Origin of the sequence: Lactobacillus sp. ESL0791 (genome assembly GCF_029433255.1) — a bacterium.
Taxonomy (GTDB): domain Bacteria; phylum Bacillota; class Bacilli; order Lactobacillales; family Lactobacillaceae; genus Lactobacillus.
This window is the reverse complement of sequence record NZ_JAQTHU010000001.1, coordinates 1,498,852-1,556,522: the sequence shown is the minus strand read 5'-3', so window position 1 is coordinate 1,556,522 and position 57,671 is coordinate 1,498,852. Positions and strand designations below refer to the sequence as shown.

Genomic DNA, 57,671 nt, shown 5'->3' with positions numbered 1-57,671 from the left:
GTGTTCCCCACGAGTGTGGGGGTGATCCTTTTTGACCAATCAACATTATTTAAAGGCCCCGGTGTTCCCCACGAGTGTGGGGGTGATCCTAGGCTGCGGGACTTGAGGGACCTTGATGAGCAGTGTTCCCCACGAGTGTGGGGGTGATCCTTTCATCCGGGATTACTATACCTAACGCATTAAGTGTTCCCCACGAGTGTGGGGGTGATCCTAGCTAACCTTACAAGAACTGATCGCGACGCGCGTGTTCCCCACGAGTGTGGGGGTGATCCTGATGTTTTAAAAATGGAATATATTTGTCTTTTGTGTTCCCCACGAGTGTGGGGGTGATCCTATGCTAATCAGCGCTCACCTTTTCAAATTGAAGTGTTCCCCACGAGTGTGGGGGTGATCCTCTATTAACTGAAATGGTATTTTAAAACAATCCAGTGTTCCCCACGAGTGTGGGGGTGATCCTCAACCGTGGTCACCTTTTAACCGTTGGCATATGTGTTCCCCACGAGTGTGGGGGTGATCCTTAGTCACAGCCTCACTTATATCACTTACATTCGTGTTCCCCACGAGTGTGGGGGTGATCCCTCATGATCTGTGTCCAGGCAATAATTGACAATGTGTTCCCCACGAGTGTGGGGGTGATCCTTATTTATGAAGCTTATAAATTATATAAAGGAGGTGTTCCCCACGAGTGTGGGGGTGATCCCGTATTCATCAGCCTTTAATACTTTCTTGCAGTGTGTTCCCCACGAGTGTGGGGGTGATCCTTAAATGCTGATTCTTCACTTAGCATGATTTTGGTGTTCCCCACGAGTGTGGGGGTGATCCCGCTTGGCAAAATGTCGGTGACAACGTCGCCCAGTGTTCCCCACGAGTGTGGGGGTGATCCTGCCCCGACGTTTTTGCCAATTGTTTTTGAAAAGTGTTCCCCACGAGTGTGGGGGTGATCCTTACCCTATTAGGCTTAGCTTTAACTGCCTGTGGTGTTCCCCACGAGTGTGGGGGTGATCCTTAGCTTTCTTTTCCGTCCAGCATTTTTTAGATGTGTTCCCCACGAGTGTGGGGGTGATCCTAATGAAGGGCAGTTCGTATGGGTTAATACAATGTGTTCCCCACGAGTGTGGGGGTGATCCTATATGTTTCAAATTGAGTATTATGGTTATCCCGTGTTCCCCACGAGTGTGGGGGTGATCCTGATTTTGTTCCCATAGCAGTAATTGCGGCACCGTGTTCCCCACGAGTGTGGGGGTGATCCTTTTATTTTTCGTCCATAGAACTGAATTAGTTAAGTGTTCCCCACGAGTGTGGGGGTGATCCTGCCAACGTGGCCGGAAGCTCCTGTCCCGTGCCGTGTTCCCCACGAGTGTGGGGGTGATCCCTTACATCGACGACAATGGTGTGGAACAAATAAGTGTTCCCCACGAGTGTGGGGGTGATCCTGACTAATAGCTTGTTCTGATACACCAATTTCCGTGTTCCCCACGAGTGTGGGGGTGATCCTTAATTATACTTCTGAGGTTAATAGAAATAGTTGTGTTCCCCACGAGTGTGGGGGTGATCCTAATCCTTATGATGTTATAATTGGCGCAATTTTGTGTTCCCCACGAGTGTGGGGGTGATCCTAATTCTTATGATGTTATAATTGGCGCAATTTTGTGTTCCCCACGAGTGTGGGGGTGATCCTCCATTTAAGGAAGATATTTCAGATATTAATACGTGTTCCCCACGAGTGTGGGGGTGATCCCGCTTTTGTTCACGGAACAGAATTTACTGATGAGTGTTCCCCACGAGTGTGGGGGTGATCCTCCCTTTGACATGTTCTCAAACGGATTATTTTTGTGTTCCCCACGAGTGTGGGGGTGATCCTCCGGAACAGATTTATACCTGGTTGCTTGATTTGTGTTCCCCACGAGTGTGGGGGTGATCCTCCGGAACAGATTTATACCTGGTTGCTTGATTTGTGTTCCCCACGAGTGTGGGGGTGATCCTATGCTTCAAGCGATTAAATTGTTGTTCGGTTCGTGTTCCCCACGAGTGTGGGGTGTGATCCCTTTGAGGAGTTCGTCTTCGCCATTTCAATCATGTGTTCCGCGCAAATGTGGGAGTAATCCGGAATACTGAGTCAGGTATGGTTCAAGCTTTGGCTGTTTACGATAGATTGATTAGTGGATTAAAGATCTAGAAAATCTAAGTTCTTATTACCTTTGGTAATAGGAATTTTTTGTTTATGGAAAAGTTTTAGATAATAAAAAAGCAGATAAAGGAATAATCATCTTTTTATCTGCTTTAAAACATTTGACATTTAGACAAATTAATACCCCACAAAAGTAGGGAACACGATCCTTTAGCTATTACATTTGGATCACCCTCATTGATATGAGGAATACGTAATCAAGTTTATCATAAATCATAATCTAACAAGTTAAATTACCATGTTATTTTGTAAAATGTTGGAAGACATTTTTTGTAGTAAATAGATTAGTACAAAAAGTTTACTGATAACTTTTCTTATAGAAAGTTTTGTCATAAGATTCCCACCGTAATTATCACAGTGAACATTTTAATGGTTTAGATATTTGCTGATTTAGATTATAAGTTTAAAGTTATTTAAATATTCAAAAAATTTGTATAAAATGCTTATAATTCTTAATCGTTTTACTTCAAATTACTATTTTATTTTAATATAATAAAGTTATTTAAAAGAAAAGCGCTTGCAAAATAGTCTGTTGTGTTACATAATACTTTTTGTAAACAATGTAATAGCAAAAAACAAAAAAGGAGGCAAATTAGATGATATGAGTAATTTATCTAACAAAAGTTTAACTTTGTGGGGTAAGAAAAATGTTGAAGACGGCCAACAATTATGGTTACCATTAGTTGCTCATTTAACTGATACGCGAAACGTTATCAATTTTCTGTACAATCAATGGTTAAGTCAAGAACAACAAGAATTTTTAGCTCAGGGGTTATCCGATGAATCTGGTACAGAGATTCATAAATTGATTAAATTTTTAGGATTTGCACATGATATAGGAAAGGCTACCCCAGCTTTTCAAACTAAGGAATCATATATTGGAGATAGGTCTTTAGATGATCAATTAATTGAAAATCTAATTAGAAATGGCTTTTCTAAATTAGACGAACTGCAATTGGCTTCACGTTCTTCATCGCCTCATAATAAAGCTGGTGAAGCAATTTTATTGAATTTCAAAGTGCCAGAAACGGTTGCGGCTTTGATTGGTGGGCACCATGGGAAACCTGAATCAGGGTCTCCAATTGATGATTTAGATATTCATACAGTCAATTATTATCAAAGTGATCATGATGAAGCTTTAAAAGAGCCTTGGGTACAGGTGCAACATGAATTATTTAATTATGCTTTAGCAACATCAGGTTACCACAATGTTACTGAAATTCCCACTATAACTCAACCGGAAGCAGTCCTTTTAGAAGGCTTGATTATTATGGCAGACTGGTTAGCTTCAAGTGAGCGTACTAAAAATGGAAAAGAACTTTTTCCATTAATTAGTATCGATGAGTCATGGAACGACTTGGATATGCAAAAACGTTTCGAAAAAGCGATGAATAATTGGACGTTAAACGGTGAGTGGGAACCGCAGAAAATATCTGAAGTGACTGATCCGTACAAAGAACGTTGGGGCTTTAATGCTCGTCCAGTACAAAAGGTAATGACCAGAGAAATTGGTAAAACAATTGAACCAGAGATGATCATTGTTGAAGCACCGATGGGGTTAGGAAAAACGGAGATCGCATTAGTTGCAGCAGAGCAGTTGGCTTATACTTGCGGAGAAGATGGGGTATTTATCGGATTACCGACGCAGGCTACGAGCAATGCGATGTTTAAACGTGTTGATGAATGGATAGGAGAACTAGCTGACAAGCAAAAGGATAAGTTTTCAGTTAGGTTGATGCATAGCAAAGCAGAATTTAATGAGGCATATAAAGAATTGCCCGATGCTGAAAATATTGACAGCACTGGAGCTGTAACAATTAATTCGTGGTTTTCTGGGAAAAAATCAATTTTAACTAAGTTTACTATTGGAACAATTGATAATTTGCTTTCAATGGCGCTTAAGCAGAAACATCTCTTCTTAAAACATATAGGGCTTAGCGGAAAAGTAGTCATAATTGATGAGGTCCATGCTTATGATGCTTACATGAGTCAATATCTGTATAAGGCCATTAAATGGCTAGGGGCTTATCATGTTCCCATTGTAATTTTGTCAGCGACACTGCCAAAAGAAAAAAGAGAATCATTAATTAAAGCGTATTTAAAAGGAAAATATGGAATCAAATATAAAAACATTTTCAAGGCACCGACAAATTGGGAAAATAATCAAGCATATCCATTATTGAGTATTTTAGATGGCTGTAAATTAAAGCAGGTCTCTGACTTTCCAGGCAATAGCGACCAAAAACGGAAAAAATTGCAGGTGAAACGGATAAATTTGTCTGATGAAGAATTGATTGCTGATGTTTTAAACAAAATAAGTGATGGTGGAGTTGCTGGGGTAATTGTAAATACGGTTAAACGTGCCCAAAAACTTGCTGAACTGGTGGCACGAGAGGGGGTTGACTTTATGATATTGCATTCCGCATTTCTTGCGCCAGAACGGGCCAAGCAGGAAGAAAGATTGCAACAAGCAATTGGTAAAAGTGGTATGCGCCCTAAAAAATTGGTTGTAATTGGTACCCAGGTCTTAGAGCAATCTCTTGATATCGACTTTGATGTTCTTTATACAGATATTGCGCCGATGGACTTGATTCTGCAGCGTGCAGGTCGACTGCACCGTCATGAAATTAAACGGCCCCAAGAGTTGCAAAAACCGCAGTTATTTATCATGGGAGTTAACAAATTTGGTGATTATGGCGCTGCTAACCAAAGTATTTATCATAAATATTTGTTAATGAAGACGGATTATTTCTTAAAGGATAGCATTAATTTGCCTAATGACATCTCTGATCTTGTTCAAAAAGTTTATTGTTCTGAAACTGACTCTGAGGTCCCAGAAATTATGGCTCCTAAAGCCGATTTTATCAATTATATTGAAACTGAAGAGAGTAAAGCTAAACAGTTCCAAATTAATAAACCAGGAAAGAAAGTAATTCATGGCTGGCTTGATCGTAGCCAGACGAATGTTGATAAAGATGAACAAAAAGCAAGTGCTGCGGTTCGTGATATTCAAGAAACGATTGAGGTAGTGTTAATTAAGCATACAGCTGAAGGTGATTTTTTATTAGATGGACGCAAATTAGAAGATGTTGCAGATTATGAAATTGCCGAGCAAGTAATCAGGTTGCCTTCTGCGTTAACTGCATTTCCTAAAGCAGTTGAACAAATAATTGATGAACTTGAAAAGAGAACCAATCCTTATCACAATAAATGGGAAAATAGTATCTGGCTAAAAGGAGTATTAGTACTTCCCTTAAATGATAAGCTTACGGCAAAGATTGGAAAGTGGCGTATTCAATATTCTATGGAATTTGGTTTAAGTTATGCAAAGGAGGATGATCATGATTGAAAGAAAATTTAATTTGACTACTGATCCCTGGATCAAAGTAATTGATGCTGACACTAATCAGGAGCTAAAAGTTTCGTTAATAGACTTGTTTAAGAATGCACATCGATATCGGCAATTAGCTGGTGAAATGCGTGTACAAGATTTAGCAATTATGCGTTTATTATTGGCGATTTTAACAACGGTTTATTCACGTTTTAATGCAGATGGTAACTTATATGATTGGCTGGCAGGTGGTACAGATAAGTTTCAATCTGATGCTGAACTTGATGAAGACTGTGATGAAGAGGATATGGCCGAAGATACATTATTAACGTGGAAAGAGTTATACCAAAAAGGACAATTTTCGGATTTGGTGATTAAGTATCTGGAATATTATTCGGATCGGTTTGATTTTTTTGGTAAACATCCTTTTTATCAAGTAACTAAAGATGAATATGACAGCTTGGTGCCGGCAAACAAGGCAGTAGCCAAAGGAACGGGTGTTGTAACGGTTAAGCAGATTAACAGGCAAATTTCGGAAAGTAATAATTCGCCTGCTTTATTTGCACCAAAATCTGGTGAATATAAAAATGAAGTAGAGCTTGATGAGTTAGTCCGCTGGCTAATTGCCTATCAAAATTATACAGGGGTAACCGATAAGACCAAGATTAATGCCAGTGAAAAATTTTCTGTTTCACCAGGTTGGCTTTATAAGTTAAATCCAGTTTTGGTCAGTGGAAAGAGTATTTTCGATACATTAATGCTTAATCTGGTTTTATATAATCAAGCAGATCAAAAGCTAGCTTTGCAAAAACCTGTTTGGGAATTTGCAAGTGCAAAAGCATATGTTTCTGAACGACGAAAGGGAAACCTTCCAGATAATATTGCTGAACTTTATACAAGCTGGTCACGAGTTTTGCATATTGAATGGGATGAAAAGGGGCAGCCAACGATTTTTAGTGCAGGTCTACCAAAGATTGAAAATACTAATGCATTAATTGAGCCTATGACTGTGTGGCGTCAAGATAAGAAAACAAATGAGTATCGACCTGCAGTTAGAGGACTACAAACTTTAGGTAAAGCAATGTGGCGTAATTTTGGTAATTATGTCGATGTTAATAAAGAGAATGATACCAATGAACCGGGAATTATTAAATGGCTGCGCCTGCTTAAGGAAGATGGAGCAATTCCACGTACTAAATTGTTAACTTTAACTTCAATAGATTTGATTGACGATGGTAATGCAACTTCCCAATCGCCAGTTGCTGAAGTTTATGATGATATGAGCGTCAAGATCAATGTTTTATTTGATACAAGTAAGATTAATAATTGGCCGATTAGAATAGAGGGTGTAATTGATACTACCCAAGAGATTGGGACGGATTTTTGGCAATTTGCCCGTGATATTGGCGCAATTCGTGGCTTTCAAAAAGACGGTCTTAAAGAATATGCTAATCGGTTAAGTACGGAGTTTTATTATGGTTTGAATGAACCGTTTAAGCATTGGCTTGCTAATTTGACCGATCAAGATGAGCGTGATCAACAAGTTATTATTTGGGAAAATAGGCTCAGAAGTTATGCTTTTAAAGAAGGACAGAAGGTAGTAGATACTAGTTCGCCTCGTGATATTAAAGGAATTACTGATGAAAATGGGCTGCAAAATATTTTTACGATTATGGAACGGTTTAAATATCGTGTGAATCTTAATTTAAAGAAGGGAAAGTAGAGATTATGGCATATGATTATGTGATAAAAAACACAACTATGCGAATTATTGAGCGTCTTTATAATAATGGTGATCTTGATAAAGCTACTTTAGCGGGATTAAGAGGGGCTGTTACAATTACTAGCCCCAAGGCTCAAAAAGTGTGGCCTGTAATAATGAATTATTTGCCAAAAGAATACCTGAGCAAAAATGGTAAACCAACGACAGGAGAAATTGCTGTTTATGCTGCTGTGCGCTTTTATGCAATTTTTCAACAAGGGCAGGATAGATTTGTTTATGAAGTTTCAGGGGAGCAAGCAGAGGGTGAGAATTTGTTTACAGCCCTTGCTGCTTTAAGAAAGGTTGAAGAAATAAAGAAACCGCTAGATCACCGTGTTCAAGCATTGCTTGCAACCACAAATATTGACAGTGTGATAAACTCTTTAACCCATTTGGTAGAAATTTTAAAAGGCAAAGATAAAACAAAAAAGATTGATTACCCGCAGCTAGCGCAAAATTTATATAAATTTCAAATGAATTATCACTGTGCAAATGAGGTTAGGCTTGCATGGGGTGAACAATATTTTGGATTAAATAATGAAGGGAAACAATTATAATGAATAATAAGAATTTATATTTAGATTTAAGTGTTATACAAACAGTACCATCTTCAAATATTAACCGCGATGATACAGGTGCACCAAAGACGGCATTTTATGGCGGGGTCACACGTGCGAGAGTATCTTCACAAAGCTGGAAAAAGGCGATGCGCGATTACTTTAAAAAAGAAAATGAGCTAGTTGGTACTAGGACAAAAGAAGTAGCTGAATACTTGGCACAAAAAATGCAAACGTTAGACGATACTCTAGATAAAAAAACAGCAATGGAAAAATCTGTTACCGCTTTGGGTGCAGTTGGGATTAAAGCTAAAAAAGATAAGACTGCAGGCAAAATGCTGACTGGAGCTTTGCTATTGGTTAGTCCCGGACAAATCGATAAATTAGCTAAATATGTGCTTAAACACGATGACTTGACCGATAAAGATGCTAAAAAAGAAATTAAACAGATTTTAAAAGAAGATAATTCGTTAGATTTGGCATTGTTTGGCCGAATGGTTGCAGATAATCCCGAATTAAATGTTGATGCTTCAGCACAAGTAGCGCACGTAATTTCAACTCATGAAATTGTGCCAGAATACGATTACTTTACAGCGCTTGATGACTTACAGTCAAATGATACAAATGGTGCTGCCATGCTAGGGACAGTTGAATATGACTCGGCTACTTTGTATCGTTATGCAAATGTAAATATCAAAGATTTAGCTAAAAATCTTGGTAAGACGAATGCTGTTCAAAGTATAGCGGCATTTATCAAGGCATTTATTCTTTCCATGCCGACAGGTAAGCAAAATACTTTTGCTAATAAGACGTTACCTAATTATGTTATGCTCACTTTACGTACAGATACACCTGTCAATTTAGTATCAGCTTTTGAAGAACCTGTAACTAGCAAAAATGGTTATGTTGAAAAATCAGTTAGAAAATTGGAAAGGGCCTATAAATCTGCAAATAATTTAGTTGAAGAACCATTGCTGAACATTGTGCTATCACAAGTGGAGCTGCCTAATGATGAGCAATTTAAGCAAGTTGAGAAATTAGTTGAACTAATTGACCAAGTCACGGCCACTTTAACAAAGGTAATGCAAGATGAAGACACTAACGATTAGGTTAACTGCGCCACTGCAATCTTATGGAAATGAAGCAACTTTTGAAAGACGTACAACAGGTGACTATCCTTCAAAAAGTGCGGTAATGGGGATGCTCGCTGCAGCCTTAGGATATAGCCGTGATGATCAGCGAATCCAGAAACTGAATTCGTTACAGTTTGCTGTAAGAATCGACCAACATGGTAAGATGATGACAGACTTTCAAACGGTTGAATGGAAATCAGGCACACGGAAAATTACATACCGTGATTATTTGCAAGACGCTGTTTTTGTCACAGCAATTGGAGGTAAGGCTACTGAGATTGAACAGATTGAATATGCGTTAAAGCACCCCCACTATGCATTATTTTTAGGGCGTCGTTCGAATGTACCAGCTGGAATATTGAAGATAAATGAGTTTATTGATATGGACCCAGTTTCTGCATTAAAAGCTTTACCCTGGCAGGCTTCTAAATGGTATCAAAAAAGACGTAGAGCAGATAAAATGGTAAAGGTTCAATTAATTGCTGATGCAAATTTACTTTCTGCTAATACAACCAGTTTAATTAAGGACCAGGTGATTTCATTTGATTCAAGAGATCGGCGGTATACATCGCGTTTAGTTGCTGCTACGCAAGTTGAGCTGGCTAACCCAGCCTTTAAGCAGGATACCCAACACGATGCTATGGCATTTTTATAGAAAGGAGCAGAAATGTATTTATCAAGAGTTGAAATTGACGTTAATAATCGGCAAAAAACAAAAGATTTAACGCAGCTTTCTGCCTTTCATGGCTGGGTAGAACAAAGTTTTCCTGACGAAATTAAAGCTGGAAAAAGATTGCGACATTTATGGCGGATTGATCAGTTAGCTGGTAAAACGTATTTGCTATTATTAAGTGAAAATATTCCAGATAAGCAACAACTTTTACGTTATGGCGTAGCCGATACATTTATTACTAAAAGTTACGATAGAATGCTTAATGGTATAAAGCAGGAGCAATTAATGCAATTTAGATTGACAGCTAATCCTACGCATACTGTGAGTGAGCCTGGTAAAAAACAAGGGCGTGTCTTTCCTCATGTTACTGTAGAACAACAGCTGAAGTGGTTAATTGGACGTTCTGAAAAGCTGGGTTTCCAGTTAGTAACTAAAGATAATAAGTTATCTTTTGACATTGTTGGTCGTGATTGGCCTTTGCTTTCTCATAAGGGTAAGCGGAGAGTGCGTCTTAGCCGGGTAACTTTTGAAGGTATTTTACGTATAACGGATGCAGACAAATTTAAACAAGCCTTAATCAACGGAATTGGACGTGAAAAAGCTTTTGGCATGGGTCTGATGACGGTAATACCGAGGACGAACAATGACTAATAAGTTTGGTGCCAAAAAGCCTGAATTACCTGAGCTGACTAGAATTAAGGACAGAATAACTTTTCTTTATTTTGAACATGCAAAATTAAATAGGCAGGATAGTGCGCTTCTTGTAACCGATAGCCGTGGAACCGTTTTTGTTCCGGCAGCAATTGTAAGTGTGTTAATGCTAGGACCAGGTGTTGATGTGACACATCGTGCCATAGAATTAATTGGTGATGCCGGTATGGGAGTTGTCTGGGTGGGAGAACGAGGCGTGCGGCAATATGCACATGGGCGATCATTGAATCATTCGTCGCGACTGCTTGAAGCACAGGCAAAACTAGTCTCTAATAAACGTACACGAGTTGCGGTAGCCCGAAAAATGTACCAAATGCGTTTTCCTAATGAAGATGTTTCTGGATTATCAATGCAGGAATTAAGAGGGAAAGAAGGCAGCAGAGTACGAGGAATTTATCGTGAGCAAGCAAAAGCAACTGGTGTTTTGTGGACTAGACGGGAATATAATCCGGATGATTTTGAAGCTGGGACACCGATTAATAAAGCCCTAACGGAAGCTCATCAAGCTTTATATGGCCTAAGCTATAGTGTTATTGTAGCAATGGGAGCTTCTCCTGGATTAGGTTTTGTTCATACCGGACATGATTTAGCTTTTGTATACGATTTTGCAGATTTATATAAGGCAGAATTTTCAATACCCGTTGCATTTGAAATGGCGGCAAAGTACGGTAATGATAAAGATATTGCTACTAAAACGCGTTTAGCGATGCGGGATGTGTTTACAGATGGTAAGTTGCTGGTAAGAATGGTAAAAGATTTGAAAGATCTTTTAAATGTGGACGATGAAATTAATAATATTGATGTTATTAATCTCTGGGATGATAAATTAGGCTTACAGAAATTTGGGGTTCAATATCATGAGTTAGATCAGGATGAAGAAATATGATAGTAGTTACTTTAACTAAAGTTCCACCATCTTTAAGAGGCGATTTAACTAAGTGGTATCAAGAAATTCAATCCGGTGTTTACGTTGGCAACGTGAGTGCAAGAATTCGTGATTTGTTATGGGACAGAGTAGTTAAGAATATTGGTAACGGTGAAGCTACAATGGTTTATAATACGAATAATGAACTGGGATATCAGATTAAAACTACACGTAAGAGGTATGAAGTTGTTGATTTTGATGGTATTCCATTGATGATGCGTCTTAATTCTATTGATGAATCGGGTCCTGAAAAACATGGTTTTAGTAATGCAGCTAAATTTCATCGTGCTAAATTAATGGTACAAAGCTCAAAAGAGGATAGTTCAAATAAAACCAAAGAACAAATTGTTTCACTTGATATTGAAACAACGGGTTTGAAGGCAGGTAAAGATAAAATTATCTCTATTGGTGCTGTTAAAAAAATTAATGATCAGAATTATGATAACTTTTATAGATTAATTAAAATTGATATTGCGGTACCTAAGTCAATAACTGAATTAACCGGTATAACGGCAGAATTATTAAAAAGTGATGGAGTCGCTTTAGATATAGCACTCAGAGAATTAACTGATTTTGTCGGCTCTGCAATAGTTATTGGTTATAACTTACAGTTTGATGTATCATTTCTCATGTATGGCTATAAAACATCAAACTTAAAAGGATTTGATAATAAAACTTTAGATTTATTGCCTCTAGTCAAAAAATTAGAGAAATTTCTTGATAATTATCGGTTAAAAACCGTTTTGGATTTTTATAATATTAAAAATTTGAAACCACATAACGCGTTATCAGATGCCAAGGCAACGTTGCTGTTGGCGAATAAACTAATGGAAAATGGTAAGATTAAAATTTAGAAATGCTGGCATAATAAGGATCTTTTACTGTGTTCCCCACGAGTGTGGGGGTGATCCTGATTAAGGATGGTATTCACCCTTATATAAGGGGTGTTCCCCACGAGTGTGGGGGTGATCCTAAATGTTACTGTAGGTCAGCATGTATCAGCAAGTGTTCCCCACGAGTGTGGGGGTGATCCTTTCAACTACTTTCTTAAGTAAACCTTGAGAAGGTGTTCCCCACGAGTGTGGGGGTGATCCTCAGCGCAGCCAACAGAACCCTCACGAGTAGCCAGTGTTCCCCACGAGTGTGGGGGTGATCCTGACAATAACAAGGGAGTAGGGAGCGGCAAAAAGTGTTCCCCACGAGTGTGGGGGTGATCCTTAAGTCGCACGCATGGGTTTCCGCGAATATATGTGTTCCCCACGAGTGTGGGGGTGATCCTTACAGTCAGTCCGCTACCAGCTGGGGCAATTAGTGTTCCCCACGAGTGTGGGGGTGATCCTCTGCCTCTGTAATATTGAACACGCATATGATCGTGTTCCCCACGAGTGTGGGGGTGATCCTCCCAAATAGCACTTTTGATGTTTTTCAAAAAAGTGTTCCCCACGAGTGTGGGGGTGATCCTCCAGTGGACGCGCTCAAGATTAGCCGTGCTGTGTGTTCCCCACGAGTGTGGGGGTGATCCCACATAGCCGTAGAAGACTTTATGATGGTCCCAGTGTTCCCCACGAGTGTGGGGGTGATCCTATAAGTAAATTCATAGTAATCATCATAATTCTGTGTTCCCCACGAGTGTGGGGGTGATCCTATAAGTAAATTCATAGTAATCATCATAATTCTGTGTTCCCCACGAGTGTGGGGGTGATCCTTCATCTGCTCCGGTGACTAATGCCAAATCATGGTGTTCCCCACGAAGGTGGGGGTGATCCTGGAATGTCATTATCTATGCAATATTTTCCTAAGTGTTCCCCACGAATATGGGGGTGATCCAAAGATACATACTGATACTGACAAGTGGGCTTTGTGTTCTCCACGGATGTGGGGGTAGTAGTCCTTAATTATTACAAATTTAACTTGCACTAAAACGATTAATTTTTTTTACTTTAGCTCTTGAAATTTCTCTTAGTAGCTTCATAATTAAAGACAGAAAATTTAAATCCTTGTTACATTAGTAATGGGGATTTTTAGTTTGTTGAGGAAAACTACTGATGACGAAAAAGCAGATCAAATATGTCACAATTGCCCTGATACTGGGCAATGTCATGTCTGGAATGGACGGGACAATTATCAATACAGCCATTCCGGCAATCGTTGCCAGCCTGCATGGTATCCAGTTCATGGGCTGGATCGTCGCAATTTTTTTGCTGGGAATGTCAATTTCAATTCCCTTGTGGACCAAAATCGGTGAAAAAATCACTAATAAATTATCATTTGAACTTTCTTTAGCCTTCTTCATGCTAGGCGCAATTTTTGAGGCAGTAGCCCCTAATATTTATTTCTTCTTGATTGCACGCCTGGTCATGGGCATCGGTGCCGGAGGAATGGGTTCGCTGCCGTACATTATCGTTGGCTATATTTATCCGAATATTAAAAAGCGCACTAAAATTTTGGGTTATTTGACCGCTAGTTTCAATGCTGCCGCCATCATGGGGCCGCTGATTGGCGGTTCAATTATTGATGCTTTGTCCTGGCACTGGGTCTTTTATCTGAATATTCCCATTGGCCTCATTGCAATAATTATCAGTTGGCTTTTCTTCCGGCCGGTCACGCCCAAATCCAAGCTTAAATTCGATTTTTCCGGCGCATTTTTATTGGCAACAGGTCTCTTGCTTTTTTTAATGGGAATCCAGCTGTTGGGTCTGGCAAGTACGTGGATTGTTGTGACCCTGATTGTTGTCAGTCTAGTTTTTATAGCAGGTTTCTTAATCAATGAGCATAATTGCAGCAACCCGATTATTCCGCTAACGATTTTTAAAAGCCGGGCATTAAACGGTGACTTTCTGCTTTTTGCCTTTACTTGGGGCGCCTACATTGCGGTTAATACCTATTTACCGATGTGGTCGCAAGCGCTCTTGGGAACAACGGCCTTAGTCGGCGGCATGACGTTAGTGCCTAATTCGATTATTGATATTATTTCGTCACAATCAGTGGCCACGATTAAGGATCACATCAGCAATTTTGCTTTGGTCCTGATTGGGACTAGCGCTATCACTGTATCTGTCGGCGGGCTCTTCTTAGCTAACCTGCAGACGCCAATTCAGTTTTTAACATTTATCTGTGCTTTTTCGGGAATCGGCGTCGGTTTCATCTTTGTTGCTCTGCAGGTCAAGGTGCAAGTTGATGCGGGATTTGAAAATATGGCCACGGCCACCTCAACTTCGTATTTAATCAGAATCATGGCGCAAACAATCATGTCGGCTGTTTACGGCGTGATCATGAATCTTGCTTTAGCACGCGGGGTCAAGCAGCATCAAGGCATCACGATGCACATGATGAATGAATTGAGTGATGCCAAAAGCGCGCGCCGCCTGCCGCAAGCGCTGCTTCCGCAGATGCGCGATATTTTTCATTCCGGGATTCACGAGATTATGCTGGTTTCCTTATTTTTGCTGGCAATCGCTTTCATTCTGAATTTTTATTTTAATTTGCAGCACAATAATAAAAATAAATTAAAATAAAAATTAAAAAACTGTTTAAAAACTTATCGATTATCGATAAAATAAAGATAAGATTTTTTATCAAAGGAGAATGATTATGAAAGCATTACTATATAATATGACACCCGAGCAGATGGTGTACGTTGATAAGTGGAACAAGGAACATCCCGATGATGACCTAGAAACAACCGACGATTACTTGAATGCAAAAACGGTTGAGCAGGCTAAGGGGTTTGACGTTGCCAGCGTGATGCAGGTTGAGGACATTGATGAAGAAGCAGTCTACCAAAAGCTGGCTGAATATGGCATCACACACCTAGCTTTGCGTTCTGTTGGTTACAATATTATTAACTGGGATTATGTACATAAGTACAATTTGTTGATTACCAATACCCCTGCATATTCGCCGCGAGCAGTTGCCGAAAACGCATTGACCTCAGCCATGTTCTTGCTGCGCAAGTGGGGCAAGATTTTCAAGAACGAACAAAACCTGAATTTTGTTCGTGAAGCCGACCTGATGAGTGACGAAATTTATAACAAGACGGTCGGAATCATCGGTGTCGGCCGAATTGGTTCTGCAACAGCAGAAATTTTTCACGCTTTGGGTGCCAAGGTAATTGGCAATGATTTGATCGAAAATCCGGCAAACGAAGCCTTCTTGACCTATACCGATTTTGACACGGTCATTAAGAATGCCGATATCTTGACCCTGCACACGCCGCTTGACCCAAGCATTGTGGATATGATCGGTGCGAAGCAGTTCAAGGAAATGAAGGATTCCGCGATTTTGATTAACCAGGCTCGGGGCCCACTCGTTAACACGCAAGACCTGATCGAGGCACTGAAGAAGCACGAAATTGCCGGTGCCGGACTTGATGTTTTAACCGAAGAAAATGACTTCTTTATGCATAAGTTCACCAGCATGGATCAACTGCCAAAAACATACCAAGAACTGGCTAAGATGGATAATGTTGTGGTAACACCACACTCAGCTTATTACACCAAAACCTCGGTCAAGAATATGATTGAGCACAGCATGACTGATGCCAAGCGGGTGATCAATGGGCAGAAACCGGTTTATCCAGTTGAACTATAATTATTAAATTTTTTATAAGTTATCATAATCATTAAGTTATATGTTAGTCACGGATAGTTATTCTTGATAAACTATCTTTGATTAGGTATGCTTAAAACTTAATATTAATCATAGAAGCAATCGTTAAGATTGCTTTTTTGTTTTCTGAAAAAAGGTGTTCAGCTTTTTTCTGTTTTTGAGATTATTTTTTTGGACTTCTTTGAAAAGGACGAATTTTATATGATATGCAATAGAGGTGATAGCTTGAATGAAAGATATGTGCCTGATAGTAAAGAAAGAAAATATTTTATCTTAGCTAGACTATTAGACGACGAACATTTGAGCTATAAGCAGCTGTCTGAAGAATATCTAGTGTCGCGCAGCAGTATTGCCAACGATATTATCTTTGTGAAGCAAACACTAAAAGAAGATGGCCTCAGCTTAGCCTTTGATAATACAGGCACATATATTTGTGGAGGTGGCGCACAAAGACAAAAAGCTATAAAGCGCATAGTAACGGATTTATTAGTTAAATTGCCGGAGAAAAAGCAGGTACTAACGGTATTGCAGCTTTTTCTTGATTATCAAGTGTACAAGCAGGTGCAGGCAATCATCTGGGAAAAGCTCTGTAGTTGGTCGCTGGAAGTTCCGGAAGACCACTTACTGGAAATCGTTGCTTCAACTTCAATCTTAATTTCACGCGGGAAAAAAGGCTTTCATATTGAGGACAATAATCAGGAGCAGTATAACCAAGCCTTAGCGCAATTTGAAAAGTATCCTTTGGTCCATAAGTTGCTGGAAACGGTGGAGCAGGCCGGCCTGTATCATTTTACGGACTGCGAATTGCGATATTTATCATTAATTGTTATCGGTAACGGTTTCAACTATTTTATGGAAAATACCACGATCCCGGCAGCCTTTAAGAAAAAGGTGAAGAGCTTTATTAGGAATGTGAGCGAGGAAACCGGAACAGATTTTTGCAATGATGAAAAGTTAGAAACGGCTTTGCTAACGCATTTATACCAAATGATCTTTCGTCTGCAGTCTGGTACCAATGTTATTAACCCACTGCTAAAGGAAATAAAGGCAGATTATACAAAAATTTATGGCGTTGTCTGGTATGCCTTGCGGGAGTTTGGCAACGAAACCGGCTTGAAGATTTCCGATGATGAAGTGGCCTTCGTCACAATTCATTTTCAGGCCGCAATTGAACGCCATAAACGAGAACGGCACGTTCTGTTTGTTTGTCCCCACGGCATTGGAACCAGTTCATTGATTTCGGAGCAGATTCGGCAGATTTTACCGGCGCGCTCTGTGCTGGATGTTATTTCGCGGGCGACAGTCGATAAGCAGGATTTAACGCAGGTTGATCTGATTGTTTCAACGGTTGCTTTGCCCTCACTGCCAGTTCCGGTGGTGCAAGTCTCGCCGCGGTTTACAGCTGCAGATATGAAAAAGGTTGCCCAAAAATTGATTGATGTAACCCTTATCCAGAGCCTTTCAACCGGCAATCAGGCACTTGACTGGTCAAAAATCTGCACGATTTTAAAAAATAAAATTTTTTTTGGCAGTGCCGCAAATCAAGAGGAAGTCATTGCGTTTTTAACTAAACAAAATAAGTGGTCTTCTCATGAAAAGGAACAAAATTATGAAAAATCTGTTTTAAAACGCGAGCAATTTCAAACCACCTACTTAGAGAATGGCTTCGCGATTCCTCATGGTGATCCCCAAAAGGTTGATGTCAGCTGTATTGCAATTTATGTCTCAGATAAGCCAATTGCGTGGGACGGGCACCAGGTTGATGTGGTATCGCTTTTGATGATTCGTAATGAAGATAAAGCGGCAGTTGAGCCGTTTATGAATTTGGTTATGCGCGGAATTAATGATAAGGAATGGTTTATTTCAATAGTAAAGGAGATTAAACAAAAGTGATTTTTGACGAACAAAATGTTCAAGTAGTCGATAGTATTGCGAATTGGCAGGAAGCGGTGAAGCTTGCAAGTGAGCCATTAATTGCCAATCAGTCTATTTCAGAAAAATATATTACCAACATGATTAAAAGCGTTGGTGATAACGGCCCCTACATGGTTTTAGCTGATTACTTTGCGCTCATGCATGCACGCCCCGGCGAAGGGGTCAATAAAATGTCAATGAGCTTGCTTGTAACCCATGAAGCGGTTGACTTGGCCGGCAAACCTGTGAAAATTTTTTTGATAATGGCCGCGACTGATAATGCAAGCCACCTCGAGAGCCTGCAAAAAGTGATGACCATCTTTATGGATCAAGATGATTTTCAAACAATTTTAACTGGTAAGAAAGACAAGATTATTTCAATTTTAAATAAAATGGAGGATTAATAAATGAAAATTTTAGCTGTTTGTGGATTTGGTGTTGGCAGTTCAATGGTTCTTAAAATGACCTTGGACAAAGTAGTGAAGGAATTAGGCATTGATGCCACGGTCGAAAATACCGATATTGCGACCGCTAAGGCAACAAAGGCGGATGTTTACTTTACGAGCCACGAATTGGAAGAAAGCTTGCGTACAGCAACCTCGCAGCCAATTTACCCAATTAAGAAGTATATGGACAAAGATGAGGTTAAAGCTGCTTTAGAAGATTACTTGAAACAAAAGGAGACTAATAACTAATGGATGTTGTAATGAATATTTTAAATTTTATTTCCGGAAATATTTTGCAGGACCCGCCAATTTTAATTGCTTTGATAGCAATGATTGGCTTGATTGTCCAAAAGAAACCATTTGCGGAAATAATTAAGGGCAGTTTATCTGCTGCATTTGGGATGGTAATTTTGACTGCGGGTGTAAATATGCTTACGGCCGAAGTTTCCAATATTAATACCGCGGTCCAAACGAAAATGGGTGTGGCAGTTTCTAAGGGCTTATCCGACGCCACGTTTACGGCAAAGTTTGGTAGTGCGGTCGGAATCGCAATGTTTCTGGCCTTGGTTATCCACTTACTAATTGCCCGCTTTACACCGATTAAGTCGATTTTCTTGACTGGGCATATGCTCTGGTGGGTTCCATTTGTGATTGTTGCCGGCGGCGTGGAAAGCGGCTTACGTGGCCCAGTGTTAATTGTTGTTAGTGCGATTTTAGCGGCAGTATACTTTTCGGTTGCCCCGTGGATTCTTAGAAAATATGTCTGGGCAGCAACCGGTGATGATTCGTTTCTCATCGGACACCCAACGACCATTTTGTCGCTGATCTCGGGTTTTGTGGCTAAATATGTTGGTAACAAAGAGCATTCAACCGAAGATTTAAAAATTCCTAAGGGTCTATCATTCTTTAGTGAAATTTCAATCAGCGGTGGGTTAGTTATGTTTGTCGTTGATTTGATTGTGGGAATGATTGCACCTACGCTGGTGCCGCAAGGCGGCAACCTCTTCATGGTCGCTGTTACTGCTGGGCTCAACTTCGGCGGCGGACTTCTGATTTTACTCTACGGTGTGCGGCTCCTGGTTAACCAAATTATTCCGGCCTTCCAGGGAATTTCGGAAAAATTGGTTCCGGGTGCCAAACCAGCATTTGATATCCCAATTTTATTTAACTACAAGCCTAATGCAGTGATTATCGGCTTCATCTCCGCATTTATCACTTCCACGATCTTGGTATTAATTGCCAATGTCACTAATGTTTTTGGCATTGTGCTTGTGCCGATGGTCATTACTTCATTCTTTGAATGCGGCGGGGCTGCAATTATTGGCGAAGGCCAAGGCGGTGTTCGCGGTGCAGTTATTGGAACGGCAATTGCCTCAATTTTCATGATTGCCTTAGTTGGTTTTTCAGGGGCGTTAATGGGACACACGATCCGTAACTGGATCCTGATCTTCGGTGGTAATGACTTATCACTTTGGGCAATCATTGCTAAATTTGTTGGCGCGCTATTTGGAGGAATATAAATGTACCACTATATTGAACGAATCAAACAAATTTGGGCAGATGTCGAAAAAAATGAACAAGGTAAGATTGAGCAGGCAATTGACACGTTAGTTAAAGCCAATGCTGACCACCATTCAATTTACGTCTTTGGTGCCAGCCATGCCGGAATCTTAGCGGAAGAAATGTATTACCGTGCCGGCGGCATGATTACCATGAACGCGATTTTTGGCAAGGAAGTCATGCTGAATTGCCAGCCGATTACTTCCACCAGCAAAATGGAACGGCTAGAGGGTTATGGTTCGGTCCTGGCTGATAATGTCAAATTTCAGTCAGAAGATGTTTTAATCTTACATTCTGTTTCTGGACGCAATCCCATTATTATTGACATGGCATTGGCTGCTAAAAAGCAGGGTGTAACGGTGATTGGTCTGACTAATTTACAGTATTCACAATCGGTTACAAGCCGGCATTCAAGCGGCAAGCGGCTGTTTGAGGTGGCTGATATTGTCATTGATAACCATGGTGATGTTGGAGACGGTGCCTGCACCATTGAAGGCGCAGAGCAAAAAGTCGGTCCTACTTCAACCGTAATCGGCGCATCAATTTTGAACACGATCATTGTTGAAACCTGTCAGCGGCTTGCGGCTGCCGGCAAACCCGTTCCTGTTTTTTACTCTGCCAATTTAGATGACGGGGATGCAAAGAATCAGCAGCTGATAAGTCAATTTAAGGACGTTATTCATTACCAATTTTAAATTTTAACAACAAAAGCCATTGAGGATTTTGATAAAAGGGTAAATCTTTATCAAAATGGAAGCAATGGCTTTTTCTGTGGATGTGTAAATGATAAGTTGCAGACAGATTGTTAGATGAGGCCCAGGTTGGTAAGTAAGTATTGTGCATCCGCGTTGTCCAGTTTCAAGAGTGCGTCTTTTAAGCACAGCCGTGGTTTTCCCTCACGGTCAAGCGTGGTGGTGGCGTGGCACAACGCACTTAAGATTGATTCGTGGACGACATCGACCGTAGCCCGGAAGTAGCGGTCAATTTTATCGTCGGTGATTGCCATTTGGGTTGACAATTCCTTTTGCGGAAAATGAGCAACCCGGTTGGCGGTAGAAAAGGCCAAAGTGATTTCGCCGCTGCCGTTGCCGGTAAAGGATCCGCTGCGGGTGATGCCGACACTTGACCGCTTGGCAATCCGCTTTAATTGCCGCTCGTTAAATGGAATATCAGTTGCGATGACGGTAATGATACTGCCTTTTTCTTTCTCCTTTGCGACATGGGCCAACTCTTGGCCGATTCTGATGCCGTAAATGGTCAAGTCCTCCAAGAAGCCGAAGTTAGCCATGACAAGTGCGCCGATTGTGTAGGTTTGACCATCAATCGCAATTTGTCGTGAGGAAGAGCCGATTCCGCCTTTTAAGTCATAGCAGCACATGCCGGTCCCGCCGCCGACACAGCCTTCTTCGAAATCTTTGCCGCAGTTTGCCAGCGCCGCATCAACGTCGCTCGGCTGAACACCAAAATCACGGATATGATTAATTTCACCGTCATTGCATTCCAAAACAATCGGGTTGACCGTTCCGGTTGACAAGCCGATTTCCGGATTGTCCTTCAGCATGGTTTTAATTAATTCTGTTTGCGCGGTGCCGACAGCAAAGGTGTTGGTCAGCAGAAGTGGTGTTTCGATTGTGCCCAGTTCTTCTACTTGAACCAGTCCGATGCTTTTGCCAAAGCCGTTGATTACCTGGCTGCTGGCAACAAACTTATCGCGAAAGCAGTTGCCCTCTCCGGGAATAATTGCCGTTACCCCCGTTTTAAAGTGGTCGTTAATGATCGTTTGCTGGCCCACCTTAACCCCGGGGACATCCGTAATTAAATTACGCTTTCCCGGTTTAGTTTGACTTGTAGCTTGTAATAATGTTTTTGTTAATCCCATGATTTACCTTCTTATATTTATAAAATTGGAAAAATAATTATTTAATTAGCAAAATATTCAAACTCAAACAGGAAGTTCATTTGCTAATTTTTATTTTCTCTTATCTTAAAACCTACAATTATAATTTTATACCTAACCCCAAGCCTTTATCTACAAGATATTTAATTATTTTGCCAAAAGTTATTCATATTTTGTTAAAAATATGCTAAATTAATCACATATACTTTTATAAACAGGAAGGAGTTTACTATTGAAAAATAATGAGAGTGAAGATCCCGAATTAAAGCACACGATTGGTGTGTTTGGTGGTAGCAATATTTTGATTGGAATCATGATTGGTTCGGGGATTTTTTATATTGGTTCCTATGTGCTAGAGCGTTCTAACATGTCGATGGGGTATGCATTGCTGGCATGGCTGCTGGCGGGTTTAGTCACACTGCTGGGAAGCCTCTGCTTTGCGGAATTGGGGGCAATGAATCCGGCAACTGGAGGCATTTACGTTTATTTGTCGGATGCCTTTTCTCCGGTTGTCGGTTACATGTTCACATTCCAAAGCATTGTTATTGGCGGCCCCGGTTCGATTGCCGCAATTGCCATAGCCCTGCCAATGGCGCTGAAGACATTTTTTGCGTTTGATTATTGGACTGTTAAATTACTGGCAATTGGGTTGATTGTCGTGTTTACAATTATTAATTATTTTGGTGTTAATGTTGGTCAAATGGTGCAGAACTTCTTCACAGTATTAAAGGTTTTGCCGCTGGTGATCATTATTGGTTTAGGTATTTTCTGGGGTAAGTTTTCTCCAGATCTTTCATTAAGTATGCATAATGCGGGAACGAACAATATTTTTTCGTTAATCAGCATGGTCAGCTTTGCCGTGATTGCCTCCTTGTGGGCTTACGAAGGCTGGACTAACCTGAATACCGTTGCTGGTGAGATGAAGAACCCGCAAAAGAATTTGCCTAAGGCCCTAATCTTGTCGGTTGGATTTACAACCTTAGTTTACACGCTGTTTAATTTTGCCATCTACCGGTCGCTGTCGCCGCAGGCAATTCATGCGTCCTTAAAAGCGGGAAAACTGTATCTGGGAACAGATGTGGCTGAGACTTTCATGGGTACCGCCGGAATTCTTTTCGTTGCCATTGCTATGGTTTTGGCGATGGCCAGTTCACTCAATGGGATGGTTCTGGCTTTCTCCCGGTATTATTACGCCGTTTCCAAGGATGGCTTGCTTTGGAAAACTTTAGGCCATATTCATCCGAAGTACAAGACACCGGATCATGGACTGTTTATGCAGATGACGATTTCGATTTTACTTGTCTTGACGCGTAATTTGGATCAGCTGACCTCATTGGTTGTCTTTTCTGGGGCAATCTTTAACTTACTATCGATTTTGGCGGTTCCGGTATTGCGCTGGCGCAAACCGGATGCGACGCGGCCTTATAAAGTTTGGGCTTATCCGTGGACGGTGATCATTGCTGCGCTTGCCTTTTTGCTGATTTTAGCGAATAACTTCTTGGGAGATCCGGTTACATCGCTATTGGGATTAGTGATTCCAGGGCTTGGGTCTCTAGCATATTGCTATTTCCGGCATAAATATCCGCAAAAAGCTAATAAGTAAAACCATTTCTTGCTGTGTTTGCTAAAATAGATGGGATGAATTAATAGGAGGTCAAAATGCAAAAAGAACAAGCAATTGAAATGATGAAGGCTTTCTCCGATGCCAATTCAACATCTGGCTTTGAAGAAGAATTTGTTAAGCTATTTACGGAAACGGTCAAGGATCTGGCCGATGTCGAGGTTGACGGGATGCTGAATGCTTATGCCGCCAAAAAAGAAAATAAACCGGGGCGGCCGGTGATTCAGATGGATGCCCATTCCGACTCGGTTGGTTTTATCACCCAGGCTGTTCGTCCCAGCGGCATGATCAAATTCGTTCCGCTTGGCGGCTGGGTAAAGTATAATATTCCGGCGCTGCGGGTGCGTGTTCGTAACCGTGACGGGGAGTATATTCCAGGTGTCGTTGCCACAAAACCGCCGCATTTTATGACCCAGGCCGAGCGCAATACGCTGCCGGAGGTGGCTGACATGTCGATTGATGTTGGTTCGAGTTCGCGCGAAGAAACGATCAATGATTACAAGATTGATACGGGCTGCCCAATTTTTGTCGACGTGAAGTGCGAATACAACGATAAAAATGGTCTCTTCTTTGGCAAGGATTTCGATGACCGCTTTGGTGCCGGCGCTATGGTCGCTATTTTAGATGAACTAAAAGGCGAAGAAACCAATTTTAACGTGGTTGGCGCGCTTTCCAGCCAGGAGGAGGTCGGCCTGCGCGGTGCTTATGTGACCACGAGAAAGATTAAGCCTGATCTGGGAATTGTCCTTGAATCTTGTCCAGCGGATGATACCTTTACACCTGCCTGGCTGTCCCAGACAGGCCTAAAGCGGGGACCAATGATCCGCGACATGGATACGTCATTTTTGCCGAATCCGAAATTTGAGCAGTATGTCTGTGACTTGGCCGACCAAAATAAGATTCCTTACACACGGTCCGTTAGAACCGGCGGCGGCCAGGACGGTGCGGCCATGTATTATGAAAACGGGGCACCAACCGTCGTCATTGGCATTCCTGTTCGTTATGAACATTCACCGTATTGCTTTACTGCATACGAAGACTTCAGAAATGCGGTTAAGCTAGCAACGGCTATTATTCGTGACATGACCACGGAACGACTTGCCGGCTTCAGTAAATTTAACTAAATATAAATAATATTTGTAAAAATTTAAAAAACGAGTAAAATATAGTTTCGAAGAAATAATTGAATGACAGAGAGCATTCGTTTTGGAGGAATTGAATATGGATACTACTAAGCAGCACAATCATGTACTAACTAACGACCAGAAGTGGACCATTGCGTCAACTTCATCAGGTTTTGCGTTGGAAAACATGGATGTGCTTTTTTTATCGTTTGCGATGAGTTCGATGATTGCCGAGTTGCACCTGTCAGGTGGCGCTGCGGGTCTGATTTCATCGGTTACCAACCTGGGAATGCTGGTCGGCGGTATCGCCTTTGGCATCTTGGGCGATAAAATCGGCCGGGTTAAAACTTTTAGCCACACGGTAATTATTTTTGCGGTGGCAACGGCCTGCATGGCTTTTGCCAATAATATTTATCTAATTTATGCCCTCCGTTTTCTTGCCGGTATCGGTGCCGGCGGTGAATACGGGGTTGGTATTGCTTTGATTGCTGAAAGCTTTCCTAAGAAACAGATTGGGAAAATGACCTCGATTGCGGCAGTCGGCGGTCAGGTTGGTGCGATTTTGGCTGCGCTGATTGCGGCCTGGGTGATTCCGACTGCCGGCTGGCATATGCTCTTTTTGGTGGGCATTGTACCGGTTGTTTTGACAATCTTTATCAGAAAGCACCTGCACGAAAGTGCGCAATTTTTGACTGCGCGTTCTGAAGAAAAAGGTTCACTGCTGTCTAATGTTGCTAAGAAGATGTTCGCTACACCGAAATTAACCTTCCAAAGTCTTGGTCTGATGCTGATGATGACGGTGCAAATTGCCGGTTACTTTGGCTTGATGAACTGGCTGCCGACGATTGTGCAAAAACAGTTGCACTTAAACGTTGCCAATTCCAGCTTATGGATGATTGCCACAATTGTTGGGATGAGCATCGGCATGATGACCTTTGGTTCAATCTTTGATTACTTTGGTCCGCGGCGGGCTTTTGGCATCTTCCTAATCGGTTCCGCCATCATGGTTTATACTTTGAGCCTGGCAACTAACATGGTGACCCTGCTTCTGATTGGGGCAGTTGTCGGTTTCTTTTCCAACGGAATGTTCGGCGGCTACGGTGCGGTCATCAGCCGCCTTTACCCAACGGAAATCAGGTCCAGTGCTAATAATATTATCGTGAATATCGGCCGGGCAATCGGCGGTTTTTCATCGGTGGTTATTGGCATTCTGATGGATCACTATAATTTGACGGTGGTCATGGGTTTCTTGTCAGCCCTTTACATCATCAGTTTTATCGTAATGATGAGTCTGCCAGGGCTGAAAAAGCTGGCACCGGTCAAAGGCTAAAACTTTTTTAAGCTGCCGTGATAACTGTGGTATAATAAATTGAATTTATAAAAAATAGATCACTAGGGGTGCAATACCAAAGCTGAGACAATACCCTTGGAACCTGAACGGGACAATACCTGCGCTAGGGAAGTGTTTTAATGGTATTTATTTAACTCCTTCTGATTTATTAATTGATAAAATTAGAAGGAGTTTTTTATGTTTACGAGATCTTCAAGGTGGAATGTTAAATCAATTATCTTGGTGGCACTGATTGGAATTATCATGGGTATTATTTATACTTACGGTTTTAACGGCGCGTATAACTGGATAAAATTATTGCTGGTTCCAACTGGTTTTGCTCCAGTGACGGACACTGTTTTCTCCGGCTTGTGGCTGATGGCTGCGCCGCTAGCAATGTATTTTGTGCCCACGGTCGGTTCGGGTACCGTTGGTGAGGTGCTGTCATCAATTGTTGAAATGGCAATCGGCGGCCAATGGGGCGCGCAAACAATCATTTCCGGCTTGATTCAGGGAGCAACCAACGAAATTGGCTTTTTCCCGAAAAAAGAACGTTACCAGAAATTTTCGTGGGCAAGCGTGCTCACCGGGGCACTTTTTGCCGGCCTAGGCATTTTTATCTCGTCGTACATCATGTACAGCTGGTATGCATTTTCCGTCACCGTTCAGATAACCATGTTTATCACCAACATGATTTCGGCAATATTGTTTGACGGTGTCTTAGTCAAATTAATTACAAATCTGTTTGATAAAACTTTAAAACCTAAAATTGCTTAACGAAGAGTATTTCTTAGATTACACTAAAAAACTGCGGCAGCTGCCGCAGTTTTTTTAATGTCTATTGTTCTTTTTGATTTAAGATGGAATGCATTTTGGTGGTCAGCATGTCAATCGCCACATTGTTTTTACCGCCCTCGGGGATAATAATATCAGCATAACGTTTGGTCGGTTCGATGAACTGGTTATACATTGGCTTGACTGTTGCCATGTATTGCGTAATTACGGAATCAAGCGAGCGTCCGCGCTCGTTCATGTCGCGTTCCAGCCGGCGGATGAAGCGAATATCGTCGTCGGTGTCGACGTAAACCTTGATGTCCATCAGGTCACGAATTTTCTTGTTAAACAGGACCAGAATTCCTTCCAGTATGATGATATCGGCAGGTTCGATATGTTCTGTCTGCTTGCTTCTGGTATGCGCCTTAAAATCATAAATCGGTCGCTCAATTGCCTGATAATGTAAAAGCTGGTTGAGCTGCTTAGTTAAGTAGGGAACGTCAAAAGCATCGGGATGATCGTAGTTAATCTTCATGCGTTCTGCCATTGAAATTCCTGTGTTGTCTTTGTAGTACGCATCTTGGGTCATAATCATGATGTGTTCGTTGGCGTTCATCTGCTCGGCCACTTTATGCGCAATCGTGGTTTTGCCGCTGCCGGAGCCGCCGGCAATGCCGATGACAACTGGCTTCTTAAGTTTTACCATTTCAGCTTCCCCTCCACTTAACTCAATTAATATTTTACTTTAGTTTGCATAGAATACCAATAGCTTATAAAAGCAGTTTGACATTTTTTCGGGAGAATTGAAAAAATTTTACAAATGATTAGCTTTAAGAGGCGAAAAAGTTAACGAATTTTGCAATTATTTTATTAAAAGATAGTACTTAGCGTTAGAATTAGTGGTGAAAGCGATTGATAGCAGCGGAGGCTTGCAATGCTCAAAAATGAAATTCTCAATTATCTTAAAACGCAAACTAAAACAATTGATTTAGCAAATCTTGGTGAGGAATATACTGCCAGTGGGATTGCTAAAAGATTAAAGGCAAAGCGTAATACCGTCAGCGTGTATTTAAACCAGCTTGCGAACGAACAAAAATTAGTCAAGATTGATTCCCGGCCGGTGTATTTTTTCCATAAAGCAGAATTTGAAAAAGTAAATTATCGACTGCCGCAAAATGTCTATCAGTCAACTGCGCAGGTGCAGCAGCAAAATGAACGGGAAGATATTTTAAAAACTTTTACTAAAATTAATCCCAGCTTAAAAGAAAGTATTGAACGCGTCCGAGCAGCAATTTTATACCCTAACGGCGGGTTGCCGCTGTTGATCACGGGTGAGAGCGGAACCGGTAAAAGTTATTTGGTGAGTTTGATTAATCGTTTTTGCCGTACGCATAAGTTAGTTTCTCATTCAGCGCCGTTTGTTACGATTAATTGTGCCCAATATGCCGATAATCCCGAATTGCTGACGAGCAGCCTGTTTGGCTACACTAAGGGTGCGTTTACCGGTGCTGACAGTGACCATCAAGGTGCCTTTGTTGAAGCAGATGGCGGTATTTTATTTTTAGATGAAGTTCACCGTTTGGGTCCTAAGGGTCAAGAAAAATTATTTACCTACTTGGATCAAGGCTTAGTTTATCCTGTGGGAGAAACGAAAAAAGGCAAGAAAGTTAATGTCCGCTTGTGCTTTGCGACCACAGAAGATTTGGATACCAATTTTTTGACCACTTTTATGCGCAGGATTCCTGTGAAAATAACCTTGCCGCCGCTTAGTAAGCGGGGAAAAGAGGAACGGCGAAATTTGGTTTACACTTTGCTTAACAATGAGCAAAAGAAAATTGGAAAAACACTCAAGGTCAGTGATCAGGTGGTAGAGATGCTGGGCAATTATCAGCCTGCCGGCAATATCGGCAGCCTAAAGAATGCGATTAAGATGACAATTGCCCAAGCAAATGCCGAACAGCAAAACAAAAAAGAGATAATGCTTACAGCATATCAGCTGCCGTCCGACGTATTAACTAACAGCAAACTTGAGTTGTATCAGAATCCGGGGAAGCCGCGCGTAATCACTGATGAGACACTGACAGAAGATTTGATCGCACAAAATTTTCCGGAAAAGAAAATCTTTCTTAACAGTTTGCTGCAATTAACTGAAACTTATGCGCAAAGTGATTATGATTTGCATAAGTGTGAATCTAAATTAAAGCAGATCGTTTATCAGCTATTTGACACGCTGTTATTTGAAAAAGGCAATAGCAAACAGCTTCCTTTGCTCTCGTATATCATTGAAAATGTTAAGCGCTTGTTTGACCAATTGAAAAATGCTTACCAGTTAAAAGTCAGTGGCAACGCAATTTATGCAATTAGCTACTATTTATTTGAGCGCCAAAAAATTCAGTGGAATACAAATGAAATGGCTAATCGGCAGATTTTGCTGCGATTAAAGCGGACAGTTCAAGAACAATATGCGGATGTATATACTTACGTTACAAAATTAATCAATTTGATCAAAGATACACTTGAAATTGAACTAGATGAAGTTGATTATGTTTTTTTGACGATCTATCTGAATAAGCTGGAAATAATAACAAAGACAGGGCTGGAGAAGGCCATCGTAATTGCTCATGGCTATGCGACTGCAGGCAGTATTGCCAATGTGGTCAACCGCCTGCTTAACACCCATGTTCTGGACGCATTTGATATGCCGATTAATGTCGGTGCGAAGCAGATTGCCAATGAAATAATTGATTACAGTGAAAATAATGACGTTACTCATGGTCTGATTATTTTAGTTGACATGGGATCACTAAAAGAAATTGAAACTTTGTTTCCGCGACAGCTCAATGCGCCAATTTTATTAATGAATAACGTGTCAACTTCGCTTGCACTGGAAGTAGGCGAAAGCATTTTAAAAAAGCGCAGTTTCAAGGAAATTGAAAAATTGGCTAAACAAGCCAGCCAACTGGAAATCAAATTAACCTATCCGAAAAATAACCGCCCGCAAGTTATCTTGACGACTTGCTATTCTGGAATTGGCACGGCCACCCACCTTGCCCGAATGTTAGAACGGTGTCTGCCAGCAACTAACAGGAAAATCAAGATTATTCCGTATGAATATCAGGCTTTAAAAGATGAACACAAGGTTCGCACTATCGGTAAAATGTATGATGTTTTGGGAATTATCGGAACTGAAAATCCAGCGATAAAAGGGATGGATTTTATTTCGCTTGAAAAGATTTTGTCTGATGCAGGCACAGCCAAATTGAAGAGCTGGTTGAAGAATATTTTTTCGGAGCAAGAAATTACTGCTATTTCCGATAGCCTTGTCAAAAATTTTTCACTCGAACGAACAATCAATTCGGTTACGATCCTGGATGCGCCTAAGGTAATTGAAAATATCACTATTTTTATCCAGGAATTGGAACGAACTTTTTCGTTGACCCTGTCGAATAAACAAAAGTTTACCTTGTATGTGCATATCAGCTATTTAATTGAGCGATTAATCAGAAAAGAAACCAATGATTTGGATCCGGAATTCGAGAAAGAATTTTCGCAAAAGCATAAACAGGAACTCCAGAAGATTGAAACTGCTTTTAGTGTGATAAAAGACAGTTATAGTGTGAAAATACCCCTTTCCGAGTTAATTTATATTGACCAAATTATTTTTCCGCGCCAGTAAAAGCGCTTTAGAGCAATGATTTAAAAGAAATAGCAAATTGTTTACCAGAGCTTGGCATGCAATTTGCTATTTCCTTTTTAGAAGGAGGGCAAGGAATATTCAAAAATATTGGATAATTTGCTCTTGCTACTTTTGTGAAAAGGAGAAGAAAATGCTTTTACGTAACATACTAATTATCATTTACGGCTTTATTATCAACTTTGATAAGGAAGGTCCTAAATTGGGAATTTCACAGCCCGTTGTTGCCGGTTTGATTGCTGGCTTAATCATGGGTGATGTCAAAACCGGTCTTTATATCGGTGGTACATTGCAGCTGATGACTTTGGGAATTACCAGTTTCGGCGGTGCCTCGGTTCCGGATTACCAAACTGCCGCTCTGATTGGAACTTACCTGACCATTGCTACTCACCAATCGGCCGCAATTGGGATCGCTTTGGCAATTCCGATTGCATTACTGATTGTTCAGGTGGATGTCTTAAAATGGTCTGCGAATATTTTCTGCCAGCAGAGAGCTGAAAAGTATGCCAATCAAGGTAATTACCGCATGATTAACTGGATGCAGTATTTAGCTACATTGTTTACCAGTTTTGTTTCCGGCATCCCGGTTTTGCTGACGGTTGTCTTGGGACCGAAGATCGTCGGCAGCTTTATTAACTACATTCCGGCGTGGCTTTCCGGTGGACTAAAGACTGCCGCAGGAATTTTGCCTGCTGTCGGAATTGGAATGCTGCTGCAGTATCTGCCAACAAGAGACTATTTTTCATACATTATTATCGGCTTTGTGTTAGCAATTTACCTGAAGATGCCAATTGTGGGTATTTCACTGGTAGGATTAGCAATTGCACTAATTTTATACAAGAATCAAACAAAGGGTAATAATGCAAATCAAGAAACAGTGACTGGAGGTTCTGACGAAGATGAGTAAAATGAAGAAATTATATAGAAAAGTAATGAATCGCTGGATTGTTTTTGGTGCAACTTCGTTAAACTATGAGAAATACGAGGGACTCGGCTATACCTATGCAATGCTGCCGTTCATCGAAGAAAATTACAAGGATGATCCCAAGGGGAAGGAAACAGCAATTAAAACCCAGCTGCAGTTCTTTAATACGACGCCTTATACTGCCCCATTTATTATGGGAATTGATGTGGGAATGGAAGAAAAAGGCAAGACAGCTTCATTAGAAGCGGTTAGTGCCTTGAAAACTGGTTTGATGGGCCCATTAGCCGGGATCGGCGACAGCCTGTTTGTTACAATTCCGTGGACAATTTTTGGCGCGATTGCTGCTAACATGGCATTGCAGGGAAATCCCTTCGGCTGTATCTTGTGGATTATTGCTTCCATTCTGTTGCGGCTAACCGCTTATCCGTTATTTAACGTTGGCTATCGCTCGGGAACTAAAATGTTGTCTTCAATTAACACGACTTTAAAGGCTCTCACGAACGCAGCATCGGTTTTGGGATTAATGGTAGTTGGTGCATTAGCAGCAACGATGGTTAAGGTAAATCTCGCGTTTACTTTTAAACAGGGTAAATTAATGATGACCGGTAACAGCATCTTGGACCAAATTATGCCCGGCTTATTACCGGCAGCGGTGGTCGCAATTATTTATTACCTGCTAGGTAAAAAAGTAAAACCACTGTACGTTATCTTGATTGTATTAGTGGTATCTGTTGTGCTGAATGCAATGCACATTTTGGCTTAAGGAGTGAGTGCAATGACGGAAAGTATGGAAGGAATTATCCATGTGCGAATTGATGACCGTATGATTCACGGTCAAGTTGCTACCCAATGGAGCGGGCGCTTGAATGCAACCCGCATCATGGTAATTAATGATTCAATAATGAACGATGATATGCGGAAAACAGTTGTTAGGCTGGCTGCGCCTGCTAATGTGAGCACATCGATTTTAGGCAGAGAAAAGGCATTAGCCAATATAAAAAGTGGCAAGTACAAAGGCCAAAGGGTTTTGTTAATCTGTGTTTCACCAATGGATGTTGATTATTTAATTGATAATGGCTTACCGATTAAAAAAGTAAACGTCGGCAACATGGCCCAACGTGAAGGCACTAAGCGTGTTCGGCCGTCGTTAAATATTACGGATGAAGAACGGGCAGCATTTCAGCGGCTTATTGATAAAGGGGTTGAAGTAACCGTAATCCCAACACCGCAGAGCCCAACCGTTTATTTGAAAGATTTTATTTGATAAAGAGGAATTGAATTCGATGTTCAACATTATAATCGCTACGCACGGCCATTTAGCAAAAGAATTTTTACGTGTTTTACAGTCTTTTTTTGGTGAAACACCCCAAATTGAAGCAATTAACTTAGGAGATAATGGTATCAGCATTTTTTCAAAGCAAGTTGACCAATTAATTAAGCCAATATTAACTGAGCCGACAATTATTTTTTGTGATATTGCCGGCGGTACCCCATTTAATGAATTTGCCCAAAAAACTACATGCTGGCAAAGTGAGTGTGTACTTTTTGGTGGAGTTAGCTTGCCCGTTCTTGTTGAAACTTTGAATTTAAGAATGCAAAACATCCCGTTTGCAGAAGTTGTGAGAAGAATTCAAAAGCTGCCGCTGCTAACCAAATTTGCTCCAGGTCAAGTTAAAGACAGCGATGATGAATAAAGAGGAATTTTAAGATAATGCAGAAAATATTTTATCAGCCAAAAGATCGCTGGTTCGGTGACTGTATGCCATTCTTTAATGAAGAAGATCAGACTTTTTATCTTTTTCACCAAAGGGATACGCGCAATCCTAAACCGTTGACAGATCCATTTGGCTGGTCACTAGTGACAACAAAAGATTTTGTGAATTTTAAAGATTATGGCGAGGTCTTGCCCAAGGGACCGCATGATGCGGCCGACCAGTTTATTTATGCGGGAAGCGTAACCCAGGGTAAGGGTGAAAAAATTGCTTTTTATACCGGGCACAACCGGCAAGCTAAACTTGCCAAAAGAACCTCCGAAATACTGATGTCGGCTACAAGTCAAGATTTAATCCATTGGCAAAAATCCGGTCAGGCGACGAGTTTGGTACCGCAACCAGGTTATGATCACAATGATTGGCGTGATCCGGTAATTGTTTATGATGAACAGCAGCAGCGTTATGTCCTTGTTTTAGGGGCCAGACTGCCGAGTGATAAGAAGAAACCTACCGGCAGATTAGTCTATTTTGTTTCCAATAATCTAAAAGATTGGGATTTTAAAGGCGACTTTTGGACACCCAACGAATTTAATATGTTGGAAATGCCGGATTTGTTTACGTTAAATAATACTTGGTACCTGCTGTTTTCGGAATATTCTGAGGATAAACGAACCAAGTACCGGGTTGGCAACAGTTTATTTGGCAGTTGGCATTCCTTGAGCGACGAATTTTTTGATGGTAAAGCTTATTATGCGGCGCGCACTGTGGGGAATGATCATGTTGGTCGCTATTTGAGCGGCTGGGTTGCAACAAAAGAAAATGATACTGATCTTGGCAACTGGGATTGGGGCGGTGCCTTTGTCCCGCATAAAATTGTTCAGCGTGCGGATAAGACGTTAGGAGTGACCTTGCCTGCGTCCATTGCTGCTAATTTTGCCATGACCAAAATTTTGCCTGAGTTTGTGCTTGGGCAGGCAGATGGCAAAAAGGAAGAAACAATCGTGCCTGATACTCCAGAACAATTCTTGCTTGAAGCACAAATTAAGGTTTTGGAAGATACAAAGGAATTTGGCATTAAGACTTTTGTCAACGAGGAAACTAGGGAAGGCTATCAGTATAAAGTATCACGACCTGAAAACGCACTTAAGTTTTCGCGCACGCCCAATTACCCGTGGCCGCAATATTTTACTACCGGCTTGCAGCGGCCAATTTCTTTAGAAAAGGGCAAGACTTACGATTTAAAGCTGATTGTTGATGATAGTATCGTGATTTTATATATTAATGGTGTTGCGTTGAGTGCAAGGATGTATAATAAAACTGGTCGTGAACTTAGTTTCTTTGTGACCGAAGGCAAGATTGCCGTTACAAAGATGAAATATTACACCCAGTGGCAGGATACTATTAGATAAAAAGATACTATTAGATAAAAAATTGAGGTAATTAAATGATTTTTACTGGATTACAACATGTTGGGATTCCAACAAAAGAATTTGATAAGAGCAAGCAATTTTATGAAGACTTGGGTTTTGAACTAGTCAACACAGAGGATAATGACGGCAGCCGGGTTGGTTTTTACCAACTAGGCGCGCTGATGCTCGAAAGCTGGGAATCACCAGCTGAAGCTCCTGGAAAGGTCGGGGCGATTAATCATATTGCGCTGGATACGCGTGATATTGACAAGGCCTTTGCCAAAGTGCAGAAGCTGGGCGTTGAATTTGTTGATGACGGCATTCAGAATTTGCCTTATTGGGAACACGGGATTAAATACTTTAACTTTTATGGTCCGAATAAGGAAATTTTTGAGGTTTGCCAAAAGTTATAATGCTGTTAAAAAAGAAGCCTGAATAAATTGGATTGCTAATCTGATTTATGGGCTTTTATTTTTGAAAAATTGATTGAATTTATCGTGGTTAAGCATATGATTAATGTGTAACTAAAATCACAAAGATGAAAGGAAGTTATTTATGCTATTAGGATCAATTGAAGCCGGCGGCACCAAGTTTGTCTGTGCGGTCGGCAACGAAAACTACCAGATTAAAGACCAAATCACGATTCCGACAACCTCACCTGCAGAAACGCTGCAAAAAACTGCAGCTTATTTTAAAAAATTTGCGGTCGAAGCAATTGGGATCGCATCGTTTGGACCGATTGAGGTTCGCCAAACTGCATCTAATTACGGCTTTATCACGGACACGCCGAAAGCGGGCTGGCAGAACACGGATTTTGTCGGTTATTTGAAAAAACAGGTTGATGTGCCGATGTTTTTCACGACTGATGTCAATGGTTCGGCCTATGGTGAATACGTGATGTCATTGTTGTCAAACGAGAACATTAACTCGCTTGTCTACTACACGATTGGCACCGGTGTCGGCGGCGGGGCGATTATTGACGGCAAGCTGGTTGGGTCGCTTGGTCATCCTGAAATGGGCCATGTTTTGCTCAAGCGCCATCCCGCTGACCTGGAGTTTGCGGGCGTTTGTCCGTTCCACCAGGATTGTTTGGAGGGCTTGGTTTCGGGGCCGACATTTGAGGCGCGGTTGAACAAGGCGGGCAAGGATGTGCCGCTGACTGATCCTGTCTGGGACATTATGAGCTATTACGTTGCTCAGGCTGCTCTGCAGGTTACCCTGATTTTGCGCCCGGACAAGATTATTTTTGGCGGCGGAGTCACAAGCGAGGCCTTTTTGAAAAAGGTACGGCGGGATTTTGCCAAGATGCTTAATGATTATGTTCATGTGCCAGCACTTGACCAGTATATTACCTTGCCGGAAATTCAAAACAACGGTTCGGCGACCGTGGGTGATTTTGCATTGGCACAGCGTCTGCTGCGGGAATGAGCATGAAAATCATTTAGAAAGCAAATGTTAGTTTTTACTTATTTTTTCTGTTATTATAAAAAATAATGTTGATAGTAAAAATCTTTTGGTTATAAAATGAAAAATACCCTGAGCAATGTCTATAACCGTCGCAGCGAAGAAATTTTGTTTATTCAGCAACAGAAAAAGACGACGGTTACTGAACTGATGCAAAAGTTTGCTGCTTCCAGAAGCACGGTCAACCGCGACTTGGACTTACTTTTAAAAAAGCAGCTGATTATCAAAGAATACGGCAGCATCACGTGGATCGGGATGGCAACTGAGGAAGCGGATGTTGGGCAGACGACCGCTGTGCAACTCCCGTTTTTGCAGGCAGCGGATTTTGTCGGTGTTAAGCAGATCTTTGTCAATGCGGGTCCGTTTGCTGAAGAGATAATCAAGCAGCTTCTGGCTTTAAACATTAAAGTAATTACCAATAATTTGCCAATTACGGGACTTGATCCGGCAGCAGTTGTTTATGTTGGCGGGGTGATTGGACGGAGCAGCAGTTTTTCTTTCTTTTTTGGTGATTCGGCACTCAGAACAATCAAAAGTTTTAACCCGGAGCTGGCAATAATTTACGCAACGGGTGTTAGCCAAAAAATGATTACAACCCAAACCTTGGAGCAATCACTAATAGATCGGACAATGATTGAGCACGCAAAGCAAAATTGGGTTTTGGCAATGACTGCGCAAGAAAATCATGAGAGCAACTTTATGATTGTCAAACGTAATTTGGTAAGTAAGATTTTTCTTATAAAGTAATAGAAAATAACCGTATGAAAGTTTATACGGTTATTTTTATACACAAATTTTTTTCTGGGTATATATTTATCGCGTAAGCGATATCTAATAATTAGGAGGAAAAACGAGTGGCAAAAAACAAATTTCTGTGGGGTGCATCCCTCTCGGCCCACCAGACAGAAGGGGCCTGGAATGAAGACGGCAAGTCGCCCTCTGTTCAGGATGTGCGGCCGCGGGCCAACAAGCAGATTGCCGACTTTACCGTTGCCGTTGATCACTATCACCGCTATCGCGAAGATATTAAATTATTGGCGGAAATGGGGATCAAGGCGCTGCGAATTTCAATTCCGTGGACGCGGATTATTCCTGACGGTGTAGGTGAAGTTAACCAGGCAGGAATCGAGCATTACCAAGATGTCATCCAAACGATCCTTGATAATCACATGATTCCGGTTATTACCACTTATCACTTTGACTTGCCGGAGGTTTTGCAGAAACACGGTGGATGGACGAAACGGGCCATGATTGACGCCTATGAAGCCTACGTCAGAGTATTGTTTACTAATTTTGGTGAGCAGGTGAAGCATTGGCTGACCATCAATGAGCCGAACATCATGCTGTTGTCTGACCAAAAAATTTTGGGTTTTTCATACACCCATCAGGAAAGGTACCAGGCATTTTATAACCTGATGATTGCGGAAAAACAGGCAATTAAGGCGTGTCACGAATTGATTCCTGACGGCCAGATCGGGCCGGTGCCCAACATTTCCTATGTTTATCCCGCAACTTCTAAACCAGAAGATATTCGGGCTGCAATGTACTTCAACAGTGTCCGCAACTGGGCCTATTTGGACTTTTCGGTTAAGGGGCTGATCAACCCGATCTTTAAGAGCTATTTGGCCGCCACCGGGATTAACCTAACAATTTTACCGGAAGACCGTGAACTTGTAAGTCAAAATTTCCCCGATTTTTTGGGAATAAACTATTATACAAGTGCAACGGTTGAATTTCCTCAGGTGGGACAAGACCGGATGAACGGTGTCAGTGATCAGCAGTCCGAAGATGTGTTTGAACACGGCTTTTATAAAGGAGTAACCAATAAGTACCTCAAGAAAAACGATTTCAACTGGACAATCGATCCGCTGGGGCTGGAGACAACACTGGAAATGATTAATGACCGTTACCACCTGCCAATTATGATCACGGAAAATGGCCTGGGGGCATACGACCAGTTGACAGAAGATCAACAGATTCACGACCAGTACCGAATTGATTACTTGAACCAGCATATTCAAAGTATGCTAAAGGCCAAGGACAATGGCGTTGAGATGATCGGCTACTTGCCATGGTCGGCATTGGACCTGATCAGCGTTCATGAGGGCATTAAAAAACGCTACGGTTTTGTCTATGTTGACCGGGATGAACAGGATTTAAAAGACCTAAAAAGATATCCCAAGGACAGTTATTACTGGTACAAGAATCTGATTAAGAAAATGGAGCAGAAAAATGAATAAGTTTTTTAATTTTTTGGAAAAACGTATATTGCCGCCGTTAAATAAAATTGCTAATACCAAGGTTATTCGGGGAATCATGAATGCCGGCTTGGCTGCCGTTCCCTTTACAATTGTGGCCTCAATCTTTTTGATTATTGGTAATCTGCCGCAGATTTTTCCTTTTGCCGCGGACTTTTTAAGCAAGACAATTTTGCGGTTTGCCAATTTTTACATTCTGGGAAGTACAATGGCCTTAGGCTCAATCGCGATTTATTATTCGATTGCGGTTGGTTACTACTATATTGAAGAGTACCGCAAGGCCGGTGAGGAGCAACTGAATTCTTTCACCGGTGCTTTATTGTCACTGTTTGCCTTCCTGCTGACGATTCCTTCTGTCAATTTTAAAGACGGGCTGGCACAAGGTGCTAATGTTAAACCGGTTAATGGCGTCGGCGTTGTTAATGGGCTTTCCTTGACCGGTGGCTGGATTACCCGCTTTGGCGGTATCGGTATTTTTATTTCAATTATTACGGGTATCGTTGCGGTTCAGTTATACCGTCTCTGTGTCAACAAGAACATTACGATTAAAATGCCGGAAGGGGTACCTGATGGAGTTAGCCGCTCCTTTGCCGCGCTGGTTCCGGCAATTCTTGTTGCCTTTGTTATGATTGTCATGAACGTGATTTTGGGGATGTTCCATACCGACCTGCATATGCTATTATCGGCACCGTTTGCTTTTGTCAAAAACCTGACGGGCTCATGGGCTGGCGTAATGGTCATCTTACTCTTAATTCACCTGCTTTGGATTGTTGGGGTCCACGGTACAGCAATTATTAAAAATAGTTTCATTAACCCAATTTTAATTGTAGCGTTAACAGAAAACATTAACGGTGCCCATAATATTTTTGCTGGTGACTTCATTAGTATGTGGGTCTTCATCGGCGGTGCCGGTGGGACACTTGGCTTAGTTTTGCTGATGGCCTTCAAGGCTAAATCTGATCAGCTGAAAACCTTGGGTAAAACAGCTCTTCTGCCCGCAATTTTCAATATTAATGAACCGGTAATTTTCGGTGCCCCGATTGTATACAACCCGTATCTGATTATTCCATTTATTATTAACCCAATGGTGCTGGCTTCGATTGCCTATTTTGCAATTAAAATCGGTTTTGTGGGTTACGTTAATGCTGCAATTGCCTGGATCCTGCCAGTCGGCGTAGGGGCCTGGATCGGCACGCGTGGAAGCTTAACCGCGGTGCTGGTTGCCTTGATCAATCTGGCTGTGTCAGTTTTGATTTACTATCCGTTTTTCAAACTGTATGATAACAAACTGGCTAAAGAAGAAATGGAAAAGAAACAAGCGATTAATTAAGTTTTACTTAACGTAACAAGATTAATCGTTGTTGCAAACAAAATTTTAGGATAAACATTTTCTGTCTGCTATGATTAACTTATAATAAAATTACAAAGCGGAGGCTGACAAAATGAAATATCCTAAAACCAAAGAAGTTTTAAATCAATTAGTTGCTGATCTGACCCAAATGCACATGATCGTACACCAACATCACTGGTACATGCGCGGCAACCGGTTTTTGAAGCTGCACCCATACCTGGACAAGGTAATGGATGAGCTATCTGGCCAGATTGATGAAATAGCAGAACGCCTCATCGCGCTTGACGGCGATCCGGTTTCTACCTTGAGTGATATTGCCAAAATGACGAAGATCAAGGATGAGGAACCTAACTGGAACGAAACAATCGATGAACGTTATGCCAAGATTGTCGATGGTTACCACTACCTTGAGCGCCTATACCAAAAGGGGCTGGAGGTATCTGATGAGGAGGGTGACTATTCAACTAATGACATGTTCACCGGCTTCCATACCGCCATTCAAAAACGGATTTGGATGATGTCTGCAGAAATTAATAAGGCACCGAACAACGATCCAGAATAAATTAATAACAAAATAAAAACTCGGAGCGATGCAGCTTCGGGTTTTTGTTTTGCGTTAAATTATTGAAGTTTAGTAGACAACTGGATTAAAAATATTCATTGTTCGTTGGACTTCAAACTGATCAGAAGTTAAACCAGTGATTTTTGAAAATAGCTTAATAATTTCAGGAATCGACAAACTACTGAATAAATGTAACCTGGTATTATGCACCGTTGAAGGTGACCAATTGCCAAGCGTTTGCAATTCAGGATAGTTCTTTAGATTAATTTCTTTTCCGTCCTTGAGTTTAATTACGGTGGTTGTCCTAGTTAAGGCATTGACAACTGCTCTAATACGTTTCCCCATTTTACTTGCCTGACTTTCTTATTAAATGAAATTGTTATAGAGCGGTGAAAACGGCTGGAATACACTCTTAGTCACTTTAACCGTAAACTTCGTGGGATTAAGTCCCGTGATTTGCGAAAAATGCTTGTTTATCTCCTCATTACTAAGTGGGCTGAAGAGGTGCAAATTCGTGTTATTTTTGGTTGACGGCAGCCAGGTTCCTAAACTTTGCAGCTGAGGATAATCATCAACGTTAATCTTGTTGCCATCCTTTAACTCGATTAATATTGTTACTCGACAAACAGAATTATAAAGTGATTTGAAAATAAATCTTCCAATTTTAGCCATTTTAATACCTGACTTTCTATAATTCAGATCCCATCTTTTTTAAAATTAATTATCATATAATTAATTTTAAGGATATTATAGACCGGAAAGTGAGCGGTATCAATATCTTAGAAAATATTTTATAATTAAGATATTAATTTGTTAAGATTTAATTCGGAGGCCTGATGAAAGTTCAAGTATCATTGATTGTTGCTGCCTATAACGAAGAACGGCTCTTGCCGCGCTGCCTAACTTCTCTAGCACAGCAGGATTTTACTAAAAAATATGAAGTAATTGTGGTGGATGACGGAAGTACAGATAAGACGCCGGCAATTATTCAGAAATATATTGCAAACTATCCGGAAATTTTTAAAAGTATTAGACAAAAAAATTCAGGCCAGGCGGTTGCCCGCAATAATGGGCTCAAAATTGCACGGGGCAAGTATTTGGGTTTTACCGATGCCGATGACTGGGTGGAACCCGATTACATATCGGCTTTATATGCCAATATTGAAAAATATCAAAGTGATGTTGCTGTCTGTGATGTTCATAAAATTTTTGTCGACCAAAATAAAGAAAAAGACGTGCGGACCCTTCCCTGTGCTGAAGGACTGATTGCAGTCGATGCTTATATGACGGTCGCTGAAAGCAATTCTTATTCTTGGAACAAGTTATATCGGCGGGAAATTTGGCAGTCGTTTCAGTTCAAGCAGATGGTTTATGAAGATCTTGACATCCTGCTTCCCATTATCAGCTGCTGCCGGCGGTTGTCCTATGTTCCGCAGCCTTTATACAATTATTATAAGCATGACAACAGCACGACAAGCTCGTATCTTAATCCCCGCTTATTTGATATTTTTACCGCTTACCGTGATTTAATCAATGATACTTTGCCCGTTTACCGTCAGGAAGCCCAGTTCTGCGCGGTAAAGCGAATCCTGCGTAACATGAAGACGCCTGGTTTTAGATATTATTTGTCTTATTTTATTGCCTTTCTGCAGGAAATGGATCTTGACAATAATGACTTGCTTCGCAGCAACAAATTTGCTGCTGCTCTTTCTTATTATCGCCAAGTGCAGCTGCTGCCGGATAATTTTTATTTTACATCTACTATTGTTATGCAAAATTGGCAGCATTACGGGAAAAATGATCACTTAGCATTAATTGATAGTGAGCAAACGCTTTTGCAAAAACTGGAACAAGATGGTGGGATCGTGGTTTTGACAAAAAGTAAACTTGCTTCGCCGTTCGGATTTTTGCGGGCACTTAATAATTTTGTTGTTTGGGATGACCAGCATCAGTGCATGATGTTGGGATTAAGGCCGCACCACCCGCTGCTTCAGTATTTGCTGTCGGCTGAAGATGAATCCGATTTGTCTGCCCAAATTAAAGAAATTTTTGACCATCCGGTTTCTTCGGCTGCACTTTTATTTGATGTTCAAGTGCTGCCGCTATCTGCTTTGCAAAAACAGCTGCTTTTGCAGCCTTAATAAATAAAAAATTATCTCTAAATTTTTTTGCTATAATTGAAGTGGTTTTAGATCGATACTTAGTTATTTAGAAAGCAAGTACAATGAACAAAGAAGAACAAGATGAGTTGAAAAAACGGGCAGCAGTCCAGGCTGCCCAAGCAGTCAAGCCCGGAATTACACTAGGCGTGGGCACTGGGTCCACCGTTGCTTTTTTAATTGATGCTTTGGGCAAGCGCAAAGAGGAAGAGGGCCTTTCTTTTAAAGCAATTGTGACCACCTCAAGCCGAAGCAAGAAGCAGCTTGAAGGCTGGGGTTTCAAAGTTAATGACATGTCTGAAATTGATCAGGTAGACTTGACGATTGATGGGTCGGACCGGGTTGCCGCTAATTTTGACGGAATTAAGGGCGGCGGCGGTGCCCTCACCTTGGAAAAAAATGTTGCCGTTAATTCCAAGAAAAACATTTGGATTGTTGATGAATCAAAGCTGGTTCAGCGCTTGAGCGGCTTTCCGCTGCCGGTTGAAGTTCTGCCGATTACCTGCGAGCAGAATTTCCGCCGCTTTGCCGAGCAGGGCCTGAAGCCGCAGTGGCGGATGGCTGACGGCAAACGTTTTGTTACCCATTATGGAAATTACATTATTGACTTAGCAGTTGATCCGCTGCCGGTTCCGCACGGGCTTGCCGACTATTTAGACCATACGGTGGGTGTGGTTGAGCACGGTTTGTTTCTGGGAATCTGTGATGAGCTGATCATTGCTCATAGCGACGGGAGAATTGAGCAGCGTGTTAAGTAAAAAGTGGTGAAGCTAGGATGTAATGTTGCCTTGCTTCACTATTTTTTGTAAACAGAAATTTTGCTTAAAATTAGGTGAAGTTGTAATCTACCTATCAGTAGGAGGTAATCTGATGACACAAGAAATTAAGATTGGGAAGAGTGACGTGGTCACAAGCTCGAAGTTAGGTCTTGGGACCAACAAGGTCGGCGGACACAATCTCTATCAAGATTTAAATGAGCAGGATGGCTATGCTCTGCTGCGTGCAAGCTTGAAGAAGGAAATTAACTTTTGGGACACGGCCTTTGCCTACGGCCTGGGCCGTTCCGAAGAAATGATCGGCGATGTCCTGCAGGAATATGACCGCTCACAGGTGATTGTTGCTACTAAGGCTGCTCAAGATAAAGATAATGGCATGGCCATCAATAACTCGCCGCAATTCCTGCAAGAAGCGGTTGATGAAGCCTTATTGCGTCTAAAAACTGATTATATTGATATTTTTTACATTCATTTTCCGGATGAAAAGACTCCGAAAGATGAGGCCGTGGACGCACTTGATGAGATGCGGCAAGCTGGCAAAATTCGGGCAATCGGGGTATCCAATTTTTCGCTGGATCAGATTAAAGAGGCTAATAAGAATGGCAAGGTGGACATCGTTGAGAATGAATTCAGCCTGATCCGGCGGCAGCAGGCAAAGGAAACCATGACTTATCTGAAAGAAAATAATATTTCCTTTGTTCCGTTCTTCCCGCTTGCTTCCGGCTTGTTAACCGGTAAATACAAGGCTTCCGACTGGGATAAGTTTAAACAGACCGACAACTGCAAGCTTCTTGGCACTTTTTCTGAGGGTCAGTTTGACCAGGCAATTGCCAGTGTCGATCAGGTCAGAAAGATTGCGCAAAAGCATGAAGCAACGGTCACCCAGGTAGTTTTGGCTTGGTACATGGCTAATCCGGAGATCAGCGTGGTCATTCCAGGTGCGCGAAATGTTCGGCAGGTTGAGAGCAATGCCGCAGCGCTTGATGTGCAGTTGACACCGGCTGAATACCAGGAAATTGACCGGGCTTTTAGCAAGTTTTAAATAAAATTGCAGTTGACTGAATTCCAGCTAACTGCTTTTTTATTTAAAAAGGGGGCAGTTTTGTTTTTTCTTTGGTATGATTAACTTATTATAGAAATTATGAGGAGGGGTGATGATGCACAGGACACCGTTGATTATTAGTACAGATCCGGGAATTGATGATGCGGTTGCGATCACGATCGCGCTGTTTGCACCGCAGCTTGACTTGAAACTAATTGTGGCAACCTGGGGCAATGTTGCCTTGGAAAAAACTCTGGCAAACGCAATGCGGCTGGAAACTTTTTTGCAGACCAAGGTTTCGGTTGCTCGCGGAGCCCAAATGCCGCTGCTGCGTCCGGTTATTAATGCGGCGGCGGTTCATGGTGAATCCGGTATGGCCGGTTATACTTTCCCTGAGCCTGACAGTAGGCTGCTTGACCACCGTTTGGCTGCTGAAGCGTTACATGAAGTGGTTTCAACCAGTCCAGAAAAAGTAACCTTGATGCAGATTGGTCCGGCCACCGATTTTGCTCTGTATTTCAGGCAGTTTCCCGAGGATCTGACAAAAATTGCCAAGCTGGTTATCATGGGCGGCGCTCTTGGCCGGGGCAATTGGGGCCCGTACAGCGAATACAACGTTGCGGGGGACCCAGAAGCGGCCCAGATTGTTTTTTCTAGCGGCGTGCCGATTATGCTGGCACCGTTAGAGTTAGGGCAGCAGGCCTTTGTTGATCAGCAAGTTTTAAATAAAATCCGCAATTTAGGCCGAACAGGGGACATGCTCTATCATCTTTTGACTGCACTAAATGATCAAACTGCAAATGACGGCCGAGAAATTTATGATGCCTTGGCCGTGGGGATGCTGCTGCGGCCAGACATGTACACGTTTGCCTCGGCGTATGTGGCAGTAGACACGAAGAGTCCGCTGTCCTATGGGGCATCTGTGATTGATTTTGATGATTTTTTTGACAAACCGCAGAATGCTCAGGTGGGCGTCAAAGTTGACCGGCAGGAATTTAATTCTTGGTTTGTTGAGGCAATTAGTAGAGCGGATAAGCAGGGAGAATAGATGGCGGATTTTGTTTACCGGACGGTAATGCATGATATCAAAGAAAAAATTTTAGCAAATGAATATGACGGCATGCGCCTGCCCGACGAACGCAGTCTAGCTGAGTACTACCATGTCAGCCGTTCATCGATGAAAAGGGCAATGGAACTGCTGTCACAGCAGGGGATTGTTTTTAAAAAACGGGGTAGCGGCACATTCATTAACCCGCTTTACCTGAAAAATCAGGCGATGTTCCGCTATGAAGGTTCAAACCTGGGCTTGACGGATAGTATCAAGGCTCCGGGGAAAAAACAGCGGATTAAGTTGCTCGACTTCAAGGTGGTTAAGGCTTCCAGTGAAATTGCGCAGGATCTGTTTCTTGCCGAAAATGATTTTGTCTATCAGTTTAAACGTCTGCGTTTTTTGGATAAGCAACCCTTTTTGATTGAACGGGGCTACCTGCCGATTAAGATTGTGCCCGAATTGAAGGCCGATAACCTTAAAGAATCACTCTTTAATTACCTTGAAGATACACAAAATAAGGTGGTCACCAAAGCCTTTTTGAATATTACGGTTGCACCCTCAAGCACAGAGGATCAGGACAAAATGCAGCTTGCCTCAACCGAGCCGGTGGGAGTAATGGAAGGGATTTTCTTCCTGGATGACGGGACTCCGTTTGAGGTGTCCAACATGCGCGTTCATTATCAATACATGCGCTTCAATACTTTTGTTAATTTGAACAGATAAAAAGACGAGCTCAGCTCGTCTTTTTCGTTAACCTAAATAAATTGTTTGACATCAGCAATTGGTGTCGTATAAACAAACGAGAGGTTGGTATATTTGGTTTTTTCTGCCAAATTATGCATGAACTGCTGCTGCTCACCGGACAGATGCAAGTGGTACAAAGCAACCCGGGCCTGAATGTACATAATCAGCTTGCAGGTGTATTCAAGCGGGTGGTCGTTGCTGTCAAATTTTCGTAGTACCAGGCCGATTGCATCCCGAATCTGCTTATATTTGCCAATATTCAATTCATTAAAAGTATCGCTGAAATAACTAGCATAAAACTTGGTTAATTCCCGATAAACTTCTTGGATTAATTGTTGTTGGTCATTAGATAAAGATTTAACCATAATTTTCTTCCTTTTTTAAAACAGAAATGACTTGGGTGTTGCTGTTAAATTGTCGCTGCCACTTTTCTGCTAACGGGTAATCGGTGATCACAACATCAATTTTGTGCAATGGCACCGATAAATACGGAATCGTTGTCTGCTTATCGAATTTGTAGTTTTCTGCAATTACGACTACCTGCTTGGCACGCTGAACCGCGGTTTTAACCAGTTCAGCGTCACTCATCTTGACGGAATAAGCACCGTCATCGGCAATGCTGGCGGCGCCGATAAATGCGGTATCGAATTTTACCTGTTGCAGTGTATTGATTGCAGCAAGCGAATAGTTATAACGCTGCTGTTTATTTATTTTTCCGCCCAGCAAGTACACGTTGGGTAAGGATGCTTGCATCATTGCTAGCGAATTGTCGAGTGAGTTAGTTACAATTTCAATATCGGTTCCGGTTAACAGTCCACACAATTTTTTTAACGTGGTTGAGGGTCCAATAAAATCACATTGACCAGGATGGATAAAATGTTTGGCCATTTGCGCCATCTTATTTTTAACCGGTGAATCAACTTGATTTCTTGTCAAAAAGCTAGGGGCACTCTCACGATTCATTTCAAGTAAGCCGCCGTGAACCCGTAGGGCTTGACCCGTAACTGTCAGGTGGATAACGTCGCGCCTGGCGGTATCGAATGAAATATTAAAAGTCTTGGCAATATCGCGTGTCAAAATGCGGTGTTTAGCAGTCAAAATTTTTTTGATTTCCTGCAATCGTTCTTCTTGTCGCATGATTTCATCTCCTAGAAATAATTTAGCATTTTTGCAAATTTATTTAAGCATTTAATACGTAAATCTTGCAATCTTTTCTGTATTTATCAGTATTTGCGCATAATCTAATAGAATTTAACAATTAAAAATTCCTTTGCAGCAGGATTAGTGAATTTTTTGTTTTTAGCAAATACTTATAAAAATTGGTTCGTCCCAATTTTTATAATGGTTGCTTTTATCTTAAAAGCTGGTATCATGAACTTGTAACAAAAAGTAAAAATATTAGTAAGAGATTGCTTAAAGGAGAAAAAGAATGGCAGTTAATTACGATTCAAAAGAATACTTAAAGAGTGTTGATGCACAATGGCGGGCAGCAAATTACTTGTCAGTTGGTCAGCTCTTCTTAATGAAAAATCCGCTTTTACGCCGCGAACTAAAAGCAGAAGATGTTAAACCTAAACCGATCGGCCACTGGGGCACTATTTCCCCACAAAACTTTATTTATGCCCACTTAAACCGGGTAATTAAGAAGTACAATTTGGATATGTTTTACATCGAAGGTTCGGGGCATGGCGGTCAAGTTATGGTTTCTAATGCCTATCTTGATGGCTCATACAGCGAACGCTTTCCAGATATTCCGCAAAATGAGGAAGGCATGACTAAATTATTTAAACGCTTTAGTTTTCCGGGCGGTTCAGCTTCCCATGCAGCGCCGGAAACCCCGGGGTCGATTCATGAAGGCGGGGAATTAGGTTATTCGTTGTCTCATGGCACCGGCGCAATTTTGGATAATCCTGACGTGATCGCCGCAGTTGAGATTGGTGACGGTGAATCCGAAACTGGCCCGCTGGCAACCAGCTGGTTCAGTGATAAATTCATCAACCCGATTAAAGATGGTGCTGTTTTGCCGATCTTGCAGATCAATGGTTTCAAGATTTCCAATCCGACAATTGTTTCCCGCATGAGTGACGAAGAATTAACCAAGTATTTTGAGGGCATGGGCTGGCACCCATACATTATTTCTGCTTATGATGGCGGTGAATTTGACGGTTACAAAGACCACATGCAGGTGCACGAGGAAATGGCCAAGCTGATGGATACGGTGATTGAAGAAATCAAGGCCATTCAGAAGCATGCACGGGACAACAATGATGCGACTTTGCCGCACTGGCCAATGATCATTTTCCGAGTACCGAAGGGCTGGACGGGACCAAAATTTGACCTCGACGGCAACCCGATTGAAAATTCCTTCCGGGCACACCAAATTCCGATTCCAGTTGAGCAGGATGACATGGAGCACAAAGACATGCTGGTTGATTGGCTGAAGAGCTATAAGCCGGAAGAATTATTTGATGAAAATGGTGCCCCAACCGCTTTGGTTAAGGAAAATCTGGTTCACGGCGACCAAAGAATGGCGATGAATCCAATCACTAACGGTGGTAAGGATCCTAAACGCCTGGCTCTGCCGGACTACCGCAAGTATGCTTTGAAGTTTGACAAACCGGGTTCGGTTGAAGCCCAAGACATGGCTGAGTGGGCAAAGTATCTGAATGAAGTTGCCGAACTTAATCCGGATACCTTCCGCGGTTTTGGCCCCGACGAAACTAAATCCAACCGCTTGTTTAAGTTGCTTGATGAACAAAAACGGCAATGGGAAGAATCCATTCACACGCCTAATGATGAAAATCTGGCACCAAGCGGCCGAATCATTGACTCACAATTGTCTGAGCACCAAGATGAGGGCTGGCTTGAGGGCTACGTTTTAACCGGACGCCACGGCTTCTTTGCCACTTACGAAGCCTTTGGCCGGGTTGTTGACTCAATGCTCACCCAGCACATGAAGTGGCTGCGCAAGGCCAAGGAGCAATATTGGCGTCATGATTACCCGTCTTTGAATTTTGTGGCCACCTCAACGGTCTTCCAGCAGGATCATAACGGTTATACTCACCAAGATCCGGGTATTTTGACCCATATGTACGAAAAGAATCGTCCGGATTTAGTGCACGAATACTTGCCGGCAGATACCAACTCACTTCTGGCAGTCTCGCAAAAGGCTTTCACTGAGCGTGAATGCATCAACATTTTGGTCACTTCCAAGCAGCCGCGGCCGCAATGGTTCTCAATTGATGAAGCAAGTAAAATTGCCCAGCACGGTTTATTCTACATTGATTGGGCCTCAACCGATCAAAATGCTAAACCGGATGTGGTTTTTGCATCAACAGAAACCGAGCCGACGATGGAGTCGCTTGCTGCCATTGACATTCTGCACAAGGAATTTCCGGATCTGAAGATACGCTACATTAACGTTATCGACATCATGAAGCTTATGAACACCAAGGATAATCCTGAAGCAATTTCTGATGAAGAATTTGACCAGCTGTTTCCGAGTGATGTGCCGGTAATCTTTGCTTGGCACGGTTTCGAGGCAATGATGCAGTCGATCTGGTTCGGCCGTAAGCGGTCGAACATCCATATTCACTGTTATGAAGAAGAGGGCGATATCACAACACCGTTTGATATGCGGGTTGTTAACGAGCTTGACCGCTTCCACCTGGCCAAGGATGCTGTTTTAAGTATTCCGCGTTTGGCTGATAAGAGCGCCGGTTTTGTTGCAAAAATGGATGCACTTCTTGCAAAGCACCACCAATACATTCGTGATAACGGCAAAGATATGCCTGAAGTCACCGAATGGAAGTGGACGGGATTGAAGTAATTTTTTAAAAGAATACATTTTTGATTAATAAGAGTCTGATTTGCTGAAATCAGACTCTTATTGCTTTAATGAAGCTTAGTAGATGGTATACTAAAGGTAGGTTTATCAAGTTCAGAAATATTATAAAAATTAGGAGAGCAAATTTTTGCTTTCTTTTGTATAATTAACTTGTGTGAATATAGTTTTTTTACTTTACAGTATGCGAGGTTTTGAATTCAATGGAATTTGAAGAATTATTTAAACAAGAACGTGTAACACGTAAATTTTCTAATAAAAGGGTTAGTGAAAAAATTCTTGCCGGAATCATTAAGGAGGCGCAGCTGTCGCCGTCGCTCTTAAATTCGCAGCCGTGGCGTGCCTACGCGGCAACTGATCAGGCTTTAGCCGGTTTGCGCAAAGAGTTTGAGGAAAAGACGAATGCGGGTGAAACGCCGCATGAGGATTTTGCGGCAATGTTATCGCTTGATTGGGACACTTTTCCAAGTCAGAATATGGCAGCGATGGGCGCTTCGCAGGCATATTTCTTCCGTGATAAGCTGGATTTATTTACAGAGGCCAACAATACCATGTTTAATGCACCGGCAGTAGTGTTTTTGACGGTTCCGCGCAAGTCGCCGGCTTGGTCTGTGTTTGACTTAGGAATTTTTGCCCAAAGCATCATGCTGCTGGCCCTTAACCGCGGCTTGTCAATTATGCCGGCGCACTCAATGGTTTCTTACCCCGAGCTTGTTCGCAAATACGTGCACATTCCAGAAAGCGAATTGGTGGGGATGGCGATCGGTATCGGCTATAAGGATAAGGGCGCCGAGGTAAACGACCCGAAATTTTTCCCGGACCGGGTTCCGTTTGAAAAAATCTATCAATTGAGTAATAAATAATTTTTAGCAAAAAGGAAGATTTATATTTTGAGTACGACACAAATAATAACTAATTTGGTAGCAACATTAGTTATTTTTGTATTTGCAGCTTTTTTTGTAGCTGCTGAATTTGCCTTGGTGCAGACCCGTCCGAGTCAGTTGGAAGACATGATTAACAACGGGCAGGGCAACCAGAAAAAATTAAAGCGTGCCCTGCACATGGTGCACAACCTGAATGAATACTTGTCGACCACGCAGGTGGGAACCACGCTTGTCGGGGTCGTTTTGGGTTGGTTTTCTGCCGATACGCTGGCGGTCTTGTTTGAGCGCTTGTTCTCGTTGACAGCGTTGAATCATACCGTTGTGCGTTCACTAGGAGCACTGCTGGGCGTGATCCTCTTGACCTACTTGGAAGTGGTGGTCACAGAAATTGTTCCAAAAAATATTGCGATCGATATGCCGGTGAAAATGCTGCTGACACTGAGTGGGCCTCTGCAAATTTTTCATACTTTGGTTTATCCTTTTGTTTGGCTGCTGAATTCCAGTTCTAACGGTCTGTTAAAAATAATGGGCTTTAAGCCGGCAGATGAAGAAAATCAGGTTTATTCACAATCAGAGATTATTAAACTGTCACGCAACGCCGTTCATGGCGGCTCCCTTGATAAATACGATCTGACCTACATGCAGCGCGCATTTGAGCTGAATGACAAAATCGCTAAGGATATTATGGTTGACCGCACGCGGCTAGCGGTGATCAACGCAACCGATACGGTCGGCCAGGCGCTGAAGATGTACCTTGAAGAGGGTCACAGCCGGCTGCCGGTTGTCCGCAAAAACAACAAGGATGACGTTGTAGGTTACATCTATTCGTATGATATTGTTCAGCAGAGTCAGGTGGACAAGAAAGTGCCGATCACGCGGATTATTCGGACGATTATTACGGTGCCCGAGTCGATGCCGATCCAGGATGTCCTGCACCTGATGATTAAAAAGCACACACCGATTGTTTTGGTGGTCGATGAGTACGGCGGTACCAGCGGAATCGTGACCGATAAAGATATTTACGAAGAGTTGTTTGGTACTGTTAAGGACGAGATTGACGACGTTTCCGATGATTATATTATTAAGGACAAGAATGGCAATATCCGTGTGTCTGGGAAAACCACTCTGTATGATTTCGAACGTTATTTCCGCACAAACTTAAAGTGCTTTCAGGATAGTGATATTATTACCATCGGCGGCTACATGATGGAGCATTACCCTGACCTGCAAAAAGGGGAGACGGTCGAACTTGAAGGTTATGCCTTTACGCTTGACACGATTGAGCAGGGCTTTATGCGCTGGTTTACCGTCAAAGCTGCTGACAAAAAAGCACCGGTACCGGTAAAGGAAGAAAAGTAGATATAAATAAAAAAAGAAGGTTTTCGCTAAGCGATTGCCTTCTTTTTAACTGGTTAAATAATTGTGCTGTATTATTTGTTATTAACCTGCTTAATGATTTCGGGTTTAAGAACCCCAATGTAGCGCAGATTGCGGAAAAAGTTCATGAAGTCCAGACCGTAGCCGACCACAAATTCATTGCCCACTTTTGAACCATAATATTCGATCTTAACATCGGTTGTCCGGTTGGCTTCCTTGTTGAGCAAAACGCAACATTTAACACTTTTGGCACCGCGCTTCTTGAGCAGATCTTTCATGTATTTAAGGGTCAAGCCGGTATCAACGATGTCTTCAACAATTAAAACATCGCGACCCTTGACGTTCGTTACTAGGTCGGAAATCAGTTTAACCTTGCCCGATGATTCGAAGCCATCCCCGTAGCTGGAAACATCCATGAAATCAATTTCTTCCTCAACGTCCATTTCCCTGACCAAATCGGTTAGGAAAAAGATTGCACCTTTCAGTGCGCCAACGACAAGCGGCTTCTTGCCCGCGTAATCTTCAGTCAGCTTTTTGCCTAAAGTGACGCACATGTTGTGAATGTCATCTTCGGAAAATAGTTTGTGGTCAATAATTCTGTTAATGTTATCGGTTTTCGGCATTTATCTATCCTTCATTCAACTAGCGATCTGTTTACTGATAACTGAAATTATACCATTCTTTAGGTAAAAAGGCAGTTCATTCATAGCTATGTTTTGTATATGTAAAAAAATTTTGTTATTCTAAGATTTTCGACAGATTGTATTACCTGGTAAAAGTAAAATTTGTTAGAATAGAGCAGTAGGAGGGCCAGTATGGATCGCTTTCATCACAAATATACGTTGCCGGCAATTTTAACGCTGCTGGTGGTGGTTATTGCCGCTCTCTTGATTGGGCTTTTAAATTTAAAAAAGCAGACTACTCTGCCGCTGAATACTAATGCCAGTGCGGTGGGGATCGAATTAAATCAAGATGTCGATTACGTCGACTTGCATAAGCTGCAGGCCAATGGTGTCTCATTTGTTTATCTTAAAAGCACCCAGGGGCGCTCTTATTTCGATGACAATTATTTGTCTTACCGGGACCAAATTTTGGGGACCAAGCTCGCCTTCGGGACAATCATCTCATATAGTAATGAGTCGACACCGCTGGAGCATTACCGTTATTTTACCAAAATGGTGGGGCAGGATACCGGCAGCCTGCCAATTATGCTTGTACCCGCAGTTGACAGCAGGTCCAAGAGCTATTTGGAGCAGATGGGGCAATTTGCCCAGATGCTGCAGCAAGCAGGCAAGCAGGTCATAGTGGCCGTGAATTATAAGTACCGCGGATATTTTGCTAAGTCAACCAAGTTTATTTCCTTTGCAAACAGGCGCCCCGACAGGGTGGAGTATGCTTTTTGGCGTTATACCACTAACGGTCGGGTTAAAAATATTAGAGGATTAGAGAATAACGTTACCATGTTTTCATATAACGGAACGGTAACGCAGTATAAACAGAAATATGGGCAGTTAACACAATAATGTATCAAGAAAAAGTTGCAGAAACACTGACAAAAGAGGGCATTACTAAACCGACCATGATTCAGGAACAAACCTATGAGGCGATTAAGGCGGGGCAGAATCTGGTGGCATTGGCCAAGACTGGCACGGGCAAGACGCTAGCTTACGCGCTGCCGGCGCTGGAAAATACGATGCCGGGTGCCAAAAACAGCCTGGTAATTATCGCGCCCACGACCGAATTGGCAGTGCAGATCCGGCAGGCAATTAATCCTTATATTGCCGCCCTGGGCTTGACCGGGATCAGTTTGGTGGGTGCAGGCAACCGCAAGCGGCAGGAGGATACCCTGAAAAAGCGGCATCCGGAAGTTGTTGTGGCCACGCCAGGACGTTTTTTTGATTTATTTTCGAGCAACCGAATCAAGACTGCCGAAATCAAGACACTGATTATTGACGAGGCGGATGACGTTCTGGAGTTTGGTAAGCTGGAGCTGATCAGCGCGCTGGGGCAAAACCTGGCGGTTGATGCCCAGATTTTGCTCTTTGGGGCGACTTCTTCGCGAATAACGGACGAGGCGGAAAAAATGTTTGCGCGTCCGTTTCAATTGGTTGATGTGCGCCCGCAGCAGCAGACAACGAGTAAAAATTACTTTCTGCAGGTCGATAATGCGCATAAGATTGAATTTTTGCAGCGACTGACGCAGCTGGACCATTTCAGGGGGATTCTGTTTTTTGATTCCAACCAGGCAATGATGCGCTTTGCCGGGATTTTTGCTCATACCAAAACCCAGTTTACCCTGCTGACAAGCGAATTTAATAAAAAACGGCAGCAGGAAGCACTGCAGGCGTTTAAACGGGGCAAGAGCAAGCTGCTGATTGCTACCGATGTTGCGGCGCGCGGCCTGGATATTCCCGGGCTAACCTACGTGATCAACTTTGATATTCCCCGTGAAGTGAATACCTACCTTCATCGAGCTGGTCGCACGGGCCGGATGGGTAAAATCGGTTATGTTGTCACACTTGGTGATGACCATGATCTGCGTGACCTGAAAAAGCTGCTGGCCGGGAAAATTGCTCTGGAACGTGTCTATTTTGCGGGTTTCAAGCTGACGACCAAGCGGCCGCGGGTAAAGAAAAAGCAGGGTGAAAGGAACATTACGGTTACTAGCGAAAGTAAAACAGTTAAAACTAGACACCGAAAACGCCGCAATAAAAATAAGGGTTATCACCCGCACTATTTAAAGAAAGGAAAAGAATGAATCGCTTAGTTGCCTGGCTGGAAAATTATGTCTTACCGCTTGCTAACCGGCTGGCGCAGGTGCGCTGGCTAGTTGCGTTGCGGGATGCGTTCATCACCGTGATGCCAATCACGATTGCGGGGTCGCTTGCCGTCTTAATCAAGAGTTTGATTGAGGCTGCCAAGGTTAACCTCGGGTGGAAGACCTTCGCTTTTGTCATGCAGCCGCTGGTTTTGATCAGTAACGTTGTCTGGCGGGGGACTTTTTCGCTGTTTGCGCTGTTTTTTGCGCTGACTTTGGGTTATCAGCTGGCAAAAAATTTGGAGGTCAGTCCGCTGGGGGGCGCAGTGGTTTCACTTGCGTCCTTTACCATGAGTATTGCTAGTTTTGTTAATTTAAAAGTCCGCGGCGTTAATCTCACAATCCATAATGCGTTTGATATTTCCCAACTGTCAACAACCGGTACCTTTACCGCAATTATCTTTGGTTCCTTGGGCGTTGTAATTTATGCTTTCTGTCTGCATGAACGCTTCATGCTGCATTTTTCGACAACTTTGCCGCGGGCTGAACAGGAGGCCTTCGATTCGCTGGTTCCCGGAATCATTGCCATTTTTGCCGTAGGGCTGATCAATTTTATTTTTCAGTCGGCAACTGGCACCTACTTTGGCAATTGGCTGCTTAAAACAATTCAAATTCCGCTCGTTAATATGGGGCAGGGTTTTGGCATGGTCTTGCTGGTTACATTGCTGGTGCAGATCTTTTGGTTCTTTGGCATTAATGGAATTAGTGTGCTGGCCCCGATTCTAGATTCAATCTGGCTTCCGGCACAGAACGTCAATGTTACCGCGGCTCGTGACGGCAATGTGCCACCATTTTTGTGGGTCCGGGGCTCGTTTGACGTTTTTGCTTGGTTTGGCGGGGCGGGCGGTACCTTGATGTTGATTGTGGCTATCCTGCTCTTTTCTAAGAGAAGTGATTACCGGACAATTGCCAAGGTTGCGCTGGCTCCGGGGATTTTTAACATCAATGAACCGATTGTGCTGGGCTTGCCCGTTGTACTTAATCCGGTCTATTTCATTCCCTTTGTGCTGGCACCGCTGGTAAATGTTGCTTTTTCATACTGGGTCAGCATCATGGGCCTGGTTAATCCTGTCCAGGTAGCTGTTCCGTCGATCATGCCGCCATTAATTGGGCCGTTCTTGGCATGCAATTATGATTGGCGCGCGATTGTTCTTAGCTTGATTGATATGCTGATTGCATTGGCGATTTGGACACCGTTTGTGTTCGCGGCTGATAAAATTGCCGATGCGGACAAGACACCGCAATTTTTTACGACACAATACTAAAAAGTACGGCAATTTTTATGACATAACAATAAAAAATGTGGCATTTGCGTGTTAATTTTGGTAAAGTTAAAGAGTGCGACCCCGTAGTTCATCTGGATAGAACAATGGTCTCCTAAACCGTAGAGGTGAGTTCGAATCTCACCGGGGTCATCGAAATATAGCTGTAGGTGCTTATAAATTAATGATTTAAGTTTACTATGTTAGCCAAGCTATGCTAAATGTAATTTTATGGGATTCCACTTTTCGTATTACTTGTATAAATGTACGTGTTATTGTACGCTAAGTAAAAATGGAGGTATAGAGATGGAGGCTGTCTCATATTCTGGATTTAGAAAAAATCTTAAACATTATCTTACACAGGTTAATGATGATTCTACTACTTTACTAGTCACTAATCGTGATGATGCGGAAAATACTGCTGTAGTGATGTCTAAACGTGATTATGATAGTTTGATGGAAACTATTAGGATTATGAATAATCCATATTTAATGGACAAAATTAGACAGGGTCGTAAACAAATTGTTGACGGCAAGGCTAAGCAGCATGAACTGCTTGACAATGATGATTAAAGCATGGACTGATGCCGCTTGGTCGGATTATATGTATTGGCATAATCAAAATGATAAAGCGACAATTAAACGAATCAATCGCTTAATAGAAAATACCGACCGTCATCCGTTTGAGGGAATAGGAAAACCAGAACCTTTAAAATATGAATTAACTAATGTGTGGGCGAGAAGGATAACGCAAGAACATCGTTTGCTTTATCAAATAGATGACAATACAATTTATATTTTAGCTGCAAAGGATCATTATTGAACTTTTGCGAAGTCATTAAAAAAGCTTTTGGTTATCAATCAAAGGCTTTTTTTAATGATTATTTATTCATTTTGCTTATTCTTGCGGTATTCAAAGCTGAACCCACTTTTAGATAAGATATTATATAAAATTTGTTCAGAAGAAATTCCAGATAGTATGGCAATTCAACGGATTTTGACGCTTTAAAGATTCAGCAATTCCTTCTTTTTGGCCTCAAATTCTTCTTGGGTAATAATATTGTCATCTGCCAATTGCTTATATTTCCGTATTTCTTCCGGGATGACATCATCTATAGCGATATTTTGATTATTTTCCTCTTCTTCTTGAGCTTTCCAGTTATCAATAATTGAAGCTACGGCTTTTGCTTTTGAGATAAGAGAATCCATAAGGGATTCGGTCATTTCGGTTGGAATAGTTAAAAACTTAATCTCAAACTTGCTGCCATCAATCAAAGTAATAACTAAGCCAAAATGATCAAGGTATCCCTTTTCTTTTCCCCCGGTCACGCCAGCAATAATCGCACCGGGTGTGCCGGCAATTAGTGCACCAACAATCGCGCGGGTAAATACATGGTGCTTGTTTTTAACGTGGTCCTTTTCGTTTAAGTCATACGAGACAATCTCACTAGCATCAACGAAGCGGGCATCTTCTAAAAATGTTTTACGAATATAAATCTTTCTTGCAGCAATATTAAAGTAATAGTGAGAATATCTAACAGAGTTCTTTTTAAAATCTTCTATTTGCTGCTTTTCTTTCTCTTCTTTAGCTTTTTGGATTTGTCTTTGCTGTTCCATTTCTAGCTCAATATCAGTGAAATCTTTGCCTTGATCCAGATATTCGTTGAAGTCAGCAATTGTATGGTTAGCAGCCCAAATTTGGGCATCATCGGTTGATTTAGTAAAATTATATTTGGCCATACAACTTTCGCAAACATAAACCGAATCTTTAAATATTAAGTAATG

General features: G+C 41.9%; 52 protein-coding genes, 1 tRNA gene, 2 CRISPR repeat arrays and 1 riboswitch (2 of these 56 only partly in view). Of the genes, 45 read left to right on the top strand and 8 right to left on the bottom strand.

What is annotated here, in order from left to right:
- Positions 1-2,044: a CRISPR direct-repeat array (repeat unit 29 nt; unit sequence GTGTTCCCCACGAGTGTGGGGGTGATCCT); it reaches 244 nt to the left of the window's first position.
- Positions 2,045-2,789: 745 nt separating this feature from the next.
- From cas3 to PT285_RS07510, 15 genes are all read left to right on the top strand, one after another.
- Complete coding sequence (gene cas3 / locus PT285_RS07580; RefSeq protein ID WP_277149291.1) at positions 2,790-5,537, top strand: CRISPR-associated helicase Cas3'; 2,748 nt, start codon at positions 2,790-2,792, stop codon at positions 5,535-5,537.
- A complete protein-coding gene (locus tag PT285_RS07575; protein ID WP_277149289.1) occupies positions 5,530-7,242 on the top strand; it encodes a type I-E CRISPR-associated protein Cse1/CasA in 1,713 nt (570 codons plus the stop codon). The genes cas3 and PT285_RS07575 overlap by 8 nt, the downstream gene beginning before the upstream one ends.
- Before the next feature lie 5 nt (positions 7,243-7,247).
- Complete coding sequence (casB, locus tag PT285_RS07570) at positions 7,248-7,838, top strand: type I-E CRISPR-associated protein Cse2/CasB (RefSeq protein WP_277149288.1); 591 nt, start codon at positions 7,248-7,250, stop codon at positions 7,836-7,838.
- Positions 7,838-8,947 (top strand): type I-E CRISPR-associated protein Cas7/Cse4/CasC, encoded by a 1,110-nt coding sequence (cas7e, locus tag PT285_RS07565; RefSeq protein WP_277149286.1) that lies wholly within the window; start codon positions 7,838-7,840, stop codon positions 8,945-8,947. Before casB ends, cas7e begins: the two co-directional genes overlap by 1 nt.
- Complete coding sequence (cas5e, locus tag PT285_RS07560; RefSeq protein ID WP_277149284.1) at positions 8,928-9,626, top strand: type I-E CRISPR-associated protein Cas5/CasD; 699 nt, start codon at positions 8,928-8,930, stop codon at positions 9,624-9,626. The genes cas7e and cas5e overlap by 20 nt, the downstream gene beginning before the upstream one ends.
- Before the next feature lie 12 nt (positions 9,627-9,638).
- A complete protein-coding gene (cas6e, locus tag PT285_RS07555) occupies positions 9,639-10,295 on the top strand; it encodes a type I-E CRISPR-associated protein Cas6/Cse3/CasE (RefSeq protein WP_277149282.1) in 657 nt (218 codons plus the stop codon).
- Positions 10,288-11,241 carry a type I-E CRISPR-associated endonuclease Cas1e gene (gene cas1e, locus PT285_RS07550; protein ID WP_277149280.1) on the top strand — a complete coding sequence of 318 codons (954 nt, stop codon included), beginning with the start codon at positions 10,288-10,290 and terminating at the stop codon, positions 11,239-11,241. The genes cas6e and cas1e overlap by 8 nt, the downstream gene beginning before the upstream one ends.
- A complete protein-coding gene (gene cas2e / locus PT285_RS07545; protein WP_277149278.1) occupies positions 11,238-12,134 on the top strand; it encodes a type I-E CRISPR-associated endoribonuclease Cas2e in 897 nt (298 codons plus the stop codon). The genes cas1e and cas2e overlap by 4 nt, the downstream gene beginning before the upstream one ends.
- 29 nt (positions 12,135-12,163) lie before the next feature.
- Positions 12,164-13,169: direct repeats of the CRISPR family, unit length 29 nt; unit sequence GTGTTCCCCACGAGTGTGGGGGTGATCCT.
- 156 nt (positions 13,170-13,325) lie between these two features.
- A complete protein-coding gene (locus PT285_RS07540) occupies positions 13,326-14,795 on the top strand; it encodes an MFS transporter (RefSeq protein ID WP_277149277.1) in 1,470 nt (489 codons plus the stop codon).
- A gap of 76 nt (positions 14,796-14,871) precedes the next feature.
- Entirely contained in the window at positions 14,872-15,870 is a 999-nt protein-coding gene (locus PT285_RS07535; protein ID WP_277149275.1) for a D-2-hydroxyacid dehydrogenase, read from the top strand.
- Between the two features lie 243 nt (positions 15,871-16,113).
- Positions 16,114-17,781: a PRD domain-containing protein gene (locus PT285_RS07530; RefSeq protein ID WP_277149273.1), complete on the top strand. Its 1,668-nt coding sequence runs from the start codon at positions 16,114-16,116 to the stop codon at positions 17,779-17,781.
- The gene (locus PT285_RS07525) at positions 17,778-18,206 is read left to right on the top strand and encodes a PTS sugar transporter subunit IIA (RefSeq protein WP_277149271.1); all 429 of its coding nucleotides are present in this window, start codon (positions 17,778-17,780) and stop codon (positions 18,204-18,206) included. Before PT285_RS07530 ends, PT285_RS07525 begins: the two co-directional genes overlap by 4 nt.
- Positions 18,207-18,209: 3 nt before the next feature.
- Positions 18,210-18,497 (top strand): PTS sugar transporter subunit IIB, encoded by a 288-nt coding sequence (locus PT285_RS07520; protein ID WP_277149269.1) that lies wholly within the window; start codon positions 18,210-18,212, stop codon positions 18,495-18,497.
- On the top strand, positions 18,497-19,768 hold the full coding sequence (locus PT285_RS07515; protein WP_277149267.1) for a PTS ascorbate transporter subunit IIC: 1,272 nt from the start codon (positions 18,497-18,499) through the stop codon (positions 19,766-19,768). Before PT285_RS07520 ends, PT285_RS07515 begins: the two co-directional genes overlap by 1 nt.
- Positions 19,769-20,503 (top strand): SIS domain-containing protein, encoded by a 735-nt coding sequence (locus tag PT285_RS07510; RefSeq protein ID WP_277149265.1) that lies wholly within the window; start codon positions 19,769-19,771, stop codon positions 20,501-20,503.
- Positions 20,504-20,613: 110 nt separating this feature from the next.
- Here PT285_RS07510 and PT285_RS07505 read toward each other — a convergent pair whose 3' ends face one another.
- Complete coding sequence (locus tag PT285_RS07505) at positions 20,614-21,687, bottom strand: P1 family peptidase (RefSeq protein WP_277149263.1); 1,074 nt, start codon at positions 21,685-21,687, stop codon at positions 20,614-20,616.
- 250 nt (positions 21,688-21,937) lie between these two features.
- Between PT285_RS07505 and PT285_RS07500 the strand changes: the two genes are divergently transcribed.
- The 4 genes from PT285_RS07500 to PT285_RS07485 all read left to right on the top strand — a co-directional run bounded on the left by PT285_RS07500 (position 21,938) and on the right by PT285_RS07485 (position 26,557).
- A complete protein-coding gene (locus PT285_RS07500) occupies positions 21,938-23,308 on the top strand; it encodes an APC family permease (protein ID WP_277149262.1) in 1,371 nt (456 codons plus the stop codon).
- 56 nt (positions 23,309-23,364) lie between these two features.
- Complete coding sequence (locus PT285_RS07495; protein ID WP_277149260.1) at positions 23,365-24,450, top strand: M42 family metallopeptidase; 1,086 nt, start codon at positions 23,365-23,367, stop codon at positions 24,448-24,450.
- A 97-nt stretch (positions 24,451-24,547) separates the two neighbouring features.
- Positions 24,548-25,780, top strand: coding sequence for an MFS transporter (locus PT285_RS07490; RefSeq protein WP_277149258.1), 1,233 nt, complete (start codon positions 24,548-24,550; stop codon positions 25,778-25,780).
- 54 nt (positions 25,781-25,834) lie between these two features.
- Positions 25,835-25,928, top strand: a riboswitch (TPP riboswitch).
- Positions 25,929-25,978: 50 nt separating this feature from the next.
- Entirely contained in the window at positions 25,979-26,557 is a 579-nt protein-coding gene (locus tag PT285_RS07485; protein ID WP_277149256.1) for an ECF transporter S component, read from the top strand.
- A 61-nt stretch (positions 26,558-26,618) separates the two neighbouring features.
- Here PT285_RS07485 and udk read toward each other — a convergent pair whose 3' ends face one another.
- Complete coding sequence (udk, locus tag PT285_RS07480) at positions 26,619-27,260, bottom strand: uridine kinase (RefSeq protein ID WP_277149254.1); 642 nt, start codon at positions 27,258-27,260, stop codon at positions 26,619-26,621.
- A 228-nt stretch (positions 27,261-27,488) separates the two neighbouring features.
- Here udk and PT285_RS07475 point away from each other — a divergent pair, with 228 nt between their 5' ends.
- From PT285_RS07475 to PT285_RS07420, 12 genes are all read left to right on the top strand, one after another.
- On the top strand, positions 27,489-30,230 hold the full coding sequence (locus tag PT285_RS07475; protein ID WP_277149251.1) for a sigma 54-interacting transcriptional regulator: 2,742 nt from the start codon (positions 27,489-27,491) through the stop codon (positions 30,228-30,230).
- Between the two features lie 151 nt (positions 30,231-30,381).
- Complete coding sequence (locus PT285_RS07470) at positions 30,382-31,155, top strand: PTS sugar transporter subunit IIC (protein ID WP_277149249.1); 774 nt, start codon at positions 30,382-30,384, stop codon at positions 31,153-31,155.
- Positions 31,148-31,936, top strand: coding sequence for a PTS system mannose/fructose/sorbose family transporter subunit IID (locus tag PT285_RS07465; RefSeq protein WP_308203018.1), 789 nt, complete (start codon positions 31,148-31,150; stop codon positions 31,934-31,936). Before PT285_RS07470 ends, PT285_RS07465 begins: the two co-directional genes overlap by 8 nt.
- A gap of 12 nt (positions 31,937-31,948) precedes the next feature.
- A complete protein-coding gene (locus PT285_RS07460; protein ID WP_277149245.1) occupies positions 31,949-32,437 on the top strand; it encodes a PTS sugar transporter subunit IIB in 489 nt (162 codons plus the stop codon).
- A gap of 19 nt (positions 32,438-32,456) precedes the next feature.
- A complete protein-coding gene (locus tag PT285_RS07455; RefSeq protein ID WP_277149243.1) occupies positions 32,457-32,867 on the top strand; it encodes a PTS sugar transporter subunit IIA in 411 nt (136 codons plus the stop codon).
- Between the two features lie 17 nt (positions 32,868-32,884).
- Positions 32,885-34,294 carry a glycoside hydrolase family 32 protein gene (locus PT285_RS07450; protein WP_277149241.1) on the top strand — a complete coding sequence of 470 codons (1,410 nt, stop codon included), beginning with the start codon at positions 32,885-32,887 and terminating at the stop codon, positions 34,292-34,294.
- 35 nt (positions 34,295-34,329) lie between these two features.
- Positions 34,330-34,707, top strand: coding sequence for a VOC family protein (locus tag PT285_RS07445; RefSeq protein WP_277149238.1), 378 nt, complete (start codon positions 34,330-34,332; stop codon positions 34,705-34,707).
- Positions 34,708-34,849: 142 nt separating this feature from the next.
- The gene (gene scrK, locus PT285_RS07440; protein WP_277149236.1) at positions 34,850-35,722 is read left to right on the top strand and encodes a fructokinase ScrK; all 873 of its coding nucleotides are present in this window, start codon (positions 34,850-34,852) and stop codon (positions 35,720-35,722) included.
- A gap of 96 nt (positions 35,723-35,818) precedes the next feature.
- Positions 35,819-36,505, top strand: coding sequence for a DeoR family transcriptional regulator (locus PT285_RS07435; protein ID WP_277149234.1), 687 nt, complete (start codon positions 35,819-35,821; stop codon positions 36,503-36,505).
- 107 nt (positions 36,506-36,612) lie between these two features.
- Positions 36,613-37,998, top strand: a complete 1,386-nt coding sequence (locus tag PT285_RS07430; RefSeq protein ID WP_277149232.1) for a glycoside hydrolase family 1 protein — start codon at positions 36,613-36,615, stop codon at positions 37,996-37,998.
- Entirely contained in the window at positions 37,991-39,346 is a 1,356-nt protein-coding gene (locus tag PT285_RS07425) for a PTS transporter subunit EIIC (protein WP_277149230.1), read from the top strand. Before PT285_RS07430 ends, PT285_RS07425 begins: the two co-directional genes overlap by 8 nt.
- 112 nt (positions 39,347-39,458) lie before the next feature.
- A complete protein-coding gene (locus PT285_RS07420; protein WP_277149228.1) occupies positions 39,459-39,929 on the top strand; it encodes a DNA starvation/stationary phase protection protein in 471 nt (156 codons plus the stop codon).
- Between the two features lie 69 nt (positions 39,930-39,998).
- Here the strand turns inward: PT285_RS07420 and PT285_RS07415 are convergent, their stop codons facing one another.
- Together PT285_RS07415 and PT285_RS07410 are read right to left on the bottom strand one after the other, a co-directional pair.
- Positions 39,999-40,274 (bottom strand): hypothetical protein, encoded by a 276-nt coding sequence (locus PT285_RS07415; protein ID WP_277149226.1) that lies wholly within the window; start codon positions 40,272-40,274, stop codon positions 39,999-40,001.
- A gap of 21 nt (positions 40,275-40,295) precedes the next feature.
- Complete coding sequence (locus tag PT285_RS07410) at positions 40,296-40,601, bottom strand: hypothetical protein (RefSeq protein WP_277149224.1); 306 nt, start codon at positions 40,599-40,601, stop codon at positions 40,296-40,298.
- 164 nt (positions 40,602-40,765) lie between these two features.
- Here PT285_RS07410 and PT285_RS07405 point away from each other — a divergent pair, with 164 nt between their 5' ends.
- The 5 genes from PT285_RS07405 to PT285_RS07385 all read left to right on the top strand — a co-directional run bounded on the left by PT285_RS07405 (position 40,766) and on the right by PT285_RS07385 (position 45,680).
- On the top strand, positions 40,766-42,070 hold the full coding sequence (locus PT285_RS07405; protein WP_277149222.1) for a glycosyltransferase family 2 protein: 1,305 nt from the start codon (positions 40,766-40,768) through the stop codon (positions 42,068-42,070).
- Between the two features lie 83 nt (positions 42,071-42,153).
- Complete coding sequence (gene rpiA / locus PT285_RS07400; RefSeq protein ID WP_277149220.1) at positions 42,154-42,846, top strand: ribose-5-phosphate isomerase RpiA; 693 nt, start codon at positions 42,154-42,156, stop codon at positions 42,844-42,846.
- A 112-nt stretch (positions 42,847-42,958) separates the two neighbouring features.
- On the top strand, positions 42,959-43,906 hold the full coding sequence (locus PT285_RS07395) for an aldo/keto reductase (RefSeq protein ID WP_277149218.1): 948 nt from the start codon (positions 42,959-42,961) through the stop codon (positions 43,904-43,906).
- A 115-nt stretch (positions 43,907-44,021) separates the two neighbouring features.
- Positions 44,022-44,954 (top strand): nucleoside hydrolase, encoded by a 933-nt coding sequence (locus tag PT285_RS07390; RefSeq protein WP_277150651.1) that lies wholly within the window; start codon positions 44,022-44,024, stop codon positions 44,952-44,954.
- Positions 44,955-45,680, top strand: a complete 726-nt coding sequence (locus PT285_RS07385) for a GntR family transcriptional regulator (protein ID WP_277149216.1) — start codon at positions 44,955-44,957, stop codon at positions 45,678-45,680.
- 32 nt (positions 45,681-45,712) lie between these two features.
- Here the strand turns inward: PT285_RS07385 and PT285_RS07380 are convergent, their stop codons facing one another.
- Entirely contained in the window at positions 45,713-46,066 is a 354-nt protein-coding gene (locus tag PT285_RS07380; protein WP_277149214.1) for a bacteriocin immunity protein, read from the bottom strand.
- Positions 46,059-46,838 carry a DeoR/GlpR family DNA-binding transcription regulator gene (locus PT285_RS07375; RefSeq protein ID WP_277149212.1) on the bottom strand — a complete coding sequence of 260 codons (780 nt, stop codon included), beginning with the start codon at positions 46,836-46,838 and terminating at the stop codon, positions 46,059-46,061. Before PT285_RS07375 ends, PT285_RS07380 begins: the two co-directional genes overlap by 8 nt.
- A gap of 292 nt (positions 46,839-47,130) precedes the next feature.
- Between PT285_RS07375 and PT285_RS07370 the strand changes: the two genes are divergently transcribed.
- From PT285_RS07370 to PT285_RS07360, 3 genes are all read left to right on the top strand, one after another.
- A complete protein-coding gene (locus PT285_RS07370) occupies positions 47,131-49,530 on the top strand; it encodes a phosphoketolase family protein (protein ID WP_277149211.1) in 2,400 nt (799 codons plus the stop codon).
- A 218-nt stretch (positions 49,531-49,748) separates the two neighbouring features.
- Positions 49,749-50,408 carry a nitroreductase gene (locus PT285_RS07365; protein ID WP_277149209.1) on the top strand — a complete coding sequence of 220 codons (660 nt, stop codon included), beginning with the start codon at positions 49,749-49,751 and terminating at the stop codon, positions 50,406-50,408.
- Positions 50,409-50,435: 27 nt separating this feature from the next.
- Positions 50,436-51,788: a hemolysin family protein gene (locus tag PT285_RS07360; RefSeq protein ID WP_277149207.1), complete on the top strand. Its 1,353-nt coding sequence runs from the start codon at positions 50,436-50,438 to the stop codon at positions 51,786-51,788.
- A gap of 71 nt (positions 51,789-51,859) precedes the next feature.
- Here the strand turns inward: PT285_RS07360 and hpt are convergent, their stop codons facing one another.
- Positions 51,860-52,429: a hypoxanthine phosphoribosyltransferase gene (gene hpt / locus PT285_RS07355; RefSeq protein ID WP_277149205.1), complete on the bottom strand. Its 570-nt coding sequence runs from the start codon at positions 52,427-52,429 to the stop codon at positions 51,860-51,862.
- A gap of 192 nt (positions 52,430-52,621) precedes the next feature.
- Between hpt and PT285_RS07350 the strand changes: the two genes are divergently transcribed.
- The 6 genes from PT285_RS07350 to PT285_RS07325 all read left to right on the top strand — a co-directional run bounded on the left by PT285_RS07350 (position 52,622) and on the right by PT285_RS07325 (position 56,709).
- Positions 52,622-53,329, top strand: a complete 708-nt coding sequence (locus PT285_RS07350; RefSeq protein WP_277149202.1) for a GH25 family lysozyme — start codon at positions 52,622-52,624, stop codon at positions 53,327-53,329.
- Entirely contained in the window at positions 53,329-54,564 is a 1,236-nt protein-coding gene (locus PT285_RS07345; protein WP_277149200.1) for a DEAD/DEAH box helicase, read from the top strand. The genes PT285_RS07350 and PT285_RS07345 overlap by 1 nt, the downstream gene beginning before the upstream one ends.
- The gene (locus PT285_RS07340; RefSeq protein WP_277149198.1) at positions 54,561-55,889 is read left to right on the top strand and encodes a PTS sugar transporter subunit IIC; all 1,329 of its coding nucleotides are present in this window, start codon (positions 54,561-54,563) and stop codon (positions 55,887-55,889) included. The genes PT285_RS07345 and PT285_RS07340 overlap by 4 nt, the downstream gene beginning before the upstream one ends.
- 77 nt (positions 55,890-55,966) lie before the next feature.
- Positions 55,967-56,039 (top strand) — tRNA-Arg (locus PT285_RS07335).
- A 153-nt stretch (positions 56,040-56,192) separates the two neighbouring features.
- On the top strand, positions 56,193-56,459 hold the full coding sequence (locus PT285_RS07330) for a type II toxin-antitoxin system Phd/YefM family antitoxin (RefSeq protein WP_277149196.1): 267 nt from the start codon (positions 56,193-56,195) through the stop codon (positions 56,457-56,459).
- Positions 56,452-56,709 carry a Txe/YoeB family addiction module toxin gene (locus PT285_RS07325; RefSeq protein WP_277150649.1) on the top strand — a complete coding sequence of 86 codons (258 nt, stop codon included), beginning with the start codon at positions 56,452-56,454 and terminating at the stop codon, positions 56,707-56,709. Before PT285_RS07330 ends, PT285_RS07325 begins: the two co-directional genes overlap by 8 nt.
- 182 nt (positions 56,710-56,891) lie before the next feature.
- On the opposite strand, the gene PT285_RS07320 is transcribed toward PT285_RS07325, so the two are convergent.
- On the bottom strand, positions 56,892-57,671 hold the 3' portion of the coding sequence (locus tag PT285_RS07320; RefSeq protein ID WP_277149194.1) for an SHOCT domain-containing protein. Its footprint extends 771 nt past the window's final position; 780 of the gene's 1,551 nt are visible here — the last part of the coding sequence; its start codon lies beyond the right edge, outside the window; it ends in the stop codon at positions 56,892-56,894.

What these genes read in the sequence shown, in the direction of transcription:
- PT285_RS07535 (WP_277149275.1), top strand. Translation starts at nt 14,872, where the DNA reads ATGAAAGCATTACTATATAATATGACACCCGAGCAGATGGTGTACGTT.
- casB (WP_277149288.1), top strand. Translation starts at nt 7,248, where the DNA reads ATGGCATATGATTATGTGATAAAAAACACAACTATGCGAATTATTGAG.
- PT285_RS07330 (WP_277149196.1), top strand. Translation starts at nt 56,193, where the DNA reads ATGGAGGCTGTCTCATATTCTGGATTTAGAAAAAATCTTAAACATTAT.
- PT285_RS07490 (WP_277149258.1), top strand. Translation starts at nt 24,548, where the DNA reads ATGGATACTACTAAGCAGCACAATCATGTACTAACTAACGACCAGAAG.
- PT285_RS07380 (WP_277149214.1), bottom strand. Translation starts at nt 46,066, where the DNA reads ATGGTTAAATCTTTATCTAATGACCAACAACAATTAATCCAAGAAGTT.
- PT285_RS07470 (WP_277149249.1), top strand. Translation starts at nt 30,382, where the DNA reads ATGCTTTTACGTAACATACTAATTATCATTTACGGCTTTATTATCAAC.
- udk (WP_277149254.1), bottom strand. Translation starts at nt 27,260, where the DNA reads ATGGTAAAACTTAAGAAGCCAGTTGTCATCGGCATTGCCGGCGGCTCC.
- PT285_RS07395 (WP_277149218.1), top strand. Translation starts at nt 42,959, where the DNA reads ATGACACAAGAAATTAAGATTGGGAAGAGTGACGTGGTCACAAGCTCG.
- PT285_RS07520 (WP_277149269.1), top strand. Translation starts at nt 18,210, where the DNA reads ATGAAAATTTTAGCTGTTTGTGGATTTGGTGTTGGCAGTTCAATGGTT.
- PT285_RS07445 (WP_277149238.1), top strand. Translation starts at nt 34,330, where the DNA reads ATGATTTTTACTGGATTACAACATGTTGGGATTCCAACAAAAGAATTT.
- PT285_RS07515 (WP_277149267.1), top strand. Translation starts at nt 18,497, where the DNA reads ATGGATGTTGTAATGAATATTTTAAATTTTATTTCCGGAAATATTTTG.
- PT285_RS07425 (WP_277149230.1), top strand. Translation starts at nt 37,991, where the DNA reads ATGAATAAGTTTTTTAATTTTTTGGAAAAACGTATATTGCCGCCGTTA.
- PT285_RS07325 (WP_277150649.1), top strand. Translation starts at nt 56,452, where the DNA reads ATGATTAAAGCATGGACTGATGCCGCTTGGTCGGATTATATGTATTGG.
- cas1e (WP_277149280.1), top strand. Translation starts at nt 10,288, where the DNA reads ATGACTAATAAGTTTGGTGCCAAAAAGCCTGAATTACCTGAGCTGACT.
- hpt (WP_277149205.1), bottom strand. Translation starts at nt 52,429, where the DNA reads ATGCCGAAAACCGATAACATTAACAGAATTATTGACCACAAACTATTT.
- PT285_RS07345 (WP_277149200.1), top strand. Translation starts at nt 53,329, where the DNA reads ATGTATCAAGAAAAAGTTGCAGAAACACTGACAAAAGAGGGCATTACT.
- PT285_RS07365 (WP_277149209.1), top strand. Translation starts at nt 49,749, where the DNA reads ATGGAATTTGAAGAATTATTTAAACAAGAACGTGTAACACGTAAATTT.
- PT285_RS07485 (WP_277149256.1), top strand. Translation starts at nt 25,979, where the DNA reads ATGTTTACGAGATCTTCAAGGTGGAATGTTAAATCAATTATCTTGGTG.
- PT285_RS07510 (WP_277149265.1), top strand. Translation starts at nt 19,769, where the DNA reads ATGTACCACTATATTGAACGAATCAAACAAATTTGGGCAGATGTCGAA.
- PT285_RS07405 (WP_277149222.1), top strand. Translation starts at nt 40,766, where the DNA reads ATGAAAGTTCAAGTATCATTGATTGTTGCTGCCTATAACGAAGAACGG.
- cas5e (WP_277149284.1), top strand. Translation starts at nt 8,928, where the DNA reads ATGAAGACACTAACGATTAGGTTAACTGCGCCACTGCAATCTTATGGA.
- PT285_RS07450 (WP_277149241.1), top strand. Translation starts at nt 32,885, where the DNA reads ATGCAGAAAATATTTTATCAGCCAAAAGATCGCTGGTTCGGTGACTGT.
- PT285_RS07370 (WP_277149211.1), top strand. Translation starts at nt 47,131, where the DNA reads ATGGCAGTTAATTACGATTCAAAAGAATACTTAAAGAGTGTTGATGCA.
- PT285_RS07410 (WP_277149224.1), bottom strand. Translation starts at nt 40,601, where the DNA reads ATGGCTAAAATTGGAAGATTTATTTTCAAATCACTTTATAATTCTGTT.
- cas7e (WP_277149286.1), top strand. Translation starts at nt 7,838, where the DNA reads ATGAATAATAAGAATTTATATTTAGATTTAAGTGTTATACAAACAGTA.
- scrK (WP_277149236.1), top strand. Translation starts at nt 34,850, where the DNA reads ATGCTATTAGGATCAATTGAAGCCGGCGGCACCAAGTTTGTCTGTGCG.
- PT285_RS07340 (WP_277149198.1), top strand. Translation starts at nt 54,561, where the DNA reads ATGAATCGCTTAGTTGCCTGGCTGGAAAATTATGTCTTACCGCTTGCT.
- PT285_RS07420 (WP_277149228.1), top strand. Translation starts at nt 39,459, where the DNA reads ATGAAATATCCTAAAACCAAAGAAGTTTTAAATCAATTAGTTGCTGAT.
- PT285_RS07495 (WP_277149260.1), top strand. Translation starts at nt 23,365, where the DNA reads ATGCAAAAAGAACAAGCAATTGAAATGATGAAGGCTTTCTCCGATGCC.
- PT285_RS07575 (WP_277149289.1), top strand. Translation starts at nt 5,530, where the DNA reads ATGATTGAAAGAAAATTTAATTTGACTACTGATCCCTGGATCAAAGTA.
- PT285_RS07350 (WP_277149202.1), top strand. Translation starts at nt 52,622, where the DNA reads ATGGATCGCTTTCATCACAAATATACGTTGCCGGCAATTTTAACGCTG.
- PT285_RS07505 (WP_277149263.1), bottom strand. Translation starts at nt 21,687, where the DNA reads ATGGGATTAACAAAAACATTATTACAAGCTACAAGTCAAACTAAACCG.
- PT285_RS07415 (WP_277149226.1), bottom strand. Translation starts at nt 40,274, where the DNA reads ATGGGGAAACGTATTAGAGCAGTTGTCAATGCCTTAACTAGGACAACC.
- rpiA (WP_277149220.1), top strand. Translation starts at nt 42,154, where the DNA reads ATGAACAAAGAAGAACAAGATGAGTTGAAAAAACGGGCAGCAGTCCAG.
- PT285_RS07385 (WP_277149216.1), top strand. Translation starts at nt 44,955, where the DNA reads ATGGCGGATTTTGTTTACCGGACGGTAATGCATGATATCAAAGAAAAA.
- cas2e (WP_277149278.1), top strand. Translation starts at nt 11,238, where the DNA reads ATGATAGTAGTTACTTTAACTAAAGTTCCACCATCTTTAAGAGGCGAT.
- PT285_RS07540 (WP_277149277.1), top strand. Translation starts at nt 13,326, where the DNA reads ATGACGAAAAAGCAGATCAAATATGTCACAATTGCCCTGATACTGGGC.
- PT285_RS07465 (WP_308203018.1), top strand. Translation starts at nt 31,148, where the DNA reads ATGAGTAAAATGAAGAAATTATATAGAAAAGTAATGAATCGCTGGATT.
- PT285_RS07435 (WP_277149234.1), top strand. Translation starts at nt 35,819, where the DNA reads ATGAAAAATACCCTGAGCAATGTCTATAACCGTCGCAGCGAAGAAATT.
- cas3 (WP_277149291.1), top strand. Translation starts at nt 2,790, where the DNA reads ATGAGTAATTTATCTAACAAAAGTTTAACTTTGTGGGGTAAGAAAAAT.
- cas6e (WP_277149282.1), top strand. Translation starts at nt 9,639, where the DNA reads ATGTATTTATCAAGAGTTGAAATTGACGTTAATAATCGGCAAAAAACA.
- PT285_RS07375 (WP_277149212.1), bottom strand. Translation starts at nt 46,838, where the DNA reads ATGCGACAAGAAGAACGATTGCAGGAAATCAAAAAAATTTTGACTGCT.
- PT285_RS07390 (WP_277150651.1), top strand. Translation starts at nt 44,022, where the DNA reads ATGCACAGGACACCGTTGATTATTAGTACAGATCCGGGAATTGATGAT.
- PT285_RS07460 (WP_277149245.1), top strand. Translation starts at nt 31,949, where the DNA reads ATGACGGAAAGTATGGAAGGAATTATCCATGTGCGAATTGATGACCGT.
- PT285_RS07455 (WP_277149243.1), top strand. Translation starts at nt 32,457, where the DNA reads ATGTTCAACATTATAATCGCTACGCACGGCCATTTAGCAAAAGAATTT.
- PT285_RS07475 (WP_277149251.1), top strand. Translation starts at nt 27,489, where the DNA reads ATGCTCAAAAATGAAATTCTCAATTATCTTAAAACGCAAACTAAAACA.